We start from the raw sequence: 56128 nt of genomic DNA on the forward strand, positions 1-56128 counted from the left end.
GCGTCGGTGGCGTAGTCGAGGGCGGAGAAGGAGTCGTCGAAGAGGTAGATCTCCGGCCGCTGCACGAGCGTACGGGCGATGGCGAGCCGCTGCCGCTGACCACCGGAGACGTTGGTGCCGCCCTGGGCGATGGGGGAGTCGAGGCCGTTCTCCAGCTTGCTGACGAAGTCCTTGGCCTGTGCCACCTCCAGCGCGTGCCACAACTCCTCGTCGGTGGCGTCCGGGTTGCCGTAGCGCAGATTGCTCGCGACGGTCCCCGCGAACAGGTACGGCTTCTGCGGGACGAGACCGACGGTCTTCGCCAGGACGACGGGATCGACGTCCGCGACCGCCACGCCGTCGACCAGCACCTCCCCGTCGGTCGCGTCGAACAGCCGGGGGACCAGGCCGAGCAGGGTGGACTTGCCGCTGCCGGTCGAGCCGATGACGGCGGTCACCTCACCGGGCCGCGCCACCAGGTCGATGGCCTTGAGGACGGGCTCCTCGGCCCCCGGATAGCGGAAGCCCGCACCCCGGATCTCCAGATGCCCGTGCCGCCGCAGCTCCGTGACCGGCGCCACCGGCGGGACCACGGACGACGAGGTCTCCAGCACCTCCTGGACGCGCTCGGCGCACACCTCCGCGCGCGGCACCATCATGAACATGAAGGTGGCCATCATCACGGACATCACGATCTGCATGAGATAGGCGAGGAACGCGGTCAGATCACCGATCTGCATCCCGCCGCTGTCGATCCGGTGGGCCCCGAACCAGACCACCGCGATCGACGACAGGTTCACCGTGGTCATGACCACCGGGAACATCAGCGCCAGCATGTTGCCGGTCTTCAGCGAGATGTCGGTGAGGTCGGTGTTGGCCTTCCGGAACCGCTGCTGCTCGTACTCGTCGCGGACGAAGGCGCGGATCACCCGGTTGCCGGTGATCTGCTCGCGCAGCACCCGGTTCACGGTGTCCAGGCGCACCTGCATCGACCGGAACAGCGGCCGCAGCCGCAGCACGATCAGCGTCACGCAGATGCCGAGCACCGGTACGACGGCGATCAGCACCCCGGACAGCGGCACGTCCAGACCGAGCGCCAGGACGATACCGCCCACGCACATGATCGGCGCCGACGCCATCAGCGTGAACGCCATCAGGGCCAGCATCTGGATCTGCTGGACGTCGTTGGTGGTCCGGGTGATCAGCGAGGGCGCGCCGAACTGGCCGACCTCGCGGGCGGAGAAGGACTGCACCCGGTCGAAGACGGCGGCGCGCACGTCCCGGCCGAGCGCGGCGGCGGTCCGGGCGCCGTAGTACACGGCACCCATGTTGCACACCACCTGCGCCAGCGAGATGCCGATCATCACGCCGCCGTAGGTCAGGATGTAACCGGTGTCCCCTTCGACGACACCGTTGTCGATGATGTGCGCGTTCAGCGTGGGCAGATAGAGGGTGGCGCAGGTCTGCAGGAACTGCAGCAGCAACAGCAGGGCGATGGGTTTCTTGTAGGGCCTGAGGTAGGTCCGCAGAAGTCGTATGAGCACGCTACGTCTCTCGGAGTCGGCGGTAGGGGCATTGGTTGCCCCTGGCCCCTATCGTGGAACACTCCACCCGCGTTACCTCAACCGATTAAGCCGAGAGCAGCGTGATATACGGCCTTCCGTGTGGCTGCCGCTCCGGGTGTCACACCCGGAACGCCCCGGGATGCGTCTGCTCCCGCACCGACACGTACTGCTGCCGCACCGCCTGTCCCACCGCCAGGTTCTCACCCGGGTCCAGGACCTGCGCCGCCGCCCCCTGCCAGACCGGCGGGGTGCGCGGATCGAGCTGGCCCTGCTTCACCCCGAGCGCCCAGGCGGCCTGCCGGGCCGCCCCGATCGCCGCGTAGTCCGCGGGCTGCGGTACGACGACCTGCGCGCCGAAGAGCGCGGGAGCCGCCGCCTGCACGGCCGCCAGCTCGGCCACCGCCCCCAGCAGGAAGATCCGCTGCACGCTCACCCCTCGCCCGCGCAGCACGTCGAGCGCGTCCGCGAGCCCGCACAGCATGCCCTCGAACGCGGCCCGCGCCAGATGCTCCGGCTTCATGGACTCCCGCCGCAGCCCCGCCAGCGTCCCGGCCGTGTGCGGCAGGTTCGGCGTCCGCTCGCCCTCCAGATAGGGCAGCAGCACCAGCCCGTGCGACCCCGGCGTCGACTTCATCGCCAGGTCGGACAGGCTCTCCAGATCGGGCAGCCCCAGCAGCTCGGCGGTGCCGCGCAGGGTCCGTACGGCGTTCAGGGTGGTGACGACCGGCAGGTGCATGCCCGTCGCGTCGGCGAGGGAGGTGATCATCCCGCTCTGGTCGACGAGCGCCTCGGGGTGGACGGCCATCACGGACCCGGACGCCCCGAGCGAGACGACCGCGTCGCCCATCCCGAGCCCGAGCCCCAGCGCCGCCGCCATGGTCTCGCCGGTGCCGGCCGAGATCAGCAGCCCCTCGGGTGTCGTACCCGCCGCGTCGGACGGCCCGATCACCTCGGGCAGCATCGCCTGGTGACCGAGCGCCAGCTCCACGAGGTCGGGCCGGTATCCGCCGGTGGCGGCGGACCAGTACCCGGTCCCGGACGCCCCGCCCCGGTCGGTGGTCCTTCTCACAGGCCGCCCGAGCAACTGCCACACCAGCCAGTCGTGGGCCTGCATCAGCACCGTGGTGCGCAGCGCGGCCTCCGGCTCGGTCTTGGCGAGCCACCTCAGCTTGGTCACCGGCTGAGCGGCCTGCGGCACACATCCCACGGCCTGCGCCCAGACCTCGCGGCCCCCGAGCGCGTCGATCAGATCGGCCGCCGCGACCTGGGCGCGCTTGTCCCCGCCGACCATCGCCGGCCGCACGGTGTTGCCCTGCGCGTCCAGCGGCACCACGGCGTTCTGCTGGGAGGACACCCCGATGGCCTGCACACCCTCGAGCAGCCCGCCGCCGGCCGCCTCTCCGAGGGAGAGCAGCCAGGCCTGCGGATCGACGTCGCTGGGCCGGCTGCCGCTGTCCGGTGTCTCCATCGGATGCGGCGCATAGCCCTGCCTGAGCACGGCTCCGGTGTCCCCGTCACAGACGACGATACGAGTGAAATCGGGCGAACTGTCCAGCCCGGCGACTATCCCCATACCGAAAATTCTGCCGCACGCTCCGCCGGGGTTGAGCCGCGTAGACCACAGGGGTGCGTGCGGTCTTTCGTGCGAGGGTGCGTCGTGGCTGGTCGCGCGGTGATCCCGCGTCTATGTGTTGCTGGTTCCCCAGTCGTCCTCGCCGCCGTTGTGGGCGCTGCGTTCGCGCAGGGAGCGGACCCTTCCGGCCACCGACTCGGGCATACGGTCGCCGACCTTGGTGCTCACCGCGTGGTACGCCCGGCCCGCGTACTGGCGGCCCTGCTGGGCGGCCGTCTCGGCGGTGTTGCGCACGGCCGGGTTCTGCGCGACCTGGCGCGCGGACTTCTTCAGCTGCTCGTAGCGCTCGCGCCCGGCGCGCGTGCCCAGCACGTAACCCACGGCCAGCCCGACGAGGAACGTCAGCTTGTAGCGCATGGCGGCCACCCTCTCCCTTGCGTAGGTCCCTGGCACGGCGTCGGCGCCGGGGGGAACCGATTGGCGGAGCACCCCCCTGCTTGCGCTAATGTATGTGTCGCAGCGAGCGCCCGCCCCCTGGCGAATACCCAGGTAGGTACGTTCGATGCAACGAGGCATTCCTCCGTAGCTCAATTGGCAGAGCAGCCGGCTGTTAACCGGCAGGTTACTGGTTCGAGTCCAGTCGGGGGAGCTCGGTCCTCCGTAGCTCAATTGGCAGAGCAGCCGGCTGTTAACCGGCAGGTTACTGGTTCGAGTCCAGTCGGGGGAGCATCGTGAACGAGGACCCCGGTGGGGTCCTTTTTCATGTCGGTTCCCGTCGGCCTCACACCGAGGGGAACCGCGCAGGCCGCAGCGTTGGTCTCCATGGTCGTGCAAGGTCGACCAGCCGAAGCGTGAGATCGTATGAGCGGCTATGCTGCGGCAGACGGCGCGCACACATGTACGCGACACGCCGCTATGGGGCGGTAGCTCAGCCGGTTAGAGCAGCGGACTCATAATCCGTCGGCCGTGGGTTCGAGTCCCACCCGCCCCACTGTGCAGGTCTGTGACCTGCGGAAACGTCTCAGCTGGCGTACGGATTCAGGACTTTGGGCCAACGGACTGTCGTCGGCTCGGGTTGTGGCGTGGTGCGCTGGTGGCGGAGGGACGGCAGGGCCAGGAGGGCGCCCCGGACGAGCACCGCGGCGACGGCGAGCAGGATGCCGCTGAAGCCGGGCCCGGTGAGAGCACCGGTGAGCTGCGGGCCCAGGCTGGCGCCGATGAACATGCTGCATCCGTAGAGGGCGACGGCCGCGCCGCGTGCGTGTGGCGCGCCTGCGTTGACGGTCTCGACGACGGCGGGTGCCGCTGCCGCGACGGCGGCCACGAACAGCAGCAGGGCGACGGCCAGCGGCACGGTGTGGCCGCCGAGGAAGGAGCCGGCGGCGACGGTGAGGGCGGCCAGGGCGAAGGCGAGGACCGCGCGCTGGGGCGCGAGGAGCCGTTGGAGCCGGGGGACGGCGACCAGGGCGGGCAGGGCGCCGGCCCGCAGGGCGAGGATCGCGGAGGAGTTGCCGGCGATATGCGGCGGTCCGGCGATGGCCACCGCCGTGTAGAGGGCGACGAAGGCCGACATCAGGGCGACGGTGGACAGGTACAGGGCGCCCAGTCGAGGCCGGCGCAGCAGCCGTGGCATCGCCGTGAATGCCCGAAGCAGCCCGCCGTCGGTGCAGTGGCGCGGGGCGGGCCGCAGCACTCGGCGCACCGGAAGCAGGCTCAGGGCCATCAGGGCGGCACTGATCCAGAAGACCGCGCGCCGGCCGAGCCCGGCCGATACGGCCTGAGCGCCGACCTGCATGACGACGGCAGCGGCGAGCATGCCGCTCGTGACACAGGTGAGGGCAGTGCCGCGGCGCTGCGGCCCGATGTGCTGGACGACGTAGGAGAGCGCGGAGGGTGCGAAGGCCGCGGCGGTGGACACCGTGGCGGCCATGAGCCCTGCGGTGATCACGGCGCGTGGTCCGTAGCGGTCGGGGAGCGGACCGGAGAGGAGGAATCCGACGGCGTAGGCGAAGCCGAACGCGGTCGCCGTTCAGGTGGCCTGTCCCGGTGTGGTGCCGAACGCGGTGGCCATGGGTGCAGCAGTTTGGTCGGGCCTGTTGCTCTTGGCTGTGTGCGCTGGGAACTCCAGAAGGGGCGTCCGGCAGCGGCCCGTGTGTTCGCGCGCGACGCGATCGGCCGATGGCACCGCCGGGGGCGACGGGTTCCCCCGGCCGGCCGGGGGACGATGAAGGGGGATGCTCAGGCAGTCGGGGTGTTCAGCACGTACTCGCGCGAGGCGTTGATCTCGGCGCGCAGGGCGGACAGGTCGACGTCGAGCACGTGGCCGTTCCACTTGCGGGGTTCGCCGTTGATGAGCACGGCGCTGATGTTGCGGGCGTCGGAGCCCAGGACGACGGTGCCGATCGGGTCGTTGAGCGGCATGTTGTTGAGGTCCTCGGCCTGGATGACCAGCAGGTCGGCCTTCTTGCCGGGGGTGAGCGAGCCGGTGACGGCGGCCAGGCCGTTGGTGCGGGCACCCTGGAGGGTGGCGAAGTCCAGGACGTCGTGGGTGGTGATGCGCCGGGGCTGCTGGTCGGTGCCGTAGGCGGCGTTGACGGCGCGCATCCGCTGGATGGCGTGCAGGGCCCGCATCTGCGTGAACATGTCGCTGGCCAGGGCTACTTCGACATCGATGCTCAGGCCGGGGCGGATGCCGACGGACAGGGCCTCGTCGACGGCGGGGATCGCGGTCTCCAGGCCGATCTGGGCGTCGGAGGTGGGGGCGAGCGCCACGGTGGTGCCGGTCTCCCCCATCGCCTTCCACGCCTCGGGGGTCAGTCCGGTGGCGTGGATGAGGGTGACGTCGGGGCTGAGGACGCCGTCCTTGGCCCAGCGCAGGACTGCCTCGGAGGAGGACGCGCCGAAGACGGCGTCCACGCTCACTCCGATGCCCAGGTCCTTGGCGACGCGGGCGAGTTCGGGACCGTAGGCGAGCGCCGGTCCGGCGATCTCGTCGGTGGCGAGCGTCGCCAGGCGCAGGGTCAGCAACTGGTCGTCGCTGCTGAAGTACTGGTCCTTGACGCGGGTCAGGTCGCCGGGCCACTGACGGTCCCAGTCGCCGAAGTGCGGGCCCATGGAGGCGTGTACGCCGCGGATGCCGGTGTCGCGGAGGGCCTCGATGGCGGCGTCGGAGTGCTCTCGGGTGCGGGAGTTGTGGGAGAAGTCGAGCATGGTCGTGATGCCGCTGTCGATCGCGGTGAGGGCGGCCAGTCTCGTCCCGACGTACATGTCCTCGGGCCGGTAGACCGTGGCGTAGCCGGCCAGGGTGGACATGACGTAGCCGCCGAGGTCGTCGACGTCCGGCATGATCCGGCGCAGCTGAGCCTCCCAGGCGTGCCGGTGGGTGTCGACGAAGCCGGGGCTGAGGATGGTGCCGGTGGCGTCGACGACCACGGCATCGCCCGCGGCGAGGTCACGGTCGACGGCGGTGATCGTGTCGCCCTCGACGAGGAGGTCGCCGCGTTCGATGACGCCGAGGTCGGGGTCCATGGTGACGATGGTCGCGCCGGTGAACAGGATGCGCCGCTGATCGGCGGGGCGGCGCCGGAGCTCTTCGAGCACGGCTGCGGCGGTGGTGTCGTTGACGTTCATCAGGGTCTTCTTTCCGTACGGCGGACAGGGCTGGAAGAAGGGGCCGTCCGCTGAGAGGTCTGGGAGGGGTGGGCCGCCGGGGGCGGCGAGGCTGCTCGAACACCAGCCTCGGCCCCGCCCGCCACGGCAACCAGGTCGCGGCTTCCCCAGGTGCCGTGCACCCAGGACCGGGACTGTGAGGGCGCCGACGGGCGCAGAGGTCAGCCCAGCTTCATGACGTGGCCGGCGTGGTGCAGTTCGTCGCCCTGGAAGGGGTTCGTCGCGCTGCGGAATCGGAACCAGGCCGCCGTGGCCTGTGTCGGCACCCTGATGTCGCCGCGCCGTTCCGCTCGCGATCGTGGGTGCGCCGCCCCCAGGAAGCCCGCACCGGGGGAGACGGCGGCCTGGTTCCCATCGACTGCCAGGCCAACCATGGGGCCATGACCAGCAATGACACGCCCCGCGACCCTCACCCGTACGTCGGGATGTGGGTGACCACGGACGGATTCATCCGCCAGGAACTGTTGCTGAACGGCCGCTATGACGAGGCCCGCGGAAACCGTCGGAGCGCCTATACCGGCCGCTACACCGTCACCGGCAGCCACATCGACTACGTCGACGACACCGGCTTCACCGCCACCGGCGACATCCGCGACGGCGTTCTCTTCCACGAGCACCTGGTGCTTTACCGCGAGGGCGACAAGCGCGCCCGGGACGGAGGCATCCCGTCGCGCGGCTGACGGACCCTCTCATACAAGATCGAACCACCGGGCGGGCGCGCCGGCGATGGGCGGTGATATCAGCTCTCGTAGGCCCGTTTCGTACGCGCGTCACATAGGAAGTCAGGTGTCGCTGAGAGCCCGGCCGGACTCTTCCCGCACCACCTGTGCGGATTCCCCTCGGCCGGCGCGGGAGCGGAGTTCGGCGAAGGCAGCCGCGGTGGCACTGGCCGGCTCGGCCTGGTAGACGACCAGCTGCTGGTGCGGGGCACCGTTGACGGTGAAGGCCGAGAACTGGATCTCCAGAGCGCCGACCTCGGGGTGTGCGAGGTTCTTCGCCTGCTGCGTCTTGCCCCTCACCTCGTGCCGTGCCCACAGCTCGGCGAATTCGGGGCTCTTCGCGCAGAGTGTGTCGACGACTTCGGTGATCCGCGGGGAATCGGGGTCGTATCCGTAGGCCGCGCGCAGTTCGGCCACGCACGAGTTCGCGGCCTTGTCCCGGTCCTGGTAGAAGGTACGCCCGGCCGGGTCCAGGAAGACCATGCGGGCCAGGTTGTCGAACCGCTGGAATCCGCTGTGCAGGGCCGCGGCGAGCGCGTTGTGCGCCAGAATGTCCAGGGCCGGTCCCAGGATGAAGGCGGGGGTGTCGGGCCAGTTGTCGATCAGCTGCAGAAGCTGGGGGCTGATCCTGTCGCGACCGGCGGGAACGCCACGGCGTTCCTGGGGCGCCCGGGTGAGTCTGCGCAGGTGGTCGTGGGCCTCGTCGTCGAGGCGGAGCGCGGCGGCGATCGCGTCGATCATCTGGGGCGACGGGCTGGTCTCCCGGCCCTGTTCCAGGCGCATGTAGTAGTCGGAGCTCACGCCCGCGAGCATGGCGACCTCCTCACGGCGCAGCCCCGGTACCCGCCTGCGCCCGTGCTCCGGCAGGCCGACGTCCTGCGGCTTGAGGGCTTCGCGCCGTGCTCTGAGGAAGTCTCCCAAAGGAGTGCCGTCGCTCATGACCCCAACCTAGTCGAGGGGCCCGCATCAGTCGGAGACGGCGCCCGTCGCCCTGTCCTGTGCGGGTACGGGGCCGGCACTGAGCGAGCCGAGCAGGGCGAGGGCGTCGGCGGAGGTGCTGCCCGGTTCGGCTGGTAGACGACGAGCTGCTGGGTGGGGGCACTGTTGACGGTGAAGGACTCGTAGCGCAGTTCGAGGTCGCCGACCTGGGCGTGGTGGAAGAGCTTGGCCTCGCGGGTCTTGCCGCGCACGTCGTGGCGCGCCCACAGGACGCGGAAGTCGGTGCTCTTCACGGACAGTTCGCCTACGAGCCGGCTCAGCCGAGGGTCCTCGAGGTCGATACCGGCCGCCCGCCGCAGTGTGGCCACGGTCGACTCGGCGGCCCGGGCCCAGTCACGGTGGAAGTGCCGCGCGGCCGGGTCCAGGAACGTCATCCGCAGCAGGTTGTCGGAGTGGGTGAAGCCGGCGTAGAGGGCGCTCGCGAGCCGGTTGCGGGCCAGGATGTCCAATGCGGGGCCCAGGACGAAGGCGGGCGTGTCGCTCCACGTGTCGAGGAGTCGCCGCAGGTGCGGGGCGACACGTTCGGCGCGCGGCGCGCGGCGCGTACGGCGGGTGCTCGGGGCGGCCACGCGATACAGGTGGGCCACCGCTTCGTCGTCCAGTCGCAGAGCTCGCGCCACGGCCTCGAGTATCTGCTGCGACGGGTGCCGTTCGCGGCCCTGTTCCAGACGCGTGTAGTAGTCGGAGCTCACCCCGGCGAGCGTGGCCACCTCCTCACGGCGCAGACCGGGCACCCTGCGACGACCGGAGGTAGGCAGGCCCACGTCTTCGGGGCGCAGTCGGGCACGCCGTGCGCGGAGGAAACCTCCCAGCGCGTTCTCGACGGCGGGGGCCTTGTCCGTGTCCATATGTCGAGGCCAGTGCTCCGCACTGCCTTGCGGTGAGGGCGAAGGGGTGCGCGCTTCACCCAGGAACCGCGCACCCTGGACAACCGCGACCCGCAGCTTCGGTGGGGCGGCAGGCGGCACGGTGCAGCGCGCCGGTCAGGGCCGGGGAGGACCGGACGAGGTCGCGGTGCGGCAGGGAGCGGCGTGACGACGCGGGAGCGGCGGTGCACGCCGTCCGGCATGGGGCACCAGGTGCAGTGGGCGTCGAGTGCTGCCTTCACGTGTTCAGGCGGAGCAGGACGCGGGCGAGGGCGGAGGTGTCGATGAGGTGGTCGGCGACGGTATATGTCTGCCGGGCTGGGCGAGCGGAGTCGCGCTGCCGCGGAAGGAGCGAAGACAGAGGGGTGCAGGCGCCCTTGCTGGACGAGGTCGCCGGGGCGCAGGTCGGTGCGGCGTACGAGGGCACGGATGCCCTTCTGCTCGGGCGGCGGACCCACGCAGCTCGGCCCGGATCTGGCCCGCGCGGTGCACGCATACTTGATGCATGGGGACTGTGACGGCGCTGTACCGCTATCCGGTGAAGTCGATGCTGGGCGAAGCCGTGATAGCCGTGGCGGTCACCGAAAGCGGGTTCTCCGGGGACCGGGGCTATGCCGTTCTCGACGAAACGGGCGCGGTGGGCAGCGCCAAGCACCCTCGCAAGTGGGGGCCGTTGCTGCGCTGCCGAAGCCGCCTCGACGACTCGGGGGCGGTGCGGGTCGTCCTGCCGGACGGGACCGCCCTTCCGGTGGAAGACCCTGAACTGGATGAGCGACTGTCCAAGTTGCTGGGGCGACAGGTGTTCCTCTCGGCCGCCGTACCGGAGCACAACAGACTCGAACGTGCCGTACCCGAGTACGAAGGCGGGGTCCCTGACGCGGTGCGGGAGTCGGCATCCGTCGATGCCGCGGGGGAGAACATCACGACGGGCAGCGTCGCCCCGGGCACGTTCTTCGACTTCGGGCAGGTCCATCTCGTCACCACGGCCTCCCTGGCCCGGATGCGAGAGGTGTATCCCGCCGGGGACTTCGACGCCCGCCGCTTCAGGCCCAACCTGGTCGTCGACACAGACGCGGGGCCGGGCTTTCCCGAGGACGCCTGGCCGGGATCACGGCTGCGCGTGGGAGAGGCGCTGTTCCGGGTCGTGGTGCCCACACCCCGCTGCGTGATCCCCACCCTCGGCCACGACGAACTCCCGCCGGATCCCGGCATCATGCGCGCGGTCGCCCGCGATCACCGCATTCCCGTGTTCGACCTGGGGCGGCTCTCGTGCCTCGGCGTGTACCTGAACGTGCTGGAAGCCGGGACAGTCCGTGTGGGCGACACGCTCACGTTGCAGAAGGCGGCCTGATCATGTGCCGCAGGCCATGAGCCCCTCGGTGCACGGGGTGAGGGAGTCGCAGGTCGGCCCATTACTGTCGGGGGCATGACGGCACCCTTTGCCGGCAGTGCTTTCGACTCGCTGCGCCTGGACGCCGTGCCCGACCAGGAGGCGCTGCGTCGGGTCTACGACCTCCCCAGCGACGCGGCCGTGCGTAAGCAGATGACCGAACTCACCGAGCAGACCCGGCGGTTGATCGGATGCTCATCGCTGGTCCTGGTCGCCAGCGCGGACGCCGAGGGCAACTGTGACGTTTCCCCGCGCGGCGGTCCCGCCGGGTTCGTCGCCGTCCTGGACGCACGGACGGTGGCGATACCGGACGCGACAGGCAACAAGCGTCTGGACACCCTGCAGAACGTCGTCGCCACCGGACGGGCCGGGCTGCTGTTCGTCATCCCGGGGCGCACCACGACGCTCAGGGTGAACGGCCGGGCCTGTGTCTCCACCCGCCCGGAGCTGCTGTCGCAGCTGACCGCCGTGGGCAGGCCGCCGGCCAGTGCGCTGGTGGTGGGGATCGAGGAGGTCTACCCGCACTGCCCCAAGTCGCTTCTGCGCAGTGGGGCCTGGAAGCCGGAGCAGTGGCTGCCGGCGGACGCCCAGCCGACCTCGGCCGAGGTGACGCCGGCCCGGCTGCGGATGCCGGAGCTGACGATCGCTGACATCGAGCGGGCGGAGGCGGATTCGCTGAAGTACCGGTACGAGTAGCGGGCCGATCAGCGATTGCCGAAGGCGTTGCACAGGTTCTTCTCCGACAAGGACGGTGACGGGTCCGTCCTCGACCATGAGCCGGCCGACGCGGATGTCGTCATCTCGCAGCCGTTCTGACCGGCGTACCTCACCGCGGAGCGCATCGCCGCCGCGAAGAACCTGAAGCGGTCCGGGGGTGATTCCGGACAGCCCTGGTTCCACCTGGGCATCGTGGGCACGCCGAACTCGGCTTGTGTGCGCCGGTGGAGGTCGCGCGGGGTCACATCCAGGGGTCGGGCCCGGGGTCGCCGCCCGTTGCCACGGTCGCGAGCCGGTCCACGTAATGGGCCCAGCCCTCCTTGTGCGCGGCGCACGCGTCCGCGGTGGGCAGGCCGCGATGGACCAGGCGCAGCAGAGTGCCGCCGTCGACCGGCTCCAGGATGATCTCCACCGTTGTCGATTCGGGCGGCAGGGTCATCCCGCCCTCGGCCCAGCCCCAGGTGAAGACCAGCCGCTTGGGCGGGTCGATCTCGACGAAACGGCCCTCGGCCACGTTGTCGCGATTGACGTTCGTCCGGTAGTGGCCTCCCGGCTCGAAGCTGAACTCGCCGTCCCTGCCCATCCAGGACAGCCATCTTTCCCGGTCGGTGAAGAAGGAGAACACCGTCTCGGGTCGTGCGGCGATGAGTCGTTCGACCGTCACCACGTCTGTCGTACTCAAAGGTCGCCCCTCAGGTGATCTCGGGCTGTCCGGCTTCTTCGGCCCGCTCGGCCGCCTCCGCCAGCTCGGCGAGTGTGTCGAGCTTGGCGGCCCACATGGACTGCAGATAGTCGGCGAGTGGTCCCATGGCTTCGCGGTCGGCCCGGTAGAAGCGTTTCTTGCCGTCCTGGCGCAGTGTGACCAGGCCGGAGTCCCTGAGCACCTTGAGGTGCTGCGAGACCGCCCCGAAGGTCACGTCGAATCGCTCCGCGATGTCGCCCGCGGACAGCTCCGTGTCCCAGACCAGGCGAAGGATCTCGCGCCGCCTGGGCTCGGCGACCACCCTTACCGCATCCATGGACATCATTTTAGCCGCCACTTGAATTTGGGGCCGAAGGCGTGTCATTTTAGTCATGGCTAAAGTGAGTATCGGGATCGCAAGGAGGAAGAGACTCATGAACACCAAGCACAACGCACTGCACCCCGCCATTCGGGAATGCGCCGCCGCGGTCGTCGCCACGGCCTCCGCCGTCCGCGGCGACCAGCTGGGCGACCGCACTCCGTGCGAGAAGTTCACCGTCGCCGAACTCCTCGACCACCTGGGCGCAACCCTGACCTCGTCCGCACGTGCCGCCCGCAAGGAACCGCGGGCCGGAGAGGGCGACGCCCTGACGATGTCGCCCGCTGCCGCTGCCGAGGCCGCCGAGCTGGCCGCGGCGGCCTGGGCCGACCCCGCGGCCTACGAGGGCACCACCGAGTTCGGGCCGGGAGAGATGCCGGCCGCCTTCGCGGCGACGATCACCCTGGAGGAACTCGCCCTGCACGGCTGGGACCTGGCCCGCGCCACCGGCCAGACCTTCCCGGTCGGCGAGGAGACCGCCGAGGTCGCCCTCGGCGTGGTCGAGCAGATCGCCGACCAGGCCAGGGCGAACGGCAGCTTCGGCCCGCCCGTACCCGTCGCCTCCGGCGCACCCGCCTTCCACCGCGCGCTCGGCATCAGCGGCAGGAACCCTGAATGGAGCCACTGACCACCCGCAGGACGTCATCCGGCAACCAGGACCGCACGAGGCGGACCGTGGCCGACACCGACACCCTCCCGGCGGTCCTTCCCCGAACGGGCGCACCTCCCGACCTCGGGGCGGGGAGCCCGAGGTCAGCTGTAGACGGTCAATTCCGCGATCGACCACCAGTTACTCGCGACATCGCGGGTATTGATGACCTTGATGTAGCGAGCTGTCCGGGTTGGGAAGGACAGCAGTTCGACTCGCTGGCCGTCTGTCATGGAAGAAACCTTGGTCCAGTCGGTTCCGTCCGAGGACACGTACACGTCCGCGCTTCGCGCGTAGTCGCCGATATTGCTGCCGGAATCCAGCAGAATCTTGTCGAACGTCTGCGTCTGCCCCATGTCCACTTGGATCCACAGGCCGTCGTACTGGCCCGTTCCGGAGCTGTAACGGGTGTCCGGATTGCCGTCCAGCATGTTTGCGGGGCCGTCGTCGTACGGACTTGTGTCCGAGGTCGTCGCGGTCCAGCCCGTCCGCGGCAGTGCGGGACCCAGGTCTATGACGTCGTACGAAGATCCACCCGCGTCTGCTCCGCCGGCGCCGTTCACCGAGACCTTGTACGTTCCCACGGAGAGTCCGCTCGGGACGTAGGCGCTGATGCTCGTGTCCGACCAGCTGTCTATCTCGGCATACGTCGATCCGAAACGGACCGTCCCCAGTCCCTGTGTGTCACCGAAATGTGATCCGCTGACGGTGAACTTGGAGCGCGGTATGCCCTGCTTCGGCTCCAGACCGCTTAGGGCCGGCGAGGGGAAGCTCGACAGCTTCTGGGTGGTGAACATCGCCGAGGTCCCGCTCGGGAGCGTATATGTGTACGTGCCGTCGGCGGACACCGGGAAACTCTGACTGGTGGCGGTCCCGTTGAATACCGCGACGACCTGCGACCCTTCCGAGCTGGTCCAGGTCTTCAGTTGGAGGCCCCTGGGTACTGCCGTCGGAGCCGCGATCGAGCCGGTTCCACTCGAAGACCCGTATACGTTGATTTCGCCGATGCTCCACCAGAAACCGGACGCCGCGGCACAGACGATGCGAATGTACCGTGCCGTCCGGGCCGGCAGCGTGACGGCTATCCTTCCGATGTTCCCGCTGCCGTTCGCGACGGCGCTGCCCCAGTCGGCCCCATCGTCCGAAACGTATATCTGGTACTTGGTGACGTAGTCGAAGGAGTTGTTCTCGCCGGTGGCGAAGACGATCTTGTTGAAGCTCGTGGAGCTCCCCAGATCGATCTGGAACCAGTCGCCGCTCGTCGTCCCGTGCCCGAGGTTCCACCGTGTGTTGATGTCGCCGTCGATCGCGTTCGAGGCCGCACCCCAGTCCGGACTCGCCGAGGCCGTCGCGGTCCAGTGACCACGGCTCAGTGACGTTCCGGGCGTCCGGATGGACGCTCCGATCGGCAGGGAGTACGTGAGCAGCTTGGTCCCGGTGCGGACGGTGTTCTGGTGGGGGAGCAGCGCCGGGTCGTACGTGACCGTGATCGGACCGGACGGCGACTTGAACGCGAAGTCGTGGGTCGGATCCGAGACGTTGGTCGCCGCGGGGGTGCCGCCGCTCCCTCGGGGCCCCGCATACGTGAACGTGACCGCGTCGCCGGAGTTCAAGGTGTAGTCGAAGGACTGCGATCCGTCCGCGACGCTGAACGTTTTCGCGGAGCTCCCCGAGTTGTACGCGATCAGGACCTTCGATCCGTCCGGGTTCTGGAAGGCGACGTTCTCTATGCTCCCTTCCCCGAAGGTGTTCGAGTAGATGCGGTGCGCTCCAGGCCTGACGAACCTGCTGACGTGAGCGAGTGCGTGGTAGTCCACGTTGTAGGACACCTGTCCGCTGGTCGGATCGATCGTGACCAGGCCCCGGCACATGGGTATGCCATTGGTGTCACTGTTGAGTGGACCTCTGTCGGGGTCGAGCGCGGTGTTCCACAACATCACGCCGTTCGCCCAATTGCGGGTGCCCTTGATGATCCACGTGCCGAGTGCGTCATGGAACGCCGTCCGGTCGTCACCCTGCCACACACCTCCGCTGGCTTCCGTGATGTAGGTTTCCTTGCTCGGATAGTCGTTGTGGACCAGAGTCTGGTAGGTCGGGTCACCGCTGTAGATGTGCCACCCGGTTCCCGCGGTGTACTGGGCGGCGGCGGGATCGCTGAAGATCGTCTCGGGATACGAGGGCACATCCCAGTTGTGGTCCCAGGCCAGGATCTTCGTGGGGATCCCGTTGGCCGCGAACGCCTGGCCGATCTCCTGGATCAACTGGGATTCCTGGTAAGCGGACAGGAACATGCCGGGCCAGCTGGGAGTTCCCATGGGTTCGTTCTGCGGCGAGATGTAGGAGACGGGGACCCCGGCTTTGTCGTAGGCCTTGACGATCTTCACGAAGTAGTCGGCCAGCGTGGAGGTGTACTCGCTCTTGAGGGTGCCTCCGATCATGGAGTCCGATGTCTTCATCCAGCCTGGCGGGCTCCATGGGTTGGCCATGATTCTGGCGGACGGGTTGAGTGAGAGAGCCTGCCGCAACACCGGAATGATGTAGGCCTCGTCATGCTTGACGGAGAAGTTGGACAGGGTCGGGTCCGTCTGTCCCGCCGGCATGTCGTCGTAGGAGTAGTTCCCGGACGCGTTGAAGTCCGTGGCGCCCATCGGAGAGCGGATCAGGCTGAGGCCGATGCCCTTCGAGGGGTCGTACAGCTTCTGCATCAGCTTCGTTCGATCAGCAGCGGACAGCTTGTTGATGAGCCAGGCGGAGGAGTCGGTCATGGCCGCCCCGAAGCCCTGGATCCTCTGGTACTTGACGCTGTCGTCGACCTTGACCGTGAGCGGGTTGTCCGTGGTCTTCGTTCGGAACAGCACATCGCTCTGGCCGGCGACCCACTCCTTGGCCGATACGTCGGTCAGCCAGACCTGCACAGAAGAACTGCGTGACGAGGTGGCGGCGGCAGCCTTGCCGGAAACCTGGGTCCAGGCGGCGGCGACGCCGATGGCGGTAGTGAGGAACTGACGTCGTCCAAGACCGTACGAGCTCATTGAAGATCCTCCTTCAGACCTGTTTGTTCAGTACTGCTCTGTGGCGGCGGGGGTCGGCGTCCTGACCATGAGAGGGCGCAGCTCCCACGCGTCGACCGTGTAGCCGAGGTGCGTACCCGGTGCGGTGCGGGCCTGAAGTCGCCACGGGTCCTGCCCTGTGGGGTAGAAACGCAGCGTGAGGGCCTGGCCGGTGGTGGTCAGGAAGATCTCGGCGATGGAGTGGTCGACGACCACGCGCACGTCGACGGGCCGACCGGTGGGGCAGGGCATCCGGTAGGAGCCGCCGTGGGCCCGGGAGTCCAGCGAGGCGTGGTCGCGGTCGACGACCAGTTCGCCCGCGTCGGCGTCGAGGCGGATGTCGAGGTATTCGGAGCCGTCCGGGGTGGTGAGCAGCCGTAGGCCGGCGTCTCCGGTGGGCTCCAGACGGGCCGTCAGGTCGAAGGCCCTGCCTACGCCGCCGAGGTTCACCGGCTGCGGGCCGTGCGTTTCGCCTGCGGCGTGGACGGTGTGTTCGCCGCGCAGGGCGAGGAGTTCGGCGGCCGGTTGCTGGCGCAGCGTTCCGGCGCCGTCGACATGGATCTCGCGGGGCAGGGTGAGGACGCCGGCCCATCCGTCCGCGACGGCCCAGGCTTCGTCGCGGGCTTCCCACGACCAGCCCCACAGCAGCCACCGGCCGGCGGGTGCGCGCAGCAGCGCGGGTGCGTAGCAGTCGGGGCCGTGGTCGAGGGGGACCGGTGAGCCGGCCTCGAAGTGGCCGTCGTGCTCCTCGCCGATCAGGGCCGCGACGCTCATGGGGCCGGTGGGTTCGGTCCATGCGCCGAAGACAAGGGCGCCGCGGCCGTCGACCGCCGGGAGGTACTGGGGGCATTCCCAGCCCTCGCCGGTGAGCTGCTCGGTGCCGCCGATGGGCTCCGGCCGGCGGGTGGCGAAGGGCCCTCGGTACGTCCAGTTCTCCAGGTCGGGCGAGTCGTAGAGGAGAGCGGCGGCGCGGCCGTCCGCGAGGGCGGCGCCGACCAGCATCCGCCAGCCGTCGCCGTCCTGCCAGACGTACGGGTCGCGGTACATGGTGCAGCCCTCGGGCCATGTCGGGAGGATCGTTTCTCCCCGCGGGCTGAAGGTCCTGCCGTCGTCGCGGGAGACGGCGCAGGTGACCGGCTGGTGCTGGAACGAGCGGTCCTCGCGGTGCGCGGAGTAGAAGGCGACCAGCCGGTCGCCGTCGGAGACGGCGTTGCCGGAGAAGCAGCCGTCGGCGTCCACGCCACCGGGCGTCGGGGACAGGGCGATCGGCAGCGGCTCCCAGCTCAGCAGGTCGGGGCTGCGGAAGTGACCCCAGTGGAGGTTCGCGTGGGTCGCTCCGTACGGGTTGTACTGGTAGGAGACGTGGTAGTGGCCGTCGTGGAAGACCAGCCCGTTGGGATCGTTGATCCAGTTGCGGGGCGGGCGCAGGTGCGCGACGGGAAAGTGCGGGTCGCGGGGTGGGGTGGACACACGCGTGCCTTTCGGTGTTGCGGGGGGTCCCGCCCAGCCGGGTCAGGTATCGGCTGGGCGGGAGCCTTCGAGCGGCCTCCGTATGGCCTTGAAGCGGCCTCCGTACGGCCTTCGAGCGGGGTTCAGGCCCGGATGCGGAATCCCGCGCTGAGCTGCTGCCGCCGCCGTGAGCTGGGGCCGACGCGGAGTGCGAACTCGCCGGGTTCGACCACTCGGCGGCCGTCGGCCGTGACCAGTGAGCAGTGCGCGGCAGGGATGCTGAGGGTGACCTCCAGGCTTTCGCCGGGAGGGACGACGACCTGGGTGAAGGCCTTCAGCTCCTGCTCGGCCCAGGTGACGCTGGTGGTCAGGTCGCTGACGTACGCCTGGACGGTTTCCAGGGCGGGCCGGCTTCCGCTGTTGGTGAGTCGTACGGTCGCGTGGAGGGTGCCGTCGGCGCAGACGTCGTCCTCGTGCACGGCGACGTCGGAGTAGGTGACGGTGGTGTAGCTCAGGCCCTCGCCGAACGCGAACAGGGGGTCCTGGGTGAGGTCCGCGTAGCGGTCACCGTGCTGGCCCCGCACCTGGTTGTAGAAGACCGGCTGCTGTCCGACGTGCCGTGCGAAGGAGACCGGGAGCCGGCCGCTGGGCTCGACGAGTCCGAGGAGGAGTTCGGCGATCGCGCGGCCGCCGCGCATGCCCGGGTTGAACGCCTCGATGAGTGCCGCCGCGTTCAGTGCCGAGTCGGGGAGGGTGCTCGGCTTGGACTGGAGCAGTACCACGATCATGGGCGTGCCGGTGGCTGCGACCGCGTCCAACAGCGCGATCTGGCCTCCCTGGAGGTCGAGGGTGGCCGTGGAGCGCACCTCGCCCGTCAGGGCGATGGTGTCCCCCACGACCACGACGGCGTAGTCGGCGGCCTCCGCCGCGTCGACTGCCTCCCGAAGCTGTGCCTCGTCGACCGGGGCGGGGGTGAAGACGGGCGGCTGTGGTTGTCCGTCGGGCCCGACGACCCACTCGTCGGGGTCGAACGCGGGGTTTTCGATGTCGGCTCCGCGGGCGTGCGTGACGGTCCAGTCGGCGGGGACGACGGCGCGGAGCCCGTCCAGCACCGTCTCCACCAACTCGCGTGGATGTCCTTCGGGCATCCACGGCACCTGGCCGGTGGCCCCAGCCCAGTCGCCGAGCATGGCCTGCGGGCTGTCGGCGTTGGGGCCGATGACCGCGATCGTCCGCGGAGTGCCCCGGCCCGCGGCGCGACCGGTTCCGTCCCCGGTCAGCCCGCCTTCGAGGGGCAGGATCCCCTCGTTGCGCAGCAGCACGAGGGAACGTCGGGCGGTCTCGAGGTTGAGGTCGGCGTGTGCGCGGCCGCCGATCACCCGCGCCTGCCGCTCGGGGTCGGGGGCACGGGGGTCCTCGAAGAGCCCGAGCTCGAACTTCAGCCGCAGGACCCGCCGTACCGCGTCATCGATCTGCTTCTCGTCGACCAGGCCGCGGGCGACCGCCTCCTGGGCGCCCTCGAAGAACGCCGGCGTGGCCATGATGAGGTCGTTCCCGGAGTTGACGGCGACCGCCGCCGCCTCGGTGTGGTCGGCGCAGGTCCGCTGGTCGTAGACCATCCGGCCGACGTTGTCCCAGTCGGTCACCAGCGTGCCGGTGAAGCCCCACTCGCCCTTGAGTACGTCGTTGATCAGCCACTCGTTCGCGGTGATGGGCACGCCGTCGATCGACTGGTAGCCCAGCATGAAGGCGCGACAGCCGGCCCGAGCCGCTCGCTCGAACGGGGGCAGGAACCACGAGCGCAGCTTGCGCGGGCTGAGCTCCGCTTCGCTGGCGTCGCGTCCGCCCAGGGTCTCGGAGTAGCCCGCGAAGTGCTTGGCGTACGCCAGCACGGCCGTCGGGTCGCCGAGGCCCTCACCCTGGTAGCCACGCACCATCGCCGCCCCCAGTTCACCGATCAGGAACGGGTCCTCGCCGAAGGTCTCGTTGATCCGGCCCCAGCGCAGGTCGCGGGTGATGCACAGCACCGGGGAGAACGTCCCGTGGATTCCGGTCGCCGCGATCTCGGTCGCGGACGCACGGGCGACCTGGTGGAGCAAGGAGGGATCCCAGGTGCAGGCCATGGTCAGCTGGGTCGGGAAGATCGTCGCCCCCGGCCAGAACGAGTGGCCGTGGATGCCGTCGTCGGCCGTCAGCAGCGGAATACCGAGCCGTGTCCGCCGGGCCAGTTCCATGGCCTGAGGCATCAGCGCGGGATGCACATGCAGCACCGACCCGGCCAGCTTGGCCGACACGATGTCCGCCAGGTCCCCGTGCTGGGCGTCGAGCATCAGCAACTGCCCGACCTTCTCCGCCAGGGTCATCCGGGACAGCAGGTCCTCGATTCTCGTTTCCACGGACGCGTCCGGATCCAGGTACGCGACAGAGCGGACCGGCTGTCCCACTGGGGTCTCCAAGTCATGAGTCGTTGCAGGTCAGGAGTTGTTTGGGGGTGGGCGACGGAGGTCACTTGAGGCCGGTGGTGGCGATCCCGGCGACGAAGTGGCGCTGGAAGAGGAGGAAGACGATCATCACCGGCAGCAGGACGACCACGGCGCCGGCGAGCAGGATGCCGAAGCGGGTGAAGGACTGTCCGCTGCTGGCCAGGGCGAGGCCGACGGGGAGGGTGTACTGGCTCTCGTTCTGGGCGACGACCAGAGGCCACAGGAAGTTGTTCCAGGAGCCGAGGAAGGTGATGATCCCGAGGGTGGCGAGGGCCGGTTTGGTCAGCGGCAGGATGATCTTCGCGAAGATGGCGAGTTCGCGGCAGCCGTCGACGCGGGCGGCGTCGATGAGTTCGTCGGGCAGGGTGGAGATGAACTGCCGCATCAGGAACACCCCCAACGGGGTGGCCAGGAACGGCAGGATCAGCCCGAGCAGGGAGCCGGTCAGCTTCATGTTGGCCACCAGGACGTACAGCGGTACGAAGGTGACCAGGCCGGGGACCATGAGGGTCGCGATGACCAGGGCGAACACGGCGCGTCGGCCGCGGAACTCCAGCTTGGCCAGGGCGTATCCCAGCATCGAGCAGAAGAGAAGGTTTCCGGCGGTGACGGCGAGGGCCACGATCACGGAGTTGGCGAACATGCTGGTGAAGTCGAGGCGGCTGAACAGTTCGCCGTAGTTGGAGGCCGTGGGCGCCGTGGGTATCAGGACGGGCGGGACCCTGCGGATGTCGGCCTCGGGCTTGAAGGAGCCGGACAGCATCCAGAGGAACGGCGCGATCATCAGCAGCAGGGCGCCGGCGAGCGGTACGTACAGCCAGGGCAGGCCCCAGGTCTGCCGGATGCGGCGGCGCCTCACGGCCTTGTCCGTGGCCGATGGCCCGGGGGTGGAAACGACTGTGGTCATGGGGCATCAGTCCTTGTCTCGCAGCATCCGGAACTGCAGGACGGTCAGCGCGACGATGAGGACGAAGATGACGTAGCCGGCGGCCGACGCCACGTCGTAGTTGCCGTTGCCGAACTGGTTGTAGGCGAACATCGTGGCCGAGAGGGTCGAGTCCAGCGGGCCGCCCTGGGTCATCACGAACGGCTCGTCGAAGAACTGCAGATAGCCGATGCCGGTGGTCACGGCGGTCAGCAGCAAGGCCGGGCGCAGCAGCGGGAACGTGACCCGCCAGAACCGCTGCCAGGCGCCGGCGCCGTCGAGTTCGGCTGCCTCCATCAGGGACTGCGGCACGGACTGCAGCCCGGCCAGCATGATGATCATGACAGTGCCGAGGTTGCGCCACACGGCCATCAGGATGATGACGGGCAGGGCGAAGCGGGTGTCCGCCAGCCAGGAGGGGCCGTCGACGCCGAACCAGCCCAGGACGGTGTTCACCAGGCCCGAGCGCGGTTCCAGGAGTGTCCTCCAGACCACGGCGACGGCCACGATGCTGGTGATCACCGGGAGGTAGAAGCCGACCCGGAAGACGGCCCGGAAGCGGCGGATGCCGCGGTCGAGGGCGACCGCCGCGGCGAGCCCGGCAGCCAGCGTCAGGGGCAGGCCGACCAGGACGAAGACGGCGGTGTTGCGCAGGGCGTGGCGGAACTGCTCGTCCTGGAAGAGCCGTACGTAGTTGTCGAGGCCGATGAACGACACGTTCAGTGGGGTGCGCAGATCGGCGCTCTTGGTGTCGGTCAGGCTCATCATCAGTGACCAGGCCACCGGCAGCAGCATGAAGGCCGCGAACAGGGCGAGGAACGGGGCGGCGAGGATCCAGGCGGCCCGTGCCTGCCTGCCGCGCGCCGAGCGCCGGAGCGCGAGGGGCCGGCGGTCGGCACTCCGCTCCGGCCCCGCGGTGCTCCGCTTGCCGGTGTGACTCTGCCTGGGGAGCGTTTTCGTGGACATGGATGTCATCCGTCCGTGGGGGGTGGTCACGCGGAGGCCGCTCAGCGGCCGGTGCCGATGCTGGTGGCCTTGGACTGCAGCGCCTTCTGCACCTCGGCGACGGTGGCCTTGCCGAGGGTCAGCTTCTCCAGTTCGGAGTCGATGGCGTCGGCGATCTGCTGCCAGGTCGTGATGGCGGGCGGCGCCTTGCTGACCTCGAGCTGCTCGGCGAACGCCTTCATGTTCTCGTCCTCGGTCAGCTTCCCCGCCGACCACGCCTGGGGCGAAGGGGGCAGGATGCCGCTGGCCTTGGCATAGGCGGCGAGGTTGGCGGGCTCGGTCAGGAACTGGGCGAACTTCCATGCCGCGTCGGGGTTCTTGGCGTCCTTGAACACCGCCAGGTCGCTGCCGCCGGCGAACCCGGCGGCCTGCTTGCTGTACGGCACCGGCATGGTCTTCCACTTGCCGTCCAGCTCCGGGGCGTCCTTGTGGAGGCTGCCGCCGGCCCAGCCGGCCTCCTGGTAGGTCGCGATCAGCCCGTCCCGGAAGAGCTGCATGTTGTCCGCCTTGTCGGTCGGCGCCATGCCCTGCTTCGGAACGCTCGCGTAGTACTCCAGCGCCTTGGCGACCTCGGGCGAGTCGAACGTGAACTTCCCGGTCGCGGCGTCGTAGATGTCACCGCCCTGCTGCCAGACCATCGGCACCCAGAAGAGCCAGGAGTTGAAGCCCATCACCAGGCCGGTGGCATAGCGCAGCTTCGGGTTCTCCTTGCCGGCGGTGGCCTGGATGGCCTTGAGGTCCTTCAGGTATCCGTCCCGGTCGCCGGCCGGAGCGCCCTTGATGCCGGCCTTCGTGGTGAGATCGGTGCGGTAGTAGACCGCGGAGGTGTCGGCGATGAACGGGACGCCGTAGGACGTGTCCTTGTACTTGGTGGTGTCCCACTGGCCGGGGTAGAAGCTCGAGGACTTGATCGACGTCGGGGTGGCCTGGAAGGCGTTCATGGCGGCCATCTCGGCCATCCAGGTGGTTCCGACCACTGACATGTCCGGTGTGTTGCCGCCGGCGACCGCGGTGGTCAGCTTGTCGTGGGCGGCGTCCCAGGGCACCGCCGTGATCTGGACCGTGACGTCGGGGTTCTGCTCCTCGAACTTCTTGGCCAGGGTCTCGAGGTTCTTGTCGGTGTCGCCCATGGACCACATGACGACCTTGCCCGTGGCCTTGCCGCCGGCGATCTTCGCGGGGGCGTCCTTGCCGGACCCGGAGTCGGCGCTCCGGCCGCAGCCGGTGGCCACCAGGGCCGCCGTGACGGTGACGCACAGGAGCTGGACGGTTCTGACGGTGTGACGGGTAGGGGTACGCATGGTGCAACTCCTTGCCGTTGGGGCGCTACGGGCGCGAGGGGTGGAGGCCGGCAAGCGGGCGGCCTTCCGCATGAGTCGGCCCACGTGTGGGGGCCGCCTGCGGTGACAGTGGTGTCGAGGGTCAGCCGCGCGTCGCGGCAGGCACGTCCGACGCGAAGCCGGCAGCGGCTGTGCCAGCGGCGCCGTTCGGTGTGCCGGAACGGGCAGGCATCGAGGGAAACGGCACCTCGGCGGTGACGCGTGAACACGGTTCCGCGTGGGAGGTGGTGAGGCCGGCGGACGAGCGGGCCGGTCGGGGCCGCTGTGGAGCGGCTTCAGCAAGAGCCGGACGACCTGTCGGCCTGCCCGAGGGCCGGGTGGGTCGGTTGCGCGGCCGGAAGGAGTCCGTCTCCGCCCGCGGGGCTGGGCACGAGGACGGAGACGGACCGTTCGGGGAGACGCTGACGTGTGTGTGTCTTGATGGGCGAGGCGTCAGTTCGAGCCCGGCAGCAACGTCGAGCCACGGACCACGAGGCTGGTGGGAATGACGCACGAGGGGGCGGCCTCGGGCGATCCCCGCACGTGGTCCAGCAGCAGCCGCGCCGCCGCCGCACCCATCTCCCGCATGGGCTGTCGGATGGTGGTCAACGCCGGATAGGTGTACGAGGCCATCTCGACGTCGTCGAACCCCACCACGGCGACATCCTGCGGAATCCAGAGGCCGGCCTCATGCAGGGCGGCGAGCACGCCGGCCGCCGAGGGGTCGTTGTGTGCGAAGACCGAGTCGAACTCCACGCCGTCCGCGAGGGCGCGGGCGACCGCGCTCCGGCAGCGGTCGAACTGGAAGTCGCCGCGGACGATGCGGCGTTGGTCGATCTCGAACCCGGCTTCCGCATAGACGTCGACGAAGCCGGCCAGCCGTTCCCGAGTGCAGCCGAACCCCTCGGGACCGGTCACCACGAGAGGACGACGGCGCCCGATGTCGAGCAGGTGCCGTGCGGCCTGCTCACCCCCCTCCCGATTGGTGGTGGCCACATAGGGGAACCCCGGCCGCTGGAAGCGATCGTCGATCAGTACGACCGGCAGCCCCGCTTCGTGCAGTTCAGTGATGTACCCCATGGCGCCCTCGGGCTCTATCACCAGCAGACCGTCGAACGACTTGGCGGCGACCTGCAGGCCCAGTCTGCGCAGGGACTCCTCACCGCGGTTCCAGGTCAGCATGCGCAGCCCGAAGCCCTCGGTCTCCAGCGTTTCGACGACCGCCTGCACGATGCCGGCCCAGGCCCAGGCCATGTCCGGGACCAGCATGCCGATCATCTGTGTGGTGCCGCGTGCGAGCCCGACTGCCCCGGCGCTCGGCACATAGCCCAGCTCCGAGATCGCCTCGCGGACCTTCAGGACGGTGTTCTCGTTGATCTCGCCCTTGCCGTTCAGCACTCGCGAGACCGTCGTCTTGCTGACGCCGGCCCGTGCGGCCACGTCGGCGATGGTGACTCCCATGCCACCTCCTCTCATTCCACGCAGAGGCGGAAGACTTCCTCCCGCACCGAAGGGCCGATCGTACAGAGATCGGTGGAACCGGTACCGGTAGCGGTGCCGGAACCGGTTTCGGTACCGGTTCCGGCAGTGAAGCACCGAGAGGCTCACCCGGTCAACACACCGGAAACAACTCGTTCACGGGGAAGTCGTCAGCCGTCCTCGGGAGCGGGGAGTTCGCCCGAGCCGCGGGCGAGGTAGCGGGTGGGCAGCACACGGTGCCGGGCGGGTCCGCCTTCGCCCTCGCCCCCGAGCCGGTCGAACAGCAGGCCCGCGGCCTCCCTGCCGATGGCGGCGTGATCCTGGGCGATCACCGAGATGCCGGGGTCGAGCAGGCCGGCCAGGGGCAGGTCGTCGAAGCCGATCAGTGCCACGCGGCGCTGCAGCCGGAGCTCCTGCAGCGTCATGCGGGCCCCGACGGTCAGGAGGTTCTGGCCGGAGACGAGTGCGGTGGGCGCGTGGGCGAGGGCCAGGAGCTCGCGGGTGGCCTGCTGGGCGGCTTGCGCGCCGTGCAGGCCGCGTCTGACGAGGGAGGGGTGCAGGACGCAGCCCACCTCGGCGAGACCCTCCACGAACCCGGCGTAGCGCTCTTCGGCGGTCCAGATGGAGCGGAGGTCCCCGAGGAAGCCGATACGCCGGTGACCCGCCTCGTACAGCCTCTTCACCGCCGCCCGCACGCCCGCGCGGTTGTCCACGGTCACGGTGTCCACCTGCGGCGCCGTGGTGCGGCGGTCCACGCAGACGACGGGTGTGCCGGCACGGCGGGCCGCGTCGAGGTCGGTGTCGTTCTGCCCGGTGGGCACCACGATGAGGCCGTCGACCCGGCGGGCCGTGAAGGTCCTCAGCAGGCCCCGTTCCCGGACCGGGTCCTCGTCGGTGGACCCGGCCAGGAGCAGCATGCCGTGCTCGGCGGCGGCGTCCTCCACCGCGCGGTGCAGCGCGGCGGAGAAGGGGTTGGCCGCGTCCTCCAGGATCAGGCCGAGGGTGCTGGTGCGGCGGTCGGCCCGGCGCAGGCTGCTGGCCGTCAGATCGTGGCGGTAGCCGAGCGACTCGGCGGCGCGCGTCACCCGTTCCGCCAGGTCAGGGGTGACGGGCTTGCCGTTGACGACCCGCGAGACGGTGGCGATCCCCACCCCGGCCATGGTCGCGACGTCGCGCATGGTCGCCGGTCGCCTGCCTGTGTCGTGGTGCTCGCTGGGCAACGTTTTCTCCCGGGTTCGGTGGCTGGGGTCGAGGGCACCGCGCAGCCGTCTCGATCCTCGCATTCAGGAGTTTTCCTGCACAGGGTCTGGACTTCGGCGACGTGGTGCCCTTACGTTCGGCGAAACGTTTCCAGCCGCTGGCTGGAGCTGCCGGTGCCGTGCTGCCCCCACCGCCGGGCTCGCCCGTGGCCTTGGACGAGGCCACGGCCGAGCCGCCGCCCGTACCCGCACCCGACACGCGTCAAGCGCCACTCGTCACGCGTCAGTCCCCCTACGGCTGAGCCGAAGCCCGCATGCCCGCAAGGAGCGCCATGTCCAGAACCATTCGTCCGCGTCGCAGACTCCTGGCCGCGCTGGCCGTCCTGTCCGGGCTCGGCCTGGTCGCCGCCTCTCCCGCCATGGCCGACACGGCCTACCACGAGCAGTACCGCCCCCAGTTCCACTTCACCCCGGCCCAGAACTGGATGAACGACCCCAACGGCCTCATCTACTACAAGGGCCGGTACCACCTGTTCTTCCAGTACAACCCGTCCGGCAACAGCTGGGGCAACATGTCCTGGGGCCACGCGGTCAGCACCGACCTGGTGCACTGGAAGCAGCTCCCGGTGGCCATCCCCCAGGACGACCAGGAGATGATCTTCTCCGGCAGCGTGGTGCTGGACAGGAACAACAGCACCGGCTTCGGGACGAAGAAGAACCCTCCGCTCGTCGCCGTCTACACCAGCGCGCAGAAGGCCTCCGGCAAGCAGCAGCAGGCCCTCGCCTACAGCACCGACGGCGGCACCACCTGGACCAAGTACCACGACAACCCGGTGCTCGACATCGGCTCGAACAACTTCCGTGACCCCAAGGTCTTCTGGTACGCCCCCACGCAGCGCTGGCTGATGGCGGTCTCCCTCGCCGACCAGCACAAGATCTCCTTCTACAGCTCGGCCGACCTCAAGCACTGGACCCATCAGAGCGACTTCGGCCCGGCCGGCGCCACCGGCGGGGTGTGGGAGTGTCCGGACCTGTTCCCGCTCCCGGTCGACGGCAACCCGAAGAAGACGAAGTGGGTGCTGGCCGTCAACCTCAACCCCGGAGGCATCGCGGGCGGCTCCGGCGCCCAGTACTTCGTCGGCGACTTCGACGGCAAGAAGTTCACCTCCGACGACCCCGGCACGTACACGCCCCCGAGCGGCACCGTCATGCAGGACTTCGAGTCCGGCTCGTTCGGGGACTGGACGGCCACGGGCGACGCGTTCGGCAGCGCGCCGGCGACCGGGGCGGTGGACTGGCAGTCGCAGGTCACCGGCTTCGAGGGCAAGGCCTTCGCCAACAGCTTCCACGGCGGCGACGCCGCCACCGGCACCCTGACCTCGCCCGAGTTCACGGTGGCCGGCGACTACATCAACTTCAAGGTCGGCGGCGGCAACCACCCGTACGACCCGGGCGCCGTCCTGGGCGACGAGCCGACACCCACCGGCGAAACCCTCGCCGACTTCGAGGGCAGCACCTACACCAGCCCCATCGGCGACTGGACCGTCACCGGCGACGCCTTCGGCACCGGACCGGCCCAGGGCACCCTGCCCGGCCAGCAGCAGGTCGCCGGCTACCTCGGCAACGGGCTCGTCAACACCTTCCTCAACGGCGACGCGAGCACCGGCACCCTGACCTCTCCGGCCTTCACCATCGACAAGAAGTACCTGGACTTCCTCATCGGCGGCGGCTACCACCCCGCGAGCTCCGACGCCCCCACCGCCGTCGAACTCGTCGTGGACGGCAAGGTGGTGCGCTCCGCCACCGGATCCAACGGCGAAGCCCTGAACTGGGCCTCCTGGGACCTGTCCGACCTGCAGGGCAAGCAGGCGCAGATCAAGGTCGTGGACGACAACACCGGCGGCTGGGGTCACCTCAACCTCGACCAGGTCGTCCTCTCCGACACCCAGGCGAAGCCCCCCTCCGTCGAGACCGGCGTCAACCTGCTGGTCGACGGCAAGGTCGTCCGCAGTGCCACCGGCGCCGACTCCGAGGACCTCGACTGGGCCTCCTTCAACACCATGGCGTACAACGGCAAGAAGGCCCAGCTCCAGATCGTGGACGCCAACTCCGGCGGCTGGGGACACGTCCTCGCCGACCAGTTCACCGCCGCCGACAAGCCCGCCCTGACCACCACCCAGCGCGCCCACTGGCTCGACTACGGCGCCGACTTCTACGCCGCCAACACGTGGACCGACGCCCCCGGCGGCCGCCGCGTCATGATCGCCTGGATGAACAACTGGAACTACGGGCAGGCCATCCCCACCACCCCGTGGCGCAGCGCCGACTCCTTCCCCCGCCAGCTCTCCCTGCGGACCGTGAACGGCAAGGTCCAGCTGATCCAGCAGCCGGTCCGCGAACTGACCGACCTGCGCGGCGCCGGCACCCGGGTGGCGCCCACGCGCGTCGCGAACACCACCACCCCGCTCGCGGTGCACGGCAGCACCCAGGAACTCCAGGCCGACCTCACCGCCGGCACCGCCGACCGCTTCGGCCTGGACGTCCGCACCGGCGACGGGCAGCGCACCCGCATCGGCTACGACACCTCCACCGGCGAGGTCTACATCGACCGCACCGCCTCCGGCGCGACCGACTTCGACCCCACCTTCTCCGGTGTCCAGCGCGCCCCCCTCGCACTCGACGGCGGCCGGCTGAGCCTGCACGTCCTCGTCGACGCCTCCTCCGTCGAGGTCTACGCCCAGAACAGCCGTGGCGAACAGGTCACCCTCACCGACCAGATCTTCCCCGACCCCTCCAGCACCGGCGTCGACGCCTTCGCCGAAGGCGGCACCGCCACGCTCGACCACATGCAGGCGTGGCAGCTGAAGTCCATCTGGCCGTGACAGGCCTCGGGCTCGTGCGCCGGACGGCCAGGAGCGGCTTCCGGCGTACGGCTGTCGGCGAGGCGGACGCTGTTCGTGTCGGAGCGTCAACTGTGCCTCAGCGGACTGAAGGACGCGCCGCGCGCGCTGACCGTCGGCGGACCGACGGCGCAGGCGGTCGGCATGGCCGAGGACGCCATCCGGGCGCTCGGCGGGGCGTACGAGGACGTCGACGACTCCGGCGGGTGGTCAGGCAGGCCGCTGCCGCTGTGGCCGAGGTCCATCTGGAGCCCTGCGCGGTCGCGCGCCCCGATCCGCGGCGGCCGGCCGAGTGGCTGGTCAGGGAGGTTCTCGGCGATCAGTACCAGGTGACGGACCTCGATCCGCTCGCCTACGCCGACGGGCTGGGGCCGGCCGGTCTGGCGCGCATGCGGCAGCCGGCGGACCTGGCCCCGTCCGGCACCACGCACCTACGCGTCGCCGAGGAACGGGACGCTACCGCTTGAGGTCGATCATGCGCACCGGCTGGCCCGTGGCCCGGGCGATGGTTTCGAAGTCGCGGTCGTGGTGGAGCAGGGTGAGGCCGGCCTCTTCGGCGGCGGCGGCCACGAGGAGGTCGACGGGGCCCGCGCTGCGATGCTCGCCCTTCGAGGTGAGCTGCTCCTGGACCACGCGAGCGCGCCGAAAGACGCCGTCTGGCATGGGGCACCACGCGTAGTGGGCGTCGAACGAGGCCTTCAGGCGAGTGCGGTCGGCGGCCGAGCGGGCTGAGTACAGGACCTCCAGTTCGGTGATGTCACAGATAGCGACCAGGCCGGCACCGATCCTGTCGTCCCACTCGGTGGTGTTCTGGCCGAGCAGGACGCGGGCGAGGGCGGAGGTGTCGATGAGGTAGTCGGCGACGCTCACTCAGCCGCTCCAGCAGGGTGGCTGCCGCTTGCCGTGCTGGTGGGTCGGTACTTGCTCTTGTCGAGGAGCAGGCCCATGTCCAATGCGCCGTCGGCCGCCAGGGCACGGGCCTCCTCGAGTGCGCGCAGTCGCCGGTAACGGGCTGTGACCTCGCGCAGGGCTGTGTTGATGGTGTCGCGCTTGGTGGTGGTGCCGAGTTCTCTGGCGGCTGCCTCCAGTGCCTCGTCGTCGAGGTCGATGACGGTGCGGCTCATGATGACCCCCTGCGTGTATACGAAAACTTATATCAGTATACAAGATCGATTGTATCTTGAGGGGGGAGGCGGGCCGTCATGATCGAGGGTGCGTCTCGTACATGCGGACCGCGACGACCAGGCCCGAGGCGGCGGCGAGGGCGGCGTGCGGTTCAGGCGGGCGTTTCACATCGAGTACGGACGGAAGCCATGACGACAGCCGATCTACCCGACCCTGCTCGCCGTCGTCGGGGACGTCGCCCACCCCGCCTTGCGGGCAATATACCCCCTGGGGGTAAGTGGGCAGCCGGGTCGTCGGGACCTCACCCGTCCGGCGCTGTACCTTCGTCAAGGGGAAGGATGATCGGCTCCGGGCCTTCCCTCCTACGAGAGGGGATGGTGGAGACACCCATGCAGGCCGGCTCCGCCACTCAGCCCCGCTCACCCCTGAGCAAGCAGCGGGTTCTGGGCGCCGCCGTCGCCCTGGCCGACGAGGGCGGAGTCGACGCGCTCAGCATGCGCAAGATCGCGCAGGCGCTCGGTGTGGTGCCCATGGCGTTGTACAAGCACGTGGCCAACAAGAACGAGTTGCTGGACGGCATGATCGACGTCCTCGTGGGGGAGATCGATCCACCGGCCGGCGGCACCGACTGGAAGGCGATCGTTCGCGGGCGCGTGCTGTCGGCCCGCCGCATGCTGCTGCGCCATCCGTGGGCGCCCGAGGTCATCGAGTCGCGGATCAAGGCGCGGACCACCCCTACGCCCGCGGTCATGGAGTACCTGGACTCGATGATCGGGATCTTCCGGGCCGGGGGTTTCTCGATCGACCTGGTCCACCATGCGATGCACGTCATGGGCAGCCGTCTGCTGGGGTTCTCGCAGGAGCTGTTCGAGGACACCTCGGACCGCGCGCCGGATCCGGACGCGATGCCGCCCGAGGAGATGGCCGCGCGCTACCCCCACATCACCGCACTGGCCATGGCGGTCGCCCATGACCCGGACTCTGTCGTGGGTTCGGGCTGTGACGACCAGTTCGAGTTCGAGTTCGCTCTGGATCTGACGCTGGACGGCCTCGAGCGGCTCCTGGGCAGGGCCTGATCCAGCGGTATCTGCCGCTTTTCTTTGTCCTTCTTCCCCTTTACCCCTTGACGGGTGTACGGCGTACACCTACCTTGCCTTCAAGGGGGTGTACGCCGTACACCCCATGCGTCCGAAAGTGATGGGGGAGGCCCGATGAAGGCGATCGTCCAGGAGCGGTTCGGTCCGCCGGACGTCCTGCGGCAGGCGGACATCGACCGGCCCGAGATCGGAGCCGGTCAGGTGCTGGTACGGGTGCGCGCCGCCGCGCTCAACCCCTACGACTGGCACATGCTGCGCGGCGACCCGTACGTGGCGCGGCTGATGGGCGGCGTGGGGCTGACCCGGCCGAAGTCGCGGGTGGCCGGAATCGACGCGGCCGGGGAGGTGGAGGCGGTCGGCGCCGACGTACGAGGGCTCCGGCCCGGTGACGAGGTGCTGGGCTTCTGCCCGGGCTCGTTCGCCGAGTACGCGAGCACCACCGCGGAGCTGCTGGTGCCCAAGCCCGCGGGCCTGACGTTCGAGCAGGCCGCGGCCGTACCGGTGGGGGCGGTGACCGCCCTGCGGGGCATCCGGACCGTGGGGCGGGTGCAGTCCGGGCAGCGGGTGCTGGTCAACGGGGCGGGCGGCGGCGTGGGCACGTTCGCCGTGCAGATTGCCGCGGCCCTGGGCGCGGAGGTCACCGGGGTCTGCAGTGCCCGCAACGCCGACCTGGTGCGCTCACTGGGCGCCGCCCATGTCGTCGACTACACCCGGGAGGACTTCACCGGCCGGGGCACGCACTACGACGTGATCCTGGACAACGTGGGCAACCACCCGCTGAGCCGGCTGCGCCGGGCGCTCACCCCGACGGGGACGCTGGTCGCCAACGGCGGGGGCTCGCCCGGCCACGTGTTCGGGGTGATCGGCTCCATGCTGCGGATGGGCGCCGTCAACGCGTTCGTGCGGCAGCGGCTGAGCCCGATCCTCCCGTCGCCCCCGGCCGGGCCGACCCACGAGGACCTGCTCGCCGTCACCGCGCTCATCGAGGCCGGCAGGCTCACCCCGGTCGTCGACCGGACCTACCCCCTGGCCGACACGGCCGAGGGTGTGCGCCATGTGGAGCGGGGCCATGCCCGCGGCAAGGCCGTGGTCGTCGTGTCGTGAGCCGTGAGCACCCGTGGCCGGCCCGGTGGGCCTGGGTCAGGCCCCGCGTCCGGGACCGCCGCCGTCCGGGCAGTCGTCGACCTGCTGAGCCGCGGGTCTCCACGCGCCTCGGTCCTCCCGACCACTCAAGCGGTCCGCCTCGGCGGCGGCCCGGACCAGTTGCGCGGTCGTGAGGGGAATGGCGGCCAGGTACACCCTGCCCACGTGATGGCAGAGCGTGGAGCAGTCGCCGAAGCCGCCCAACGGCTCACCGGCCACGGCCGCCAGGTCCTCCAACGTCCATCCCAGCGGTCCCGCCATCGCCTTGAGCTGCTGCAGATTGTGGAAGCGTCCGCCCAGCATGCCCCTGATCGTGCTGACGGACAGCCCGGCGAACGGCAGCTCCCTGATCCCGAGGCCGCGATTGCGCAGGAACCCGTCCAGGATGTCCGCGAACCGGTCCGTGCCGGAGGGCGCGGACCGCGCGTCGTGGGGCACCTCCGGCGCCGGGCCGGGGCCCGCCGATGCCTGGGACAGCACGAACTCCTGGAGGGAGGCCAGTTGAGCGTGGCCGCAGAAGGTCACGCGGTACGTGAACTCGCGCAGGACCTCGGCATCGCGGGCCGGCGGCAGCAGGTGTGCCGGCACCGGACGGCCCGCGATCACGAACAGGTCGGCCGCAAGAAGGCCGAGATCGGCCGCCAGTTCGTGAATCCTCTCGGGACTGTGGCTTCGACCTTGGGCCACCAGCTCTCGCAGTACCTCCGCCCGCCTCATGCCCGTCACGATACGGCCGCCATCAACTGGCTCAGGCGTCCCGCAGCCGGAGGGCCAGTCCGCCGGTCAGGAGTGCCGCCGCCGCGTACAGGGCGAGTACCCCCAGGCCGGGCCACGGTCCGATCGGCAGGGCGTCCAGGTTCCTGGTCGCCTGGACGGCCGTACCGGCGGAGGCCGGCCCCCATTCCTGCAGCCGCTCACGCCACTTCTCGCTGGAGACCAGGGCGACCAGCACCGGGAACACGTACAGCAGCGTCAGCACCGTCGTGATCGCCCCCGCCGTGTCCCGGACCAGTGCCGCGATGCCCAGGGCCAGCAGGGCGATCAGTCCCAGGTAGAGGGTCGATCCAACCGCCGCCCGCAGCGTCGGGCCGTCCGCGAGGGACAGTGGTGGGTAGCCGGCCTCGGCGGTGAAGCCGTTGCCGGGCAGGACCAGGCGGCCGACGAGCAGTGAGCCGAGCACGCCGAGGGCGCCCGTGACCAGCGCCAGCGCGCCGACCACCGCGGCCTTCGCGATGAGCAGCCGTTCGCGCCGGGGCACCGCGGTCAGGGCCGCCCGTATCGTGCCCGTGCCGTACTCGCCGCTCATCGCCAGTACCCCGAGGACCGCCACCGCGGCCTGCCCGACCCATACGCCGGTGAGGCTGAGCTTCACCGTGTCCTCCTGGCAGGCGGCAGGCGTCGGATAGCACTGATCCGTCGTCACCGCCGCCGCTGCCGCGCCCCCGACCGCCACCGTCAGCGCGATCACGGCCAGCAACAGCCACCAACTGCTGGGCAGCGTACGCAGTTTCGTCCACTCGGCCCGCATGGCTCGGATGGCCCGTATCGCTACGGCTCGCATCGCTCGTACGGCTCGCATCGCTCGTACGGCTCGCACGAGGATCACACGTCCCGTCGGCGCAGCCGCCAGATCGCCAGCCCCAGAGCCGCATACGCGCACAGCACGGCGAAGCCCGGCCACGGCCCCTGTGGATAGCAGCCCTCCTCGGGGAGGCAGACCCTCGGCGCGTGGTCGTAGCGCGTGACCGTGTCCTGGATCGCGAAGCCGGCCAGCGGTGTCGCCCGCATCAGGGCGTGTGCCGCGCCGAGGGGGAGCCCGCTGATCAGGATCTGCGGCAGCACCAGCACCACCACGATGAGCGTGATGGCGGCCGCCGTACGGCGCAGCAGCGCGCCCAGGGCCAGGGCGAGGACGCTGACGACGGCGAGCAGCGCGGCCGTGCCGACGACGGCGCGCAGTACGGGGCCGTCGGTGAGCGCCGGTTCGGGCGACAGGGGCGGCTTGTGCCCGTTGCGCCGCATGAGGGGCGCGCCGATCAGGAAGGAGAGCAGGGTCCCGATCAGCCCGGCCACGAAGGTCACCCCGCCCAGCACGATCGCCTTGGCCGCCAGGACCCGTCCCCGGCGCGGACTGGCGATCAGCGTGGTGCGGATCATGCCGCGCCGGTACTCGACGGTGATGAACAGCACGCCCAGCGCCGAGAGCGGGATCAGGCCGATCATCGCCCCGCTGAGCGTCTGCCTCGTGATGTCGTCGTTCGCCGGCAGGGGCCCGACGTCCCCGGAGCCGCGCAGGTCGAAGGAGCCGGAGGCGATGTCCGCGGCCGGGACCGCGTTCTGCGGGCCGGGGGAGCCGACCGAGGTCTGCTGCCAGCCGCCCGTGGCGCCCTCCACCGTCGGCTCGTCGAAGTGCGCGGTCGCCCGCCCGGGACCCTCGGCGACCGAGGTGCCGCCGAACGAACGCTCCACCTTGGTGTTCGGCGCGGCGGCCGTGAACACCCCGGCCTCGACGGTCCCGGTCAGGCCCTTCGGCCGGACCGAGCCCACCCGGTGCCACTCCTTGCCGTCCGCCGACTCGTAGCCGGTCAGGACATCCCCCTCGCGCACCAGCCGCAACCAGCGGTCCTCGCTCGGCGGGGTGGCACTGCCGGCCAGGTCGTGGACGTAGTCCCACTGCATCCGCACGCCGTGGCCGTACGTCATGATCACCGCGACGTAGCTGCTGCCGGCCTTGGTGTTCGCCTTGATGACGACACCTGCCTTGGTCCAGCCCGGGGTCCTGCCGGTGTTCACCGCGGGCGGCGCGCCCGCCCGTCCGCCGTCGGGCGCCTCCGCCTCGAGGCCCTTCAGCCCCGAGACCCGGACGGTGATGCCGCCGTCCCCGGGCAAGCGCTCGTGGACGAACTGCATGGTGTCCTTGACGGCCGTACCGTCGGGGCCGAGGGGCACGGGCGGCCCGTCGCCGTGGACCGAACTCCCCGAGACCGACAGCACGCAGACGAGCACGGTCAGCACCATCGCGGAGAGCAGCACCAGACCCCAGCGGGGCACGGTGCGCAGCTTGGTCCACTCGGCGCGCATCACCTGCCCGAAGCCGTCCCGGGCGGGCGCCAACCGGGAGCGGTACGGAGCGGTCCTCACCGGCGCGGTCACCGTACGCCCCCCTCACCGGCCGAGGCCCGGAACTCCACCGCGTCCCTGGTGAGCTCCATGTACGCCTCCTCCAGCGTCGCCCGGTGCGCGTGGACCTCGGAGAACGGCACGCCGCCCGAGGCCAGCAGCGCGGTGATCCGCTCCGCGGGCAGCCCGGTCACGGTCAGGCTCTCCTTCCCGTCGGCGGCGACGGTCGCGCCCTCACGGGCCAGCACCGCCATGGCCCGGGTACGGTCGCTGGTCCGTAGCGCGACCCGGTCGCCGGAGGCCGCGGCCAGCAGCTCGGCCACGGAGGTGTCGGTGATCAGCCGGCCCCTGCCGATCACCACGAGATGGTCGGCGGAGTCCTCCAGCTCGCTCATCAGATGGCTGGAGACCAGAACCGCCCGCCCCTCGCGGGCCAGCGCCCGCAGAAAGCCGCGGATCCAGCGGATGCCCTCCGGATCGAGGCCGTTGACCGGCTCGTCCAGGAGCAGGACCGGCGGATCGCCCAGCAGCGCGGCGGCGATCCCCAGGCGCTGCCGCATGCCCAGCGAATAGCCGCCCGCCCGCTTGCGCCCCGCCGGACCGAGACCGACCGTCTCCAGCAGCTCGTCGACCCGCCGGGCCGGCAGCCCGTGCGTGTGGGCCAGCCACAGCAGATGGTCGCGGCCGCGCCGGGAGGGGTGCACGGCGGCGGCGTCCAGCAGCGCGCCGACCTCGGTCAGCGGGTGCCGCAGTGCGGCGTAGGCCCGCCCGGCGATCAGCGCGCGGCCCGCGTCGGCCGAGTCCAGGCCGAGCAGGACGCGCATGGTGGTGGACTTGCCCGCGCCGTTGGGCCCGACGAAGCCGGTGACCTGGCCGGGCTCCACGGTGAAGGACAGATCGTCGACGGCGACGGTCTGTCCGAACTGCTTGCGCAGCCCCTGCACTTCGATGGTTGCCTCCATGACAGCGAAGGCTAGGGAGCGGCGGGTGCCGCGGTCGTCACGCGCCGGAGCGCACTTCGCCGTCCCCGGCGTGGGGGACGGACGGCGGCCGTCGTCCCTCGCACGAGGGACGCGCGGCGGTTGAGCGGGGGGACGCGGGCGGGAGCCGACGCCGCGACAATGGTCGTCGTGAGCAAGGGACTTGAGCGCGGGACCCGGGCCGGGCCGCCACCCCGGGGCATCCGGTGGGGCGTCCGCCTGGCGCGCCGGTTCGACGCGGCGGTGGACTCCGTCCCCGAGGGCCCCGCGATCGCCGCCGGCGCCGCGATCCCCGCGTCCGTCCTCGCGCTGCTCGCGTCGCTCGAGATGACCGTCCGCGCGGACGGCCTGCACACCGAGCTGCCGCTCGCGCTGCTTCTGGCGCTGGGCACCACCGCCCCGCTCGCGCTGGCGCGCACCCATGTCGTGGCGGCGGCCGTCGGCGTCACCTGCATGAGCGTGCTGGCCCTGGCCGGCTACCAGGCGCTGACCCTCGGCGGAGCCGTGGCGCAGCTGCTCGTCCTCTGGCTGCTCGGCCGCTCCGGCGCCCGCAGTCTTCCGCTGCTAGTGGTGGTGCCCTATGTCGTGGCTGCGCTCGCCAGGCCCGACGTCCCGGGCATCCGCGTCCCCGCGATTCTGCTGGCCACGTGCTGCGCCGCGGTGGCCGCCGCCGCGATGGGCCGCCGCGCGCGGGGCGAGGCGCTGGCGCAGAGCGCCACCGAGCGGGCCATCGCCGAGACGCTGCTGGAGCACGCCGCGCGCGGCGAGCGGGCCCGGATCGCCCGTGAGCTGCACGACGTCGTCGCGCATCACATCTCGATGATCTCCGTACAGGCGGAAACGGCCCGCCTCACCACCCCCGGCATGCCCGAGGCCGGTGCCAGACGGCTGCTGGACATCGGCGACACGGCCCGCACCGCGCTCACCGAGATGCGCAGGCTGCTCGGCGTGCTCCGGGAGGACGCGGGCGCCCCCGCCGGGATCCGCCGCCCACAGCCCGGCCTCACCCAGCTCAACGAGCTGCTCGACGAGGCCCGCGACGCCGGCCGGACCTCCACCCGGCTCATCGTCAGCGGCCCGGTCGCGCCGCTCGACCCCGGCATCGAACTCACGGCGTACCGCATCGTCCAGGAGGCGCTGACCAACGCCCGCCGGCACGCCCCCGGCGCCGCCATCGACGTGGAACTGCACTACGCGGGCGACTTTCTCGACGTACGCATCCGCGACAACGGGCCCGGCCCCGACGGCGGGGCGCCGCACCCGGGCGGCTCCGGCCACGGCCTGCTCGGCATGCGCGAACGCGCCACGGCCGTCGGCGGCCGGCTGCGCTGCGGGCCCGCGCCGGGCGGCGGCTTCCTGGTCGAGGCCACCCTGCCCGCGACCCAGGAGGACACCCGGTGAGCCCTGCACGGACCCGCATCGTCGTCGCCGACGACCACGAGGTGGTACGGGCCGGCTTCGCCGGTCTCCTCGGCACCCAGCCGGACTTCACGGTGGTGGGCGTGGCCCGCGACGGGGCCGAGGCGGTCCGCGTCTGCGCCGAGCACGGACCGGACGTGGTGCTGATGGACGTCCGTATGCCCGGCATGGACGGCATCCAGGCCACCGCGCGGCTCACCGCGGACGGCGACGGCCCGCGCGTCCTCATCCTCACCACCTTCGACCTGGACGAGCACGTGTACGACGCGCTCGCCGCCGGCGCCAGCGGCTTCCTGCTGAAGGACGTCACCGCCGAGCGGCTCTTCGACGCGGTACGGGTGGTCGCCGCCGGCGAGGCACTGCTGGCGCCGACCGTGACGCGCCGGCTCATCGAGGAGTTCGCCAGACACCTGCCCAGGTCCCGTCCGCTGCCGGAGGGCCTGCCCGGGCTCACCCCCCGGGAGACGGAGGTCCTCAAACTGGTCGCCCGGGGCCTGTCCAACCCGGAGATCGGAGCCCGGCTGCACGTCGGCGAGGAGACCGTGAAGACCCATATGAGCCGCATCCTGGCCAAACTGGGCCTGCGCGACCGCACCCAGGCCGTGGTGGCGGCCTACGAGTCGGGCCTGGTGGTGCCGGGGACCGAGGACTGAGGCCTCCGTAGCCCCGTGCCACTCCTGCCGTGGGCGGCGGCCTGCACGGATCCTTCTGGGGGCTGCCCGACTGACGCAGCTGGACGTGGGTCAGAGGAAGGCGGTGAGGCCGTCGAGGAGGCGGTCGACGTCGTCGGCGGTGTTGTAGGGGGCCAGGCCCACCCGCAGGGCGGGGTCCGTGAGCTTCAGCGCGGTGAAGGGCTCGTACGCGTAGAACGATCCGGCGGGTGCCAGCACGCCGCGGGTGGCCAGGTGGGCCTGGGCCTCGCGCGCGTCGCGGCCTTCGAGGGTCATCAGGACGGTCGGGGTGCGGTCGGGGGCCTTGGAGTGCAGGGTGAGGGCGTCGCCCAGGGCGTCGAGGCCCTCCTGCAGTCGTGTGCGCAGGGTCAGCTCGTGGTCGTGCAGGGAGTTCATGGACCGGGTCAGGCGCTCCCTGCGCGAGGCTTCCGTAGCGGTCGCACCGGTCGTACCGGTCGTACCGGCGTCCATCGCGGCGAGGAAGTCGACGGCGGCCGTGGCGCCCGCCAGGATCTCGTAGGGGAGCGTGCCGAACTCGAAGCGTTCGGGGACGGTGTCGGGGGAGGGCAGGAGCTTGTCGGGCCGCAGGGTCTCGAGGAGCCCGGGGGCTGCCGCGAGTACTCCGCAGTGCGGTCCGAGGAACTTGTACGGCGAGCAGACGAACAGGTCCGCCCCGAGGGCCGGTACGTCCACGAGGTGGTGCGCGGCGTAGTGCACGCCGTCCACGTACACCAGGGCTCCGACGGCGTGGGCCCGGTCGGCGAGGGCGCGGACGGGCGGCTTGGTGCCCAGCACGTTCGAGGCGGCCGTGACCGCGACCAGCCGGGTCCGGGGGGAGAGGGACCGCTCGTACGAGTCGAGGTCCAGCTCCGTCGTTTCGGCGTCGATCTCGATCCAGCGGACCGTCACCCCGGCGCGCTCGGCCGCCTGGACCCAGGGGCGGACGTTGGCGTCGTGGTCGAGGCGGCTGAGGACGATCTCGTCTCCCGCCGTCCAGCCCTTGGCCAGGTGGCGGGAGAAGTCGTAGGTGAGCTGGGTGGCGCTGCGGCCGTGGACGATGCCGCCCGCGGGCATGTGGAGCAGGTCGGCGTAGGCGGCGCGGAAGTCCGCGACCGCACGCTCGGCGTTGAGCTCGGACGGGCTGACGGTTCCCCGGTTGGACAAGGGGCCGGTCAGCGTCGCGGCGATGGCGTCGGCGACGGGGCGGGGGGTCTGCGTTCCGCCCGGTCCGTCGAAGTAGGCGAGGCCGGTGGCGAGCGAGGGGAAGTGGGCCCGCAGGGCGGTGAGGTCGAGGGCCATGGTCTCGGCTTTCTCTCGTTTCTCTCGGGCGGAGCGACCGCCTGGCATCGGGTGCCCCTTACTCTGGCGTCGACGTCACGACACGTAAAGCGATGGATCCCGAAGAGAAAGTTCATGATCCATGAAGTCTCAGCCGGATCTGAAGCTCCTGGCCACCTTCCTGGCCGTGGTGCGCCGGGGTTCGATGGCCGAGGCCGCGGTGGCGCTCGGCTATGTGCCCTCGGCGGTGTCCCAGCACATCGCCGCGCTGGAACGCGACCTGGGCATCGAACTGATCGTCCGCCGCCCGGGCAGCCGGCTGATCCTCACCGCGGCCGGCCGCTCCCTCGCCCAGGCGACCGAGACCCTCTTCGACGCGACCGCGCGCTTCCAGGACGCCGCCCACGGCATCGCGAACCGCGAGATCGCCGAACTGCGCGTCGGCGCCTAAGGGGGTGTTGTGAAAGTCCCGCACAGCACCCGCGGCGCCCGGCACGCGCCCTCGCCGCACCGGCCAAAGGCCCAAGTAGCTCCGCTACGAGGGCCTTCGTCCGGCACTCCCCCAGCCTTCGGCCGGGGGGACCCCCAGGGCACGCACCGGACACCGCGGGCACCGCACTGGACTTTCACAACACCCCCTACCCCAGCGCGATGAGCCATCTGTTCCCGAGGCTCCTGCCCACGCTCAAGGCCCGCCGCCCGGGGCCCCGGATCCGGCTCGTGGTCGTGGAGACGGACGAGGGGCTGCCGAGGGTGGCGTCGGGCGACATGGACCTGCTCGTCGCCTACCGCTATCTGCCCGAGGACCCGCCGGTCCCGTCGGAGGCGTTGACGATCACCGTCCTGGGGCGCGAACCGCTGGTCCTGGTCACGGGTGCCGAGCCGGGGCGCCGACGCCCGGTGGAGCTGGCCGCCTGCCTGGACCGGGAGTGGGTCTCGGGGCACCCGCACAACCCCGACCGGCGTCTGCTGCACCGCTGGGCCGGAGAACTCGGGATCGCGCCCGAGGTGACCTTGGAGACCGAGGACCTGCACGGCATGCTCGCCATGATCCGGGCCGGACTCGCGGTGGGCCTGATCCCGGCCACACTCCTCGGCGCGGGACACGACACCGGAATCGAGAGGGTGCTCCTGCCGGCCGGGACGGCACCGCTGCACCGGGAGGTCCTCGCCGTCAGCAGACCCGGTGCCCGCCCCCCGATCGTCGACGACCTCGTCACGCTCCTGGCCGCCGCCGTGGAGAGCGCGGTCGTCGGCCCGCCGTGAGCCCCCGGACCGCGGCCCCGGCACCGGCGAGCCGAGCGGGAGCCGGAACTGAACGCCCTCCGCGTCCGACTCGTAAGGAAAAGGCGGGATCAGCCAGGTGGGACGCGGGCGGTGATGCACATGCGGGGGTCAGGGGAGCGATCCTCGCGCTGCATGGCAGCATCGGGCGGCGTGACGGTGTCCCTGGCGGTGCGGAGCCTGCGTGCGGCGGTGTTCGCCGTGCTGTGCGTGCTGCTCGCCGCCGGGGGACATGCGCTGGCCACGGGTGTGGCGCCGCCGGTGCGGACGCAGGTCGTCGCGGGCCTGGCGGTCTTCGCGGCCGGCTGTCTGCTGGGCGGACGGGAGCGGTCGCTGCTCGGAATCGGGGGTGGGACGCTGGCGGCCCAGGGCGGGCTGCACTTCGCGTTCGCCGCGTCCCGGCAACCGCATGCCGTGATGGTCATGCACGGGATGCGGATGTCCCACGCCGGCGCCCACGCCCCGGTCCCGCACGCCACCGCCGCCCACGTCGGGGCGGCCCTGGTGCTGACCTGGTGGCTGCGGCGCGGGGAGGCGGCGCTGTGGTCGCTGCTGCGGTGGGCGGTCGCGTTCGTGCCGGGGCTCGCCGCCTGGTGGCAGGTGGCCGGGGGACGCCGGGGGATGCCGGGTGCGCCGGATCCCGTGCGCCTCGCCGCCGAGGGAGCGTGGTCGCCGCGGCCTGCGCGGTTGCGCCACGCCGTGCACCGGCGAGGGCCGCCGGCGGGGATGTCGTACGCGATCTGACACCCGACGTCCCTCCTCCCTCAGTACGGAGATCCACTCAGCCATGTCCACGACTCGTACCACCACCCTGCGCCGGGCCGGCGTCGTCGCCACCCTGGCCGCCGCCGGAGTCCTCGCCGCCGCCGGTGCCGCCTCCGCGCACGTCACCGTCCACCCCGAGAGCTACGCGAAGGGCGCCACCGACGGTGTCCTGACCTTCCGTGTCCCCAACGAGGAGGACACGGCGAGCACCACCGAGGTCCAGGTCTTCCTGCCCACCGACCACCCCCTCCTCGGCGTGCTCGTCTCGCCGCACGACGGCTGGACCGCCAAGGTGACGAACACCAAGCTCAAGACGCCGGTCAAGACCGACGACGGCACCATCACCGAGGCCGTCTCCGAGATCACCTGGACCGGCGGGAAGATCACCGCCGGGCAGTACGAGGACTTCGACGTGGCGTTCGGGCAGCTCCCCGACGACACCGACCGGCTCACGTTCAAGGCGCTGCAGACCTACTCGGACGGCAGGACCGTCCGCTGGATCGAGGCCGCTTCCTCCGGTGACGAGGAGCCGGAGAACCCGGCGCCGGTCGTCAAGCTCACGGCCGAGGGGGCGGAGGAGGGCGGCGACGCCTCGGCCGCCTCCGCGCCGGCGAGCACGAAGAGCGACACGAACCCGGCCTCCACCGCGGCCGGCAGTGACTCGACCGCCCGTGGGCTCGGCATCGCCGGGTTGATCGTCGGCGTGCTGGGGCTGGCCGCGGCGGCGTTCGCCGTCGTGCGCGGCCGTGCCGCCGCCGGATCCCGGGCGGAGTAGGACGAGCGCGCCCGCCCTGCCGCCCGTCCGTCCGGCGGCAGGGCGGGCAGCCGATGACCATCCGCCCCTCCTGTGACGCACGCCACACGAATCCCCCGGAACTCGGTCCTCCGTCGCTCCGACTACTGATGCGGTACGGCGCGATTCCGAACGACGCCGTACGACGTGACCTGGAGACACCGTTGATCGACGAGTCCCGGCAATCCTCCTTATCAGGCGTGACCGCGGTCCTGCGCAGGTTCTCGCTCCCGCCCGCTCTCTGCGGCTTTCTCCTGCTGCTGGCGCTGATCTTCGCGGTCTCCTACGCCGTCGGCGCCGCCGCGGGACCCGTCGCGCCCGGGATGCACGGCACCGACACCGGTACGAGCGGGACCGGCGGAGTGGGCGACGTCGGGGACATGGGAGGCACGGACGGCATGGACGGCATGGGCGGCATGGGCGGCATGCACGAGGGAGGCCGCTGATGAGCGCGGGCCCGGCGTCCACCACCTTGATCACGACGGACCTCGTCGTCGGCGGCATGACCTGCGCCGCGTGCGTGACCCGGGTGGAGAAGAAGCTCGGCAGGCTGGACGGGGTCACCGCGACCGTCAACCTGGCCACCGGGATGGCCCGCGTGAGTCATCCGGCGGGCGTCGGCCCGGACGAACTCGTCGCCACCGTCGAGAAGGCCGGCTACACGGCCGCCCTGCCCGAGCCGCCCAAGGCGGAGGAACCCGCGCGGGACGACGGCGACGAGTCCGAGGAGACCCGGCATGAGCGGCACCGGCTGCTGGTCACCGCCGTCCTCGCCCTGCCCGTGCTGGTGCTGTCGATGGTGCCCGCCCTGCAGGTCCGCAACTGGCAGTGGCTGTGCTTCGCGCTCGCCGCGCCCGTCGCGGTGTGGGGCGCCTGGCCCTTCCATGTGCGGGCGGTGCGGGGGCTGCGGCACTCGGCGGCCACCATGGACACGCTGGTGTCGCTGGGTGTGGCGGCGTCCTTCGCCTGGTCGTCGTACGCGCTCTTCCTCGGGGGTGCCGGTGATCCGTGGATGCGGATGCCGTTCACGCTCGTGCCCGCCGCCTCGGACGGCGTCGCGCACATCTACCTGGAAGCGGCCGTCGGCGTACCGCTGTTCGTGCTCGCCGGGCGGTTCCTGGAGGCGCGGGCCCGGCGCGGGACCGGGGAGGCCTTGCGGTCGCTGGCCCGGCTCGCCGCCAAGGAGGTCTCGGTCCGTGCGGGCGACGGCTCCGAACGGCAGATCCCCATCGAGGAGTTGAGGGCCGGGCAGGTCTTCGTCGTCCGGCCGGGAGAGCGGGTCGCCACCGACGGGCGGGTGACGGAGGGCAGTTCGGCCGTGGACCTGTCCCTGGTCACCGGCGAGAGCGAACCCGTGGAGGTCGGACCGGGCTCCCCGGTCGTCGGCGGGGCGGTCAACGCCGGCGGGCTGCTGCTCGTCCGGGCGACGGCCGTCGGCGCCGACACCCAGCTCGCCCGGATCGCCCGGCTGGTGACCGAGGCGCAGGCCGGGAAGGCGCGGGCGCAGCGGCTGGCGGACTCGGTGGCGGGGGTCTTCGTGCCGGTCGTGCTGGCGCTGGCCGTGACCGCGCTCGGGTTCTGGCTGGGCGCGGGGGCCGATCCGCAGGCGGCGATCACCGCGTGCGTGGCGGTGCTCGTCGTCGCGTGCCCGTGCGCGCTGGGGCTCGCGACCCCGACCGCGCTGATGGCCGCGACGGGGAGGGGCGCCCAGTTGGGTGTGCTCGTCACGGGTCCGCAGGCGCTGGAGGGGCTGCGGCATCTCGACGCCGTCGTGCTCGACAAGACCGGCACGCTCACCACCGGCCATATGACCGTCGCCCGGGTCACCGCCGTACCGGACGGGCTCGGGAGCGAGGCGGTGCTGCGGCTGGCGGGGGCCGTGGAACAGGGCTCGGAGCATCCGCTCGGCCGGGCCGTCAGCGCCTGCGCGCGGCGCGAGTCGGGCCAGGAGCGGCTCCCGGACGTCAGTGAGTTCAGCGCCCTGCCGGGGCGCGGGGTGCGGGGGCGCGTCGAGGGACGGCTCGTCGAGGTCCTGGCGCCCGACGACGACCTGCCCGCCGTTCTCGCGGACGCGCTGGCCGACACCGAGACCACGGCACGGACGCCCGTGGTGGTCCGGGTGGACGGCGCAGCGGAGGCCCTGATCGAGATCGGGGATGTCGTACGGCCCGGCAGCCACCACGCGGTGGACCGGCTGCGCAGGCTCGGAGTGCGGCCCGTGCTCGCCACCGGTGACCGCGAGGCGCCCGCCGAGGCCGTCGCGAAGGCGCTCGGTATCGACGAGGTGCACGCCCGGTGCACGCCCGAGCGCAAGGCCGAACTCGTACGGGAGCTGAAGGAGCAGGGGTACCGGGTCGCGGTCGTCGGCGACGGGGTGAACGACGCCGCCGCGCTGGCCGGTGCCGACCTCGGCATCGCCATGGGCAGCGGTACGGACGTGGCCATCGGCGCCGCCGACGTGACGCTCGTGCGTGGCGACATCGAAGCCCTCGCGGACGCGGTCCGCCTCGCCCGGCGCACGCTGGGCACGATCCGCGTCAACCTGCTGTGGGCCTTCGGCTACAACGTCGTCACCGTCCCGCTCGCCATGGTCGGCCTGCTCAACCCGATGCTCGCCGCGGCCGCCATGTCGGCCAGCTCGGTGCTGGTGGTCGCCAACAGCCTGCGGCTGCGCGCCTGGCAGCCCTCGCCCGCGACCTCCATCGCCCGGAGACACAGCCGATGACCGCGCGACCGACGTGGCGGCCGACCCGCCGCCGGCTCACCGACACGCTGCTCGCCGCCCTCGCTCCCGTCGCCGCCTGCGGGCTCGCCCTCGGCGCACTGAGCACCTGGACGGCCTACGGCAACGCCGGCAGCCCCGCCCGGATCAAGGTCACCGACGGCAAGGTGTTCGAGCCCGTGGGCGACACCCCGGTCACGGCGGCCTTCTTCCGGATCACCAACGGCGGGGGTGCCGCGGACCGGCTGCTGAAGGTGACGACCGCCGAGGCCGGCGGCGGCGCGCCCACCTTGAACCGGCACGTCATGACCGGTTCCAACACCGCGTCCGACCGTACGGTGGACTCCGTCGCCGTCCCGGCCGGAGGCACCGTCGCCATGTCCCCGGACAGCGTCGACGTCATAGTGCCGGTGAAGCAGGACTGGCGGTCGGGTGACCTCGTCGCGTTCACCCTGCACTTCGAGCACAGCGGGGCGGTGAGGACCCTCGCGGTGGTCGTGCGTCCGGGCCAGGACGGCACCTGACGTCCCGCCGTCCTCAACTACCGCCGCAGTAAAGGGAATTGATTCGAAGAAGCCGGGAACTCGAGCCTGCCCGCGACCGACTACTAGTCCGTGACACCAGAGATGGAGAGCGCCTTCGCCGCGATCCGGGCCGAGTTCGGCGCCGGATCGATCACCCGGGTCGAACGGATGCTGGAGCCGGGCGGCGGGGGCGAACGGCATCCGCTGCAGAAGGCGGCCAAATGGATCATGCCGGGGCTGTCCCCGACCCCCTGGCACGATCCCTACGCCCACGCCGAGATCGCGCCCGTCGTCCACGCGCTGGAAGCCGGCCATCAGGCGATCAAGAAAGAGCTGAACGCCGCCTGGGAGGCCCGCCGGGAGGCGTTCTCGGACTACGAGCACTATCTGACCCGGCAGGAGAACTGGCAGGCCCTCTACCTCTTCCGTGACGGAGGACTGGTCGAGGAGTCGGCCGCCACGGTTCCGACCGCCTACCGGCTGCTGAAGGACGCGGCCGTCGACACCGAGAAGATCTGCCCGCTCCTGGAATGCCATTTCTCCACCCTGTTGCCGGGCGCCGTCATCGACCCCCACTGCGATCTGTGGAACTTCAGCATCAACCTGCACCTCGCCGTGGACATCCCCGACGGGTGCGGCATCACGGTCGCCGGACAGACCCGCTCCTGGGAGGAGGGCAAGTGCCTGCTCTTCGACTACTCCTTCGAGCACGAGGCGCGCAACGACGGCACCCGCCCCCGAACCTGCCTGCTCATCGACCTCTGGCACCCCGAGACGACCGTCCCGGAGCGCAGGGCGCTGGTCGCCCTCATCACCGAGATCCGCCGGCTCATGGAGAGGGGGTGAGGAAGGGTGTCTCTGCTGGTGCTGGCATTGGGGCAGCTCGTCGTCTCGCTCGACTACAACATCGTGTACGTCGCCCTGCCGGACATCGGCGCGGGGCTGGGCTTCTCCGACCACGCGCTGCAGTGGGTGGTGAGTGCCTACGTCGTGGCGACGGGCGGCTTCCTGCTGCTGGGCGGACGGGCCGCCGACCTGCTGGGCCGGCGCCGGATGTTCGTCCTCGCGGCGCTGCTGTACGCGGGCTCGTCGCTGGTGGGCGGTCTGTCGGAGTCGCCCGGTGTCCTGGTGGCCGTACGGGCGGTGCAGGGCGTCGGCGGGTCCCTCTTGTTCCCGGCGACGCTGTCCCTGATCAACACCCTGTACGAGGAGGGGCCCGCCCGGAACCGGGCCCTGGCGGTGTGGGGCGCGGCGGGGGCCGGCGGGCTCTGCTTCGGGTCCCTGCTGGGCGGGGTGCTGGTGGAGGCGTTCGGCTGGCCGTCGGTGTTCTTCGTCAACGTGCCCCTCGCGGGCGCCCTCGCGGTGGCCGGCCTGCTGCTCTTCCCGGCGGACGGGCCGCGGGACCGTACGCGGCGCTTCGACGTGACGGGCGCGCTGACCGCCACGGGCGGGATCACCCTCCTGGTGTTCCTGCTGGTGCAGGCTCCGGCGGAGGGCTGGGGCACACCCGCCGCCCTCACGAGCGCGGCGCTGTCCGTCTGCCTGCTGGCGCTCTTCGCCGTCGTGGAGCTGCGGTCGCGTGAACCGCTCGTACCGGCACGGATGTTCGCGCACCGCGGGCTGCTGGTGGCGATGGGGGTCACCGCGCTGTTCAGCGCCACCTTCAGTTCGGTGCCGTACTTCCTCACCCTGTACTTCCGGACCGTCCACGGCTACAGCGCGTTCGCGACCGGGCTGGCGTTCCTCGTGCCGGCCGTGGTGGTTGCCGTGGGCACCCAGGCCGGGGAGCGGGCCGTGTCCGCCTTCGGCATGCGCCGCATGCTGGTGGGCGGTATGGCGCTGGGCGCCGCCGGAGCCGCGGCCCTCGGGTCGGCGCTCACCTCGGACGGCTCCTACGCGAGACTCCTGCCGGGGATCGTGCTGCTGGGCCTCGGACAGGGCGCCGCCTGGACGGGGATGTGGATCGCCGCCGCCACCGGAGTGGCCGCCGGTGACCAGGGAGTCGCCTCCGGACTGGCGTCGACCACCCTTCAGGTCGGCGGCGCGGTGGGCCTCGCCGTGCTGGTCGCGCTCGCCGGTGGCGTCGGGCAGAGCACCTCCGGTCCCGGGCTCCTCGACGGCATCCGTACGGCTGTCTTCGCCGTCGCGGCCGGTATCGGCTGCGGCGCGCTCGCGCTCCTCGTCGGTCCCAGGGTCACGAACGGTCCCAGGGCCACGAAACCGTAGACCCTCGCCTTTTACGTCTCCCGCCTTTTACGTCTCCCGTCTTTTACCTCTCCCGTCCGTTCCGTCCTCCGTCATGCCTGGAGTACCCCCATGCTTCCTCCTGCCGCCGGTTCCCTCGTGCCTCCGGCCGCCGTCCTGTGCGGGCTGGCCGGACGGGTGCCGTCCCGGGTGGTCACCAACGACCACCTCGCGCGGCGACTCGACACCGACGACACATGGATCCGCACCCGGACCGGGATCCGGCAGCGGCATGTCGTCGAGCCCGGGCAGGCCACCTCCGACCTGGCCGTGGAGGCGGGCCGCCTGGCGCTCGCCTCCGCCGGAACGGACACCGTCGACGCCGTCGTCGTCGCCACGACCACCCCGGACCACCCCTGCCCGGCCACCGCCCCCGCGGTCGCCGCACGGCTCGGTCTGGCGGGAGTGGCCGCCTTCGACATCAGCGCGGTGTGCACCGGGTTCGTCTACGGCCTCGCCTCCGCCGCCGGGCTGATCGCGGCCGGCGTGGCCGAACGCGTCCTGCTCATCGGGGCGGACACCTACTCCACGATCGTGGACCCCCTGGACCGCGCCAACGCGATCATCTTCGGCGACGGCGCCGGAGCCGTCGTCCTGCGTGCCGGGCACCCCGACGAGCCCGGCGCCGTCGGCCACTTCGACCTCGGCAGCGACGGCACCCACGAGGACCTGATCACCGTCGCGGCCGGCGGCTCACGGCAACGCTCCCGGCCGGGTGAACCGAGCTGCGAGGAGCGGCACTTCGCCATGCGCGGCAGGGAGGTCTACCGGCACGCGGTGACCCGGATGGCGCAGTCGGCGCGGGCCACGCTGTCCCGGGCCGGCTGGAAGACCGACGACGTCGACCACTTCGTACCGCACCAGGCGAATCTGCGGATCCTGCACTCGGTGGCCGACGACCTCGGGCTGCCGCGCGAGCGGTGTGTGACGCAGGTCGAGTCGGTCGGCAACACGGGTGCCGCGTCCATCCCGCTCGCGCTCGCCGACTCGGCCGCGCGCCAGGCCGTCCGGCCCGGCGACCGGCTGCTGCTCACCGCCTTCGGAGGCGGCCTCACCTGGGGCTCCTGCCTCCTGACCTGGCCCTCGCTTCCCCGACAGGAACGGACGACCTCATGACCACCACCTACGAGCAACTCGTCGACATCCTCACGAGACTGCACGACGCCCCGGCCGACCGGATCCGCCCCGAGGCGACCCTCGGCGAACTGGACGTCGACTCGCTGACGACGGTCGAGATCAGCATCCACATCGAGCGGGACCTCAAAGTCGCCGTCGGTGACGACGAACTCGAGCCCGAGCTGACCCTCGGCGAGATCGCCCGTCTCGTCGACACCAGGCAAGCAGCCGTCTGACCCACCGAAGGAAGAAGCAGCCATGCAGATCAAGGACCAGCCCGGCAGCGCGATCGGCGCAAGCGTCGAGGGCTTCGACCACACCACCGCCTCGGACGCCGACATCGCGGAGCTCAAGCACACCGTCTACACGAAGAAGATCGCCCTCCTGAAGGGGCAGGACCTCTCCCCACGGGAGTTCCTCGCGCTCGGCAAGCGGCTGGGCCGCCCGGAGACGTACTACGAGCCGATGTACAAGCACCCTGAGGTCCCGGAGATATTCGTCTCCTCCAATGTGCCGCAGGACGGCAAGCAGATCGGTGTCCCGAAGACCGGAAAGTTCTGGCACGCCGACTACCAGTTCATGCCGGACCCCTTCGGTATCACGCTGATCCATCCGCAGGTCATTCCGGAGAAGAACCGCGGCACGTATTTCATCGACATGGGCCGGGCGTACGAGAAACTGCCCGATGAGTTGAAGAAGGAGATCGCCGGAACCTCCTGCAAGCACTCCGTGCGCAAGTACTTCAAGATACGGCCGCACGACGTCTACCGGCCCCTCTCCGAGATCATCGAGGAGGTCGAGCGCAAGACCCCGGCCGTCACCCAGCCGACCACCTTCACCCACCCCATGACCGGCGAGACCGTCCTCTACATCAGCGAGGGCTTCACCGTCGGCATCGAGGACGCGGACGGCGAGCCGCTCGACGAGGAACTGCTCAAGCGGCTGTTCGAGGCGACCGGCCAGCTCGACGAGACCTTCGAGCACGACGGCATCCACCTGCAGACCTTCGAGCAGGGCGACCTGCTGGTCTGGGACAACCGCAGTCTGATCCACCGCGCCCGGCACACCACCACGCCCGAGCCGACCGTCTCCCACCGCGTCACCGTGCACGACGAACACAAGCTCCACGACGGGATCAGGGCGGCATGACGGACGAGGCTCTGCTGGCGCGGGTACTGACCCCGTACAAGGGACACTGCAAGTACCTGCGCTCGGCCGTCGTGACGGAAACGGACGGTCGCGTAGCCGCCCGCTGCGAGTTCGAGATACCCGAGTCGTGCTACATCGACGACACCGGCCATCTGAATTCCGTCGAGGTGAACATCTGCTACAACCAGATGATGTATTACCTCGTCGCCAAGTCCGTGCAGGAAAGGCTGGGTACGGGGTTCGCGTCCTGGACGCTGGACGACTTCTTCGAGCACCAGCTGCCGGACATTCTCATCGCCCGTTTCTCGTCGACCTTCCGGCGCCCGGTCGACCCCCGTGCCTTCTTGGGGGAGATGGAGTTCCGGTCCGTCACCCGGCGCGCCCCGGCCGGCGGCGCCCCGTTCCTGCACGCCGAGACCGCCTTCCGCTACTGGGACGCCGGATCGGGCCGTTGCGACGGCGAGGCGACCCTCGCGTTCGTCAACGTCCCCTAACGCCGAAGGGTTCGCCCATGAAGACGCTCGTCCAGACCACCCGCCACCACGCCGAGCGCCGACCGGACCACCCGGCCGTGCTCTGCGAGGGCCGCAGCCTGACCTACGGCGACCTGCACCACGAGAGCAACCGCGTCGCCCACGCCCTCCGGGCGGCCGCGCTCGCCCCCGGTGACCGGGTCGCCTACCTCGGCAAGGAGTCCGAGCACTACTACGAGATCCTCTTCGGCTGTGCCAAGACCGGCACGGTCCTGGTGCCCGTCAACTGGCGGCTCACCGCACCCGAGGTCAGCCACATCCTGCGGGACTCCGGCACCCGGCTGCTGTTCGTGGAGGAGGAGTTCGCCAAGGCCGTCGAGTCGGAGCCCGAAACCGTCGTACACCTGGGCTCCCTGGAGGAATGGCGCGCACCGCACCCGGACCACGACACCGGGTTCGAGGCCACCCCCGACACCCCCGTCGCCCAGCTCTACACCAGCGGCACCACCGGCCTGCCCAAGGGCGTGGTCCTCGCCCACCGCAGCTTCTTCGCGATCCGCGACGCCCTGGCGCGCGAGGGCCTGGACTGGATCGACTGGCGGGCCGACGACATCGCCCTCGTCGGCATCCCCGGCTTCCACATCGGCGGCCTGTGGTGGGCCACGCAGAACTTCAACGCGGGGACGACCGTCGTGGCGATGCGCGCCTTCGAGGCCCGCCGGGCCGTCGACCTCATCCGCGACCTCGGCATCACCACCGCCTGCGTGGTCCCCGCGATGCTGCGCATGATGCTCACCGAACCCGGTGTCGGCGCGAAGGACTTCACCACCCTGCGCAAGACGGTCTACGGCGGCTCCCCGATCTCCGAGGCCCTGCTGGAGGAGAGTCTCGCCGTCGTGGACTGCGCGTTCGCCCAGATCTACGGGCTCACCGAGACCGGCAACACCGCCGTCTGCCTGCCCCCGGCCGCCCATGTCCCCGGGGGCTCCCTCATGCAGGCCGCCGGACGGCCGTACCCGGGTGTCCGGGTCAAGGTGATCGACGGCGACGGCCGCGAACTCCCGCCGGGCGCGGTGGGGGAGGTCTGCCTGGCCACGCCCGCCCACATGGTCGAGTACTGGGGCCTGCCGGACAGGACGGCCGAGACCCTCGTCGACGGCTGGATCCACACCGGAGACGCCGGCTACCTCGACGAGGACGGCTACCTCTTCATCCGCGACCGCATCAAGGACGCCGTCCTCGTCGCCGGCGAGAACGTCTACCCCGCCGAGATCGAGAACGTCCTCGAAGCGCACCCGGGCGTCACCGAGGCGGTCGTCGTCGGGGCCCCCGACGAACGCTGGGGCGAGTACGTGCACGCCTTCGTCGTCCCCGATCCCGAGCAGCCGCCCACCCCACGCGACCTGCACACCTTCCTCGTCCCGCGGCTCGCGAGCTTCAAGCTGCCCGCCCGCTACGAGTTCATCGACCACGTCCCTCGCAACCCCAGCGGAAAGATCCTCCGCCGCGAACTGCGCGACCGCTTCTGGGGCGAGGCCGCCCGCAAGGTCAACTGACCCCCGCCCCTTCGGAGAGAGAACGACATGCCCGCTCCCCTCACGCCGGAAGGCTTCCGCGCCGACCTGGCGGAGTACCTGTACCTGCGGCCCGACGAGGTCGACCTCGACGAGAACCCCCTCCACGCCGGACTGGACTCCCTGCGCATCACCACGCTCATGGAGCGGTGGCGGGCGACCGGCGTGGACATCACCTTCGTCGAACTCGCCGAGCGCACCTCGTTCGCCCAGTGGTGGCAGCTGCTCTCCGCCCGGCAGGGGGACGCCCCATGACGGTGCGCCATCCGCTGCTGGCGGCCCAGGAAGGCGTCTGGACCGGCCAGCGGCTCGACCCGGACAGCCCCGCCTACAACACGGCCGAGTACGTCCACATCCACGGACCCGTGGACGAGACCGTCTTCGCCACCGCCCTGCGCCACGTCGTCGCGGAGACGGAGGCCCTGAACGTCGCCTACGTCGTCGACGACGAGGGCCGGCCCTGGGAGACGGTCACCCCCGTCGGAGACTGGCGTCCGCACACCGCGGACCTCACCGCCGTACCCGACCCGCACGCGGCTGCCCTGGCCTGGATGGACGAGGACCTGGCCCGTCCCGTCGAGCTGACCCGCGGTCCCGTCTTCGGCCACGCCCTGCTGCGGATCGCACCGCGGGAGTACCTCTGGTACCACCGCGTCCATCACATCGCCCTCGACGGCTTCGGCCTGTCGCTGGTCGCCCGCCGCGTCGCCCAGGTCTACACGGCCCTGACGGCGGGCGAGCCGGTGCCGGAGAACGGCTTCGGCGCCCTAGCCTCGGTACGCGACGAGGAACGCGCCTACCGCGAGTCGCCGCGCTTCGCCCAGGACCGCGCCCACTGGACGGACCGGTACGCCGACCGTCCGTCCGTCGCGACCCCCGCCGGCCGTACGGCCCTGCCCGCCCGCACCTTCCACCGCCGCGTCGCCGACCTCGACGCGGCACGGACGGAGACTCTGCGTGCCGTCGCCCGCGACCTGAAGGTCACCTGGTCCGAGGTCCTGCTGGCGGTCACGGCGGCCCGGCTGCACCACATGACCCGTGCGCCGGAGATCGTGCTCAGCCTCCCGGCGATGGGCCGCCTCGGCTCGGTCTCCCTGCGGGTGCCCTGCATGGTCCGCAACATCCTGCCCCTGCGCGTCCCCGTCGGCCCCGGAGACAGCCTGCGCGACCTCGCCGCCCGGATCTCCGGCGAACTCCGCTCCGGCCTGCCCCACCAGCGCTACCGCTACGAGCAGCTGCGCCGCGACCTCGGACTCGTCGGCGGACAGCGCCGGCTGTCCGGACCGGGCGTCAACATCATGCCCTTCGCCTACGACCTGCGCTTCGCCGGACACCGCAGCACGGTCCACAACGTCTCAGCCGGTCCCGTCGACGACCTCTCCGTCAACGTCTACGACCGCTCCGAGGGCGCGGGCCTGCGCATCGCCGTGGACGCCCACCCCGACCTCTACACCCGGGCGGACGTCGCCGCGTTCCAGGAGGGACTGCTCGCTCTGCTCGGGGAGGCCGTCGCCGCGCCCGACCGCCCCCTCCGTGAGCTGCGTGCGGGCGCGGCCGTCGCCGTTCCCGTCCTGGACGGCGGGCCGCTGCCCGGCCCGGCACGCCCGGTGCTCGGTCTGATCGCCGACCACGCGGCCCGGCGCGGTGGATCGGTCGCCGTCGAGCAGGGCGGGCGGAGCATCACGTACGCCCAGCTGTTCGGCTCGGCACGCGAACTCGCCCGCCGACTCGCGGCCCGCGGCGCCGGCCCCGGCGAGCTGGTGGCCGTGGCTCTCCCACGCGGCATCGACGCGGTCACCGCCGTCCTCGGCGTCCTGCTGTCCGGCGCCGCCTACTGCCCGCTCGACCCGGCCGCGCCACCGGCCCGCAGGGCGGAGCTGCCGGCCGAAGCCCGGCCCGCGCTCGTCCTCACCACCGGTGACCGTGCCGACGACTTCGCCGACCACGCCGTACTCCTTCTGGACGGACCGGACGCCGAGCCGACGGCCACCCAGCCGCCCGCACCGACCCCGGACGACCTCGCCTACCTCCTGCACACCTCGGGCTCCACCGGCCGTCCCAAGGGCGTGGAGATCGGCCACCGGGCCCTCGCCCGTTTCGTCGCGGGCGCCACCCACCGCTACGGCATCCGACGCGACGACCGGGTCCTGCAGTTCGCACCCCTGCACTTCGACACCAGCATCGAGGAAATCCTCCTCACCTTGTGCTCGGGCGCCACACTCGTCGTCCGGGCCGACGACATGACCGACTCCGTCCCCGCCTTCCTGGACAGCTGCGCCCGGCTGCGGATCAGCTTCCTCGACCTGCCCACGGCCTACTGGCACGAGGTGGCCTACACCGTCTCGACCGGCACCGCCGCCCTGCCCGCCGGCGTGCGGACCGTCGTCATCGGCGGCGAGGCGGCCCTGCCCGAACGGGTCGACCGCTGGCGCGAGGCCGTCGGCACCTCGGTGCGGCTGCTGAACACCTACGGCCCGACCGAGGCCACCGTGGTCGCCACCGTCGCCGACCTCCACGACCCCGCCCTCGCCCCGGGGGACGTCCCCATCGGACGGCCGCTGCCCGGCACCCGCGCCGCGGTCGTCGACGGCGAACTCCACCTCCTGGGCGACAACCTGGCCGACGGCTACCGGGGAGACCCGCCGGACGCCTCCCGTTTCGCGCCCCTGGACGCGCTCCCCGGAGCCCCCCGCGCCTACCGCACCGGCGACCGGGTCCGGATCGGTGACGACGGGCAACTGCGCTACCTGGGCCGGACGGACTCCGAGTTCAAGATCAGCGGACATCGGGTGCACCCCGCCGAGGTCGAGAGCGCCCTCCTGGCCGTCCCGGGCGTCCGTGACGCCGCCGTCGTGGGGCAGGTGCTGCGGGACGGGACGCGGCGGCTCGTCGCACACGTCGTCCCGGACGGCCCCGCCCCGGCCGTGGCCGCGCTCAGGGCCCACCTCCGTCCCACGCTTCCCGCCGCGATGATCCCGTCCGCCTTCGAGTTCCAGGACCGACTGCCCCGGACGGGGTCAGGAAAGATCGACAGGAAGGCACTCGCCACACCGCCCCCCGACCCCGGTACGCACGCGGCCGCGCCCGACAGCACCCTGGAGCGCACCATCGCCGCCGTCTGGCAACGGGCACTCGGCGTGGCCTCGCTCTCCGCGACGGACGACGTGTTCGACCTCGGAGCCCAGTCCCTCCAGGCCATCCAGGTCGCCAACCGCCTCGGCGTCGAACTGGGCCGCGATCTGAAGGTCGCCTGGCTCTTCCAGCACTCCACCCCCGCCGAACTCGCACGCTTCCTGCGGCAGCAGGCACGGTCGACAGCTCCCGGCCTCCCGGAGAGGCTGCTCGCCGACACCGCCCTCGACCCGGACATCCGCCCCGGCGCGTGCCCTCGCCCGCACGGCACACCGGACCGGATCCTCCTCACCGGAGCCACCGGCTTCGTCGGCGTCCACCTGCTCGCCGAACTCCTGACCCGCACCGGCGCGGAAGTCGTCTGCACCGTCCGGGCCGCGACCCCCGACGAGGCCACCGCCCGCATCCACCAGGCCCTGGAAACCCAGCGGATCCACCTCCCGGACACGGCCCACGAGCGCGTCACCGCCCTTCCCGCGGACCTCGCGCGACCCCGGCTCGGCCTGGAGGAGCCCGTCCTCGC

The 56128-nt window shown here is 71.1% G+C and carries 52 protein-coding genes, 3 tRNA genes and 1 pseudogene (2 of these 56 only partly in view); 30 read left to right on the forward strand and 26 right to left on the reverse strand.

All coding sequences use genetic code 11. From position 1 onward, the window contains the following. From ACIRF9_RS03315 to ACIRF9_RS03325, 3 genes are all read right to left on the reverse strand, one after another. Positions 1-1523: the 5' portion of an ABC transporter ATP-binding protein gene (locus ACIRF9_RS03315; RefSeq protein WP_403815482.1), read on the reverse strand. 211 nt of this gene lie to the left of the window's left edge; 1523 of the gene's 1734 nt are visible here — the first part of the coding sequence; its start codon is at positions 1521-1523; its stop codon lies beyond the left edge, outside the window. Positions 1524-1662: 139 nt separating this feature from the next. Next, positions 1663-3117: an FGGY family carbohydrate kinase gene (locus ACIRF9_RS03320; protein WP_403815485.1), complete on the reverse strand. Its 1455-nt coding sequence runs from the start codon at positions 3115-3117 to the stop codon at positions 1663-1665. Positions 3118-3228: 111 nt separating this feature from the next. Continuing rightward, entirely contained in the window at positions 3229-3534 is a 306-nt protein-coding gene (locus ACIRF9_RS03325) for a YtxH domain-containing protein (RefSeq protein ID WP_403815488.1), read from the reverse strand. A gap of 159 nt (positions 3535-3693) precedes the next feature. Here ACIRF9_RS03325 and ACIRF9_RS03330 point away from each other — a divergent pair. The 3 genes from ACIRF9_RS03330 (at position 3694) to ACIRF9_RS03340 (ending at position 4108) form a co-directional block, all read left to right on the forward strand. Beyond that, positions 3694-3766: transfer RNA gene (locus tag ACIRF9_RS03330), tRNA-Asn, on the forward strand. A gap of 5 nt (positions 3767-3771) precedes the next feature. Beyond that, positions 3772-3844 (forward strand) — tRNA-Asn (locus tag ACIRF9_RS03335). Between the two features lie 190 nt (positions 3845-4034). Further along, positions 4035-4108 (forward strand) — tRNA-Ile (locus ACIRF9_RS03340). A 30-nt stretch (positions 4109-4138) separates the two neighbouring features. On the opposite strand, the gene ACIRF9_RS03345 is transcribed toward ACIRF9_RS03340, so the two are convergent. The 3 genes from ACIRF9_RS03345 to ACIRF9_RS03355 all read right to left on the reverse strand — a co-directional run bounded on the left by ACIRF9_RS03345 (position 4139) and on the right by ACIRF9_RS03355 (position 7160). Further along, positions 4139-5065, reverse strand: coding sequence for an MFS transporter (locus tag ACIRF9_RS03345; protein WP_403815491.1), 927 nt, complete (start codon positions 5063-5065; stop codon positions 4139-4141). Positions 5066-5355: 290 nt separating this feature from the next. Beyond that, positions 5356-6747: an amidohydrolase family protein gene (locus ACIRF9_RS03350; RefSeq protein ID WP_403815494.1), complete on the reverse strand. Its 1392-nt coding sequence runs from the start codon at positions 6745-6747 to the stop codon at positions 5356-5358. Positions 6748-6947: 200 nt separating this feature from the next. Continuing rightward, positions 6948-7160, reverse strand: coding sequence for a hypothetical protein (locus ACIRF9_RS03355; protein WP_403815496.1), 213 nt, complete (start codon positions 7158-7160; stop codon positions 6948-6950). A 6-nt stretch (positions 7161-7166) separates the two neighbouring features. Between ACIRF9_RS03355 and ACIRF9_RS03360 the strand changes: the two genes are divergently transcribed. Beyond that, entirely contained in the window at positions 7167-7466 is a 300-nt protein-coding gene (locus ACIRF9_RS03360) for an Atu4866 domain-containing protein (protein ID WP_403815499.1), read from the forward strand. A 102-nt stretch (positions 7467-7568) separates the two neighbouring features. Here ACIRF9_RS03360 and ACIRF9_RS03365 read toward each other — a convergent pair whose 3' ends face one another. From ACIRF9_RS03365 to ACIRF9_RS03375, 3 genes and pseudogenes are all read right to left on the reverse strand, one after another. Beyond that, positions 7569-8444: a helix-turn-helix transcriptional regulator gene (locus tag ACIRF9_RS03365; protein WP_403815502.1), complete on the reverse strand. Its 876-nt coding sequence runs from the start codon at positions 8442-8444 to the stop codon at positions 7569-7571. 27 nt (positions 8445-8471) lie between these two features. Continuing rightward, positions 8472-9352: pseudogene (locus tag ACIRF9_RS03370) on the reverse strand (helix-turn-helix transcriptional regulator). A gap of 256 nt (positions 9353-9608) precedes the next feature. Next, positions 9609-9797 (reverse strand): hypothetical protein, encoded by a 189-nt coding sequence (locus ACIRF9_RS03375; RefSeq protein WP_403815504.1) that lies wholly within the window; start codon positions 9795-9797, stop codon positions 9609-9611. Between the two features lie 78 nt (positions 9798-9875). On the opposite strand from ACIRF9_RS03375, the gene ACIRF9_RS03380 reads away from it, so the two are divergent. Both ACIRF9_RS03380 and ACIRF9_RS03385 read left to right on the forward strand, forming a co-directional pair. Next, on the forward strand, positions 9876-10721 hold the full coding sequence (locus ACIRF9_RS03380; protein WP_403815507.1) for an MOSC domain-containing protein: 846 nt from the start codon (positions 9876-9878) through the stop codon (positions 10719-10721). A 75-nt stretch (positions 10722-10796) separates the two neighbouring features. Next, entirely contained in the window at positions 10797-11456 is a 660-nt protein-coding gene (locus ACIRF9_RS03385) for an MSMEG_1061 family FMN-dependent PPOX-type flavoprotein (RefSeq protein ID WP_403815510.1), read from the forward strand. Between the two features lie 262 nt (positions 11457-11718). Here ACIRF9_RS03385 and ACIRF9_RS03390 read toward each other — a convergent pair whose 3' ends face one another. Together ACIRF9_RS03390 and ACIRF9_RS03395 are read right to left on the reverse strand one after the other, a co-directional pair. Next, positions 11719-12159, reverse strand: coding sequence for an SRPBCC domain-containing protein (locus tag ACIRF9_RS03390; protein ID WP_403815512.1), 441 nt, complete (start codon positions 12157-12159; stop codon positions 11719-11721). Positions 12160-12169: 10 nt separating this feature from the next. After that, positions 12170-12496 (reverse strand): ArsR/SmtB family transcription factor, encoded by a 327-nt coding sequence (locus tag ACIRF9_RS03395; RefSeq protein ID WP_403815515.1) that lies wholly within the window; start codon positions 12494-12496, stop codon positions 12170-12172. 97 nt (positions 12497-12593) lie between these two features. Between ACIRF9_RS03395 and ACIRF9_RS03400 the strand changes: the two genes are divergently transcribed. Next, complete coding sequence (locus tag ACIRF9_RS03400; RefSeq protein ID WP_403815518.1) at positions 12594-13166, forward strand: TIGR03086 family metal-binding protein; 573 nt, start codon at positions 12594-12596, stop codon at positions 13164-13166. 125 nt (positions 13167-13291) lie between these two features. Here the strand turns inward: ACIRF9_RS03400 and ACIRF9_RS03405 are convergent, their stop codons facing one another. After that, complete coding sequence (locus ACIRF9_RS03405; RefSeq protein WP_403816110.1) at positions 13292-15952, reverse strand: discoidin domain-containing protein; 2661 nt, start codon at positions 15950-15952, stop codon at positions 13292-13294. Here ACIRF9_RS03405 and ACIRF9_RS03410 point away from each other — a divergent pair. Beyond that, a complete protein-coding gene (locus ACIRF9_RS03410) occupies positions 15861-16193 on the forward strand; it encodes a hypothetical protein (RefSeq protein WP_403816144.1) in 333 nt (110 codons plus the stop codon). The two genes, ACIRF9_RS03405 and ACIRF9_RS03410, sit on opposite strands and share 92 nt — an antisense overlap. 53 nt (positions 16194-16246) lie before the next feature. Here the strand turns inward: ACIRF9_RS03410 and ACIRF9_RS03415 are convergent, their stop codons facing one another. From ACIRF9_RS03415 to ACIRF9_RS03445, 7 genes are all read right to left on the reverse strand, one after another. Continuing rightward, positions 16247-17707: a glycoside hydrolase family 32 protein gene (locus ACIRF9_RS03415; RefSeq protein ID WP_403815521.1), complete on the reverse strand. Its 1461-nt coding sequence runs from the start codon at positions 17705-17707 to the stop codon at positions 16247-16249. A 122-nt stretch (positions 17708-17829) separates the two neighbouring features. After that, entirely contained in the window at positions 17830-20130 is a 2301-nt protein-coding gene (locus ACIRF9_RS03420; protein ID WP_403815524.1) for a glycoside hydrolase family 3 N-terminal domain-containing protein, read from the reverse strand. A 61-nt stretch (positions 20131-20191) separates the two neighbouring features. Continuing rightward, positions 20192-21076, reverse strand: coding sequence for a carbohydrate ABC transporter permease (locus ACIRF9_RS03425; RefSeq protein WP_403815527.1), 885 nt, complete (start codon positions 21074-21076; stop codon positions 20192-20194). Between the two features lie 6 nt (positions 21077-21082). Beyond that, positions 21083-22069, reverse strand: coding sequence for a carbohydrate ABC transporter permease (locus tag ACIRF9_RS03430; protein ID WP_403815530.1), 987 nt, complete (start codon positions 22067-22069; stop codon positions 21083-21085). A gap of 32 nt (positions 22070-22101) precedes the next feature. Further along, the gene (locus ACIRF9_RS03435) at positions 22102-23400 is read right to left on the reverse strand and encodes an extracellular solute-binding protein (RefSeq protein WP_403815533.1); all 1299 of its coding nucleotides are present in this window, start codon (positions 23398-23400) and stop codon (positions 22102-22104) included. A 471-nt stretch (positions 23401-23871) separates the two neighbouring features. After that, positions 23872-24879 carry a LacI family DNA-binding transcriptional regulator gene (locus tag ACIRF9_RS03440; RefSeq protein WP_403815536.1) on the reverse strand — a complete coding sequence of 336 codons (1008 nt, stop codon included), beginning with the start codon at positions 24877-24879 and terminating at the stop codon, positions 23872-23874. A 188-nt stretch (positions 24880-25067) separates the two neighbouring features. Beyond that, positions 25068-26075: a LacI family DNA-binding transcriptional regulator gene (locus ACIRF9_RS03445; protein WP_403815539.1), complete on the reverse strand. Its 1008-nt coding sequence runs from the start codon at positions 26073-26075 to the stop codon at positions 25068-25070. 353 nt (positions 26076-26428) lie between these two features. On the opposite strand from ACIRF9_RS03445, the gene ACIRF9_RS03450 reads away from it, so the two are divergent. Together ACIRF9_RS03450 and ACIRF9_RS03455 are read left to right on the forward strand one after the other, a co-directional pair. Next, positions 26429-28978, forward strand: coding sequence for a GH32 C-terminal domain-containing protein (locus ACIRF9_RS03450; RefSeq protein WP_403815542.1), 2550 nt, complete (start codon positions 26429-26431; stop codon positions 28976-28978). 248 nt (positions 28979-29226) lie between these two features. Beyond that, on the forward strand, positions 29227-29463 hold the full coding sequence (locus ACIRF9_RS03455; protein WP_403815545.1) for a hypothetical protein: 237 nt from the start codon (positions 29227-29229) through the stop codon (positions 29461-29463). Here the strand turns inward: ACIRF9_RS03455 and ACIRF9_RS03460 are convergent. Beyond that, positions 29453-29866: a PIN domain nuclease gene (locus ACIRF9_RS03460; RefSeq protein ID WP_403815547.1), complete on the reverse strand. Its 414-nt coding sequence runs from the start codon at positions 29864-29866 to the stop codon at positions 29453-29455. The genes ACIRF9_RS03455 and ACIRF9_RS03460 overlap by 11 nt on opposite strands. Beyond that, positions 29863-30120 (reverse strand): type II toxin-antitoxin system VapB family antitoxin, encoded by a 258-nt coding sequence (locus ACIRF9_RS03465; protein ID WP_403815550.1) that lies wholly within the window; start codon positions 30118-30120, stop codon positions 29863-29865. The genes ACIRF9_RS03460 and ACIRF9_RS03465 overlap by 4 nt, the downstream gene beginning before the upstream one ends. A 375-nt stretch (positions 30121-30495) precedes the next feature. Here ACIRF9_RS03465 and ACIRF9_RS03470 point away from each other — a divergent pair, with 375 nt between their 5' ends. Together ACIRF9_RS03470 and ACIRF9_RS03475 are read left to right on the forward strand one after the other, a co-directional pair. Beyond that, entirely contained in the window at positions 30496-31197 is a 702-nt protein-coding gene (locus tag ACIRF9_RS03470; protein ID WP_403815552.1) for a TetR/AcrR family transcriptional regulator C-terminal domain-containing protein, read from the forward strand. Between the two features lie 135 nt (positions 31198-31332). Continuing rightward, a complete protein-coding gene (locus ACIRF9_RS03475) occupies positions 31333-32322 on the forward strand; it encodes an NAD(P)-dependent alcohol dehydrogenase (RefSeq protein WP_403815555.1) in 990 nt (329 codons plus the stop codon). Positions 32323-32358: 36 nt separating this feature from the next. On the opposite strand, the gene ACIRF9_RS03480 is transcribed toward ACIRF9_RS03475, so the two are convergent. The 4 genes from ACIRF9_RS03480 to ACIRF9_RS03495 form a co-directional block, all read right to left on the reverse strand. Further along, positions 32359-33078 carry a hypothetical protein gene (locus tag ACIRF9_RS03480; RefSeq protein ID WP_403815558.1) on the reverse strand — a complete coding sequence of 240 codons (720 nt, stop codon included), beginning with the start codon at positions 33076-33078 and terminating at the stop codon, positions 32359-32361. Positions 33079-33109: 31 nt separating this feature from the next. Further along, positions 33110-33889, reverse strand: a complete 780-nt coding sequence (locus ACIRF9_RS03485) for an ABC transporter permease (RefSeq protein WP_403815560.1) — start codon at positions 33887-33889, stop codon at positions 33110-33112. Between the two features lie 74 nt (positions 33890-33963). Further along, positions 33964-35502 carry an ABC transporter permease subunit gene (locus ACIRF9_RS03490; RefSeq protein WP_403815563.1) on the reverse strand — a complete coding sequence of 513 codons (1539 nt, stop codon included), beginning with the start codon at positions 35500-35502 and terminating at the stop codon, positions 33964-33966. Positions 35503-35510: 8 nt separating this feature from the next. Beyond that, positions 35511-36443: an ABC transporter ATP-binding protein gene (locus ACIRF9_RS03495; protein ID WP_403815566.1), complete on the reverse strand. Its 933-nt coding sequence runs from the start codon at positions 36441-36443 to the stop codon at positions 35511-35513. 168 nt (positions 36444-36611) lie between these two features. On the opposite strand from ACIRF9_RS03495, the gene ACIRF9_RS03500 reads away from it, so the two are divergent. Together ACIRF9_RS03500 and ACIRF9_RS03505 are read left to right on the forward strand one after the other, a co-directional pair. Next, the gene (locus tag ACIRF9_RS03500; protein WP_403815569.1) at positions 36612-37862 is read left to right on the forward strand and encodes a sensor histidine kinase; all 1251 of its coding nucleotides are present in this window, start codon (positions 36612-36614) and stop codon (positions 37860-37862) included. Then, positions 37859-38533: a response regulator gene (locus tag ACIRF9_RS03505; RefSeq protein WP_403815572.1), complete on the forward strand. Its 675-nt coding sequence runs from the start codon at positions 37859-37861 to the stop codon at positions 38531-38533. The genes ACIRF9_RS03500 and ACIRF9_RS03505 overlap by 4 nt, the downstream gene beginning before the upstream one ends. Positions 38534-38623: 90 nt before the next feature. On the opposite strand, the gene ACIRF9_RS03510 is transcribed toward ACIRF9_RS03505, so the two are convergent. Next, on the reverse strand, positions 38624-39850 hold the full coding sequence (locus tag ACIRF9_RS03510; RefSeq protein WP_403815574.1) for a cysteine desulfurase-like protein: 1227 nt from the start codon (positions 39848-39850) through the stop codon (positions 38624-38626). 121 nt (positions 39851-39971) lie between these two features. On the opposite strand from ACIRF9_RS03510, the gene ACIRF9_RS03515 reads away from it, so the two are divergent. The 16 genes from ACIRF9_RS03515 to ACIRF9_RS03590 all read left to right on the forward strand — a co-directional run. Then, a complete protein-coding gene (locus tag ACIRF9_RS03515) occupies positions 39972-40280 on the forward strand; it encodes a LysR family transcriptional regulator (protein ID WP_403815577.1) in 309 nt (102 codons plus the stop codon). A 200-nt stretch (positions 40281-40480) separates the two neighbouring features. Next, positions 40481-41095 carry a LysR substrate-binding domain-containing protein gene (locus ACIRF9_RS03520; protein WP_403815580.1) on the forward strand — a complete coding sequence of 205 codons (615 nt, stop codon included), beginning with the start codon at positions 40481-40483 and terminating at the stop codon, positions 41093-41095. A gap of 153 nt (positions 41096-41248) precedes the next feature. Continuing rightward, the gene (locus ACIRF9_RS03525; protein WP_403815583.1) at positions 41249-41857 is read left to right on the forward strand and encodes a hypothetical protein; all 609 of its coding nucleotides are present in this window, start codon (positions 41249-41251) and stop codon (positions 41855-41857) included. Between the two features lie 43 nt (positions 41858-41900). Then, entirely contained in the window at positions 41901-42653 is a 753-nt protein-coding gene (locus tag ACIRF9_RS03530; protein ID WP_403815586.1) for a YcnI family protein, read from the forward strand. A gap of 185 nt (positions 42654-42838) precedes the next feature. Further along, on the forward strand, positions 42839-43117 hold the full coding sequence (locus ACIRF9_RS03535; protein WP_403816113.1) for a hypothetical protein: 279 nt from the start codon (positions 42839-42841) through the stop codon (positions 43115-43117). Continuing rightward, positions 43117-45396: a heavy metal translocating P-type ATPase gene (locus ACIRF9_RS03540; RefSeq protein ID WP_403815589.1), complete on the forward strand. Its 2280-nt coding sequence runs from the start codon at positions 43117-43119 to the stop codon at positions 45394-45396. The genes ACIRF9_RS03535 and ACIRF9_RS03540 overlap by 1 nt, the downstream gene beginning before the upstream one ends. After that, a complete protein-coding gene (locus tag ACIRF9_RS03545; protein WP_403815592.1) occupies positions 45393-45917 on the forward strand; it encodes a copper chaperone PCu(A)C in 525 nt (174 codons plus the stop codon). Before ACIRF9_RS03540 ends, ACIRF9_RS03545 begins: the two co-directional genes overlap by 4 nt. A 90-nt stretch (positions 45918-46007) precedes the next feature. Beyond that, positions 46008-46763: an aspartyl/asparaginyl beta-hydroxylase domain-containing protein gene (locus ACIRF9_RS03550; protein ID WP_403815595.1), complete on the forward strand. Its 756-nt coding sequence runs from the start codon at positions 46008-46010 to the stop codon at positions 46761-46763. A 6-nt stretch (positions 46764-46769) separates the two neighbouring features. Further along, positions 46770-48143 (forward strand): MFS transporter, encoded by a 1374-nt coding sequence (locus tag ACIRF9_RS03555; RefSeq protein ID WP_403815598.1) that lies wholly within the window; start codon positions 46770-46772, stop codon positions 48141-48143. Positions 48144-48233: 90 nt separating this feature from the next. Next, positions 48234-49277, forward strand: coding sequence for a beta-ketoacyl-ACP synthase III (locus ACIRF9_RS03560; protein WP_403815601.1), 1044 nt, complete (start codon positions 48234-48236; stop codon positions 49275-49277). Further along, positions 49274-49513, forward strand: coding sequence for an acyl carrier protein (locus ACIRF9_RS03565; RefSeq protein ID WP_403815604.1), 240 nt, complete (start codon positions 49274-49276; stop codon positions 49511-49513). Before ACIRF9_RS03560 ends, ACIRF9_RS03565 begins: the two co-directional genes overlap by 4 nt. Before the next feature lie 22 nt (positions 49514-49535). After that, the gene (locus ACIRF9_RS03570; protein WP_403815606.1) at positions 49536-50426 is read left to right on the forward strand and encodes a TauD/TfdA dioxygenase family protein; all 891 of its coding nucleotides are present in this window, start codon (positions 49536-49538) and stop codon (positions 50424-50426) included. After that, a complete protein-coding gene (locus ACIRF9_RS03575) occupies positions 50423-50920 on the forward strand; it encodes an FcoT family thioesterase (protein ID WP_403815609.1) in 498 nt (165 codons plus the stop codon). The genes ACIRF9_RS03570 and ACIRF9_RS03575 overlap by 4 nt, the downstream gene beginning before the upstream one ends. A 17-nt stretch (positions 50921-50937) precedes the next feature. Beyond that, positions 50938-52455, forward strand: coding sequence for a long-chain-fatty-acid--CoA ligase (locus ACIRF9_RS03580; RefSeq protein WP_403815612.1), 1518 nt, complete (start codon positions 50938-50940; stop codon positions 52453-52455). A gap of 27 nt (positions 52456-52482) precedes the next feature. Then, the gene (locus ACIRF9_RS03585; protein WP_403815615.1) at positions 52483-52728 is read left to right on the forward strand and encodes a phosphopantetheine-binding protein; all 246 of its coding nucleotides are present in this window, start codon (positions 52483-52485) and stop codon (positions 52726-52728) included. Next, on the forward strand, positions 52725-56128 hold the 5' portion of the coding sequence (locus ACIRF9_RS03590) for an amino acid adenylation domain-containing protein (protein ID WP_403815618.1). The gene runs 859 nt beyond the window's last position; 3404 of the gene's 4263 nt are visible here — the first part of the coding sequence; the start codon lies at positions 52725-52727; its stop codon lies beyond the right edge, outside the window. The genes ACIRF9_RS03585 and ACIRF9_RS03590 overlap by 4 nt, the downstream gene beginning before the upstream one ends.

The organism is Streptomyces sp. NPDC096132 (assembly GCF_044763345.1).
Classification (GTDB): domain Bacteria; phylum Actinomycetota; class Actinomycetes; order Streptomycetales; family Streptomycetaceae; genus Streptomyces.

Coding starts and splice junctions, on each gene's coding strand:
- ACIRF9_RS03320 (WP_403815485.1), bottom strand. CDS start 3,117: ATGGGGATAGTCGCCGGGCTGGACAGTTCGCCCGATTTCACTCGTATC.
- ACIRF9_RS03325 (WP_403815488.1), bottom strand. CDS start 3,534: ATGCGCTACAAGCTGACGTTCCTCGTCGGGCTGGCCGTGGGTTACGTG.
- ACIRF9_RS03350 (WP_403815494.1), bottom strand. CDS start 6,747: ATGAACGTCAACGACACCACCGCCGCAGCCGTGCTCGAAGAGCTCCGG.
- ACIRF9_RS03355 (WP_403815496.1), bottom strand. CDS start 7,160: ATGGTTGGCCTGGCAGTCGATGGGAACCAGGCCGCCGTCTCCCCCGGT.
- ACIRF9_RS03360 (WP_403815499.1), top strand. CDS start 7,167: ATGACCAGCAATGACACGCCCCGCGACCCTCACCCGTACGTCGGGATG.
- ACIRF9_RS03365 (WP_403815502.1), bottom strand. CDS start 8,444: ATGAGCGACGGCACTCCTTTGGGAGACTTCCTCAGAGCACGGCGCGAA.
- ACIRF9_RS03380 (WP_403815507.1), top strand. CDS start 9,876: ATGGGGACTGTGACGGCGCTGTACCGCTATCCGGTGAAGTCGATGCTG.
- ACIRF9_RS03385 (WP_403815510.1), top strand. CDS start 10,797: ATGACGGCACCCTTTGCCGGCAGTGCTTTCGACTCGCTGCGCCTGGAC.
- ACIRF9_RS03395 (WP_403815515.1), bottom strand. CDS start 12,496: ATGGATGCGGTAAGGGTGGTCGCCGAGCCCAGGCGGCGCGAGATCCTT.
- ACIRF9_RS03400 (WP_403815518.1), top strand. CDS start 12,594: ATGAACACCAAGCACAACGCACTGCACCCCGCCATTCGGGAATGCGCC.
- ACIRF9_RS03410 (WP_403816144.1), top strand. CDS start 15,861: ATGCCCTTCGAGGGGTCGTACAGCTTCTGCATCAGCTTCGTTCGATCA.
- ACIRF9_RS03405 (WP_403816110.1), bottom strand. CDS start 15,952: ATGACCGACTCCTCCGCCTGGCTCATCAACAAGCTGTCCGCTGCTGAT.
- ACIRF9_RS03425 (WP_403815527.1), bottom strand. CDS start 21,076: ATGACCACAGTCGTTTCCACCCCCGGGCCATCGGCCACGGACAAGGCC.
- ACIRF9_RS03430 (WP_403815530.1), bottom strand. CDS start 22,069: ATGACATCCATGTCCACGAAAACGCTCCCCAGGCAGAGTCACACCGGC.
- ACIRF9_RS03435 (WP_403815533.1), bottom strand. CDS start 23,400: ATGCGTACCCCTACCCGTCACACCGTCAGAACCGTCCAGCTCCTGTGC.
- ACIRF9_RS03440 (WP_403815536.1), bottom strand. CDS start 24,879: ATGGGAGTCACCATCGCCGACGTGGCCGCACGGGCCGGCGTCAGCAAG.
- ACIRF9_RS03445 (WP_403815539.1), bottom strand. CDS start 26,075: ATGCGCGACGTCGCGACCATGGCCGGGGTGGGGATCGCCACCGTCTCG.
- ACIRF9_RS03450 (WP_403815542.1), top strand. CDS start 26,429: ATGTCCAGAACCATTCGTCCGCGTCGCAGACTCCTGGCCGCGCTGGCC.
- ACIRF9_RS03465 (WP_403815550.1), bottom strand. CDS start 30,120: ATGAGCCGCACCGTCATCGACCTCGACGACGAGGCACTGGAGGCAGCC.
- ACIRF9_RS03470 (WP_403815552.1), top strand. CDS start 30,496: ATGGTGGAGACACCCATGCAGGCCGGCTCCGCCACTCAGCCCCGCTCA.
- ACIRF9_RS03475 (WP_403815555.1), top strand. CDS start 31,333: ATGAAGGCGATCGTCCAGGAGCGGTTCGGTCCGCCGGACGTCCTGCGG.
- ACIRF9_RS03480 (WP_403815558.1), bottom strand. CDS start 33,078: ATGAGGCGGGCGGAGGTACTGCGAGAGCTGGTGGCCCAAGGTCGAAGC.
- ACIRF9_RS03485 (WP_403815560.1), bottom strand. CDS start 33,889: ATGCGGGCCGAGTGGACGAAACTGCGTACGCTGCCCAGCAGTTGGTGG.
- ACIRF9_RS03495 (WP_403815566.1), bottom strand. CDS start 36,443: ATGGAGGCAACCATCGAAGTGCAGGGGCTGCGCAAGCAGTTCGGACAG.
- ACIRF9_RS03510 (WP_403815574.1), bottom strand. CDS start 39,850: ATGGCCCTCGACCTCACCGCCCTGCGGGCCCACTTCCCCTCGCTCGCC.
- ACIRF9_RS03515 (WP_403815577.1), top strand. CDS start 39,972: ATGAAGTCTCAGCCGGATCTGAAGCTCCTGGCCACCTTCCTGGCCGTG.
- ACIRF9_RS03520 (WP_403815580.1), top strand. CDS start 40,481: ATGAGCCATCTGTTCCCGAGGCTCCTGCCCACGCTCAAGGCCCGCCGC.
- ACIRF9_RS03525 (WP_403815583.1), top strand. CDS start 41,249: ATGGCAGCATCGGGCGGCGTGACGGTGTCCCTGGCGGTGCGGAGCCTG.
- ACIRF9_RS03530 (WP_403815586.1), top strand. CDS start 41,901: ATGTCCACGACTCGTACCACCACCCTGCGCCGGGCCGGCGTCGTCGCC.
- ACIRF9_RS03540 (WP_403815589.1), top strand. CDS start 43,117: ATGAGCGCGGGCCCGGCGTCCACCACCTTGATCACGACGGACCTCGTC.
- ACIRF9_RS03545 (WP_403815592.1), top strand. CDS start 45,393: ATGACCGCGCGACCGACGTGGCGGCCGACCCGCCGCCGGCTCACCGAC.
- ACIRF9_RS03560 (WP_403815601.1), top strand. CDS start 48,234: ATGCTTCCTCCTGCCGCCGGTTCCCTCGTGCCTCCGGCCGCCGTCCTG.
- ACIRF9_RS03565 (WP_403815604.1), top strand. CDS start 49,274: ATGACCACCACCTACGAGCAACTCGTCGACATCCTCACGAGACTGCAC.
- ACIRF9_RS03570 (WP_403815606.1), top strand. CDS start 49,536: ATGCAGATCAAGGACCAGCCCGGCAGCGCGATCGGCGCAAGCGTCGAG.
- ACIRF9_RS03575 (WP_403815609.1), top strand. CDS start 50,423: ATGACGGACGAGGCTCTGCTGGCGCGGGTACTGACCCCGTACAAGGGA.
- ACIRF9_RS03580 (WP_403815612.1), top strand. CDS start 50,938: ATGAAGACGCTCGTCCAGACCACCCGCCACCACGCCGAGCGCCGACCG.
- ACIRF9_RS03585 (WP_403815615.1), top strand. CDS start 52,483: ATGCCCGCTCCCCTCACGCCGGAAGGCTTCCGCGCCGACCTGGCGGAG.